The 57,671-nt window shown below is 43.7% G+C and carries 55 protein-coding genes and 1 tRNA gene (2 of these 56 running past the window's edge); 40 read left to right on the forward strand and 16 right to left on the reverse strand.

Annotated features, from left to right (window positions below; translation table 11 throughout):
- From QEP06_RS01845 to QEP06_RS11690, 6 genes are all read right to left on the reverse strand, one after another.
- Positions 1 to 1,556: the 5' portion of a DNA topoisomerase IV subunit B gene (locus QEP06_RS01845; protein WP_285268820.1), read on the reverse strand. It extends 328 nt beyond the left edge of the window; only the first 1,556 of its 1,884 coding nucleotides appear in the window; it begins with the start codon at positions 1,554 to 1,556; its stop codon lies beyond the left edge, outside the window.
- Positions 1,557 to 1,756: 200 nt separating this feature from the next.
- Positions 1,757 to 2,539, reverse strand: coding sequence for a TIGR00266 family protein (locus QEP06_RS01850; RefSeq protein WP_285268821.1), 783 nt, complete (start codon positions 2,537 to 2,539; stop codon positions 1,757 to 1,759).
- 50 nt (positions 2,540 to 2,589) lie between these two features.
- Entirely contained in the window at positions 2,590 to 3,660 is a 1,071-nt protein-coding gene (locus QEP06_RS01855; RefSeq protein ID WP_285268822.1) for an AI-2E family transporter, read from the reverse strand.
- Between the two features lie 14 nt (positions 3,661 to 3,674).
- Positions 3,675 to 6,347 (reverse strand): cation-translocating P-type ATPase, encoded by a 2,673-nt coding sequence (locus QEP06_RS01860; RefSeq protein ID WP_285268823.1) that lies wholly within the window; start codon positions 6,345 to 6,347, stop codon positions 3,675 to 3,677.
- Between the two features lie 137 nt (positions 6,348 to 6,484).
- Positions 6,485 to 7,030, reverse strand: coding sequence for an NADPH-dependent FMN reductase (locus tag QEP06_RS01865; protein ID WP_285268824.1), 546 nt, complete (start codon positions 7,028 to 7,030; stop codon positions 6,485 to 6,487).
- 123 nt (positions 7,031 to 7,153) lie between these two features.
- On the reverse strand, positions 7,154 to 7,252 hold the full coding sequence (locus QEP06_RS11690) for a T9SS type A sorting domain-containing protein (protein ID WP_425256169.1): 99 nt from the start codon (positions 7,250 to 7,252) through the stop codon (positions 7,154 to 7,156).
- A gap of 186 nt (positions 7,253 to 7,438) precedes the next feature.
- On the opposite strand from QEP06_RS11690, the gene QEP06_RS01870 reads away from it, so the two are divergent.
- Entirely contained in the window at positions 7,439 to 7,714 is a 276-nt protein-coding gene (locus QEP06_RS01870) for a hypothetical protein (RefSeq protein WP_285268825.1), read from the forward strand.
- Positions 7,715 to 7,772: 58 nt separating this feature from the next.
- Positions 7,773 to 8,540: a GLPGLI family protein gene (locus QEP06_RS01875; RefSeq protein WP_285268826.1), complete on the forward strand. Its 768-nt coding sequence runs from the start codon at positions 7,773 to 7,775 to the stop codon at positions 8,538 to 8,540.
- Between the two features lie 77 nt (positions 8,541 to 8,617).
- Here the strand turns inward: QEP06_RS01875 and ychF are convergent, their stop codons facing one another.
- The gene (gene ychF / locus QEP06_RS01880) at positions 8,618 to 9,709 is read right to left on the reverse strand and encodes a redox-regulated ATPase YchF (RefSeq protein WP_285268827.1); all 1,092 of its coding nucleotides are present in this window, start codon (positions 9,707 to 9,709) and stop codon (positions 8,618 to 8,620) included.
- A gap of 275 nt (positions 9,710 to 9,984) precedes the next feature.
- On the opposite strand from ychF, the gene QEP06_RS01885 reads away from it, so the two are divergent.
- The 4 genes from QEP06_RS01885 (at position 9,985) to typA (ending at position 14,435) form a co-directional block, all read left to right on the forward strand.
- Positions 9,985 to 10,350 carry a BlaI/MecI/CopY family transcriptional regulator gene (locus tag QEP06_RS01885; RefSeq protein WP_285268828.1) on the forward strand — a complete coding sequence of 122 codons (366 nt, stop codon included), beginning with the start codon at positions 9,985 to 9,987 and terminating at the stop codon, positions 10,348 to 10,350.
- Positions 10,350 to 12,065, forward strand: a complete 1,716-nt coding sequence (locus QEP06_RS01890) for a M56 family metallopeptidase (protein WP_285268829.1) — start codon at positions 10,350 to 10,352, stop codon at positions 12,063 to 12,065. Before QEP06_RS01885 ends, QEP06_RS01890 begins: the two co-directional genes overlap by 1 nt.
- Positions 12,066 to 12,205: 140 nt before the next feature.
- On the forward strand, positions 12,206 to 12,439 hold the full coding sequence (locus QEP06_RS01895; RefSeq protein WP_285268830.1) for an HP1242/YdcH family protein: 234 nt from the start codon (positions 12,206 to 12,208) through the stop codon (positions 12,437 to 12,439).
- Between the two features lie 190 nt (positions 12,440 to 12,629).
- Positions 12,630 to 14,435, forward strand: coding sequence for a translational GTPase TypA (typA, locus tag QEP06_RS01900; protein WP_251833339.1), 1,806 nt, complete (start codon positions 12,630 to 12,632; stop codon positions 14,433 to 14,435).
- Between the two features lie 203 nt (positions 14,436 to 14,638).
- Here the strand turns inward: typA and QEP06_RS01905 are convergent, their stop codons facing one another.
- Positions 14,639 to 15,268: a hypothetical protein gene (locus QEP06_RS01905; RefSeq protein WP_285268831.1), complete on the reverse strand. Its 630-nt coding sequence runs from the start codon at positions 15,266 to 15,268 to the stop codon at positions 14,639 to 14,641.
- A 349-nt stretch (positions 15,269 to 15,617) separates the two neighbouring features.
- On the opposite strand from QEP06_RS01905, the gene QEP06_RS01910 reads away from it, so the two are divergent.
- Both QEP06_RS01910 and QEP06_RS01915 read left to right on the forward strand, forming a co-directional pair.
- On the forward strand, positions 15,618 to 17,657 hold the full coding sequence (locus QEP06_RS01910) for a dipeptidyl-peptidase 3 family protein (protein WP_285268832.1): 2,040 nt from the start codon (positions 15,618 to 15,620) through the stop codon (positions 17,655 to 17,657).
- Positions 17,658 to 17,863: 206 nt separating this feature from the next.
- On the forward strand, positions 17,864 to 18,385 hold the full coding sequence (locus QEP06_RS01915; protein ID WP_285268833.1) for a DNA-3-methyladenine glycosylase: 522 nt from the start codon (positions 17,864 to 17,866) through the stop codon (positions 18,383 to 18,385).
- Positions 18,386 to 18,503: 118 nt separating this feature from the next.
- Here QEP06_RS01915 and QEP06_RS01920 read toward each other — a convergent pair whose 3' ends face one another.
- Positions 18,504 to 18,908 carry an acyl-CoA thioesterase gene (locus tag QEP06_RS01920; RefSeq protein ID WP_285268834.1) on the reverse strand — a complete coding sequence of 135 codons (405 nt, stop codon included), beginning with the start codon at positions 18,906 to 18,908 and terminating at the stop codon, positions 18,504 to 18,506.
- A gap of 30 nt (positions 18,909 to 18,938) precedes the next feature.
- On the opposite strand from QEP06_RS01920, the gene QEP06_RS01925 reads away from it, so the two are divergent.
- From QEP06_RS01925 to QEP06_RS01945, 5 genes are all read left to right on the forward strand, one after another.
- Complete coding sequence (locus QEP06_RS01925) at positions 18,939 to 19,073, forward strand: hypothetical protein (protein ID WP_285268835.1); 135 nt, start codon at positions 18,939 to 18,941, stop codon at positions 19,071 to 19,073.
- 209 nt (positions 19,074 to 19,282) lie between these two features.
- On the forward strand, positions 19,283 to 20,116 hold the full coding sequence (locus QEP06_RS01930; protein WP_285268836.1) for a helix-turn-helix domain-containing protein: 834 nt from the start codon (positions 19,283 to 19,285) through the stop codon (positions 20,114 to 20,116).
- A gap of 91 nt (positions 20,117 to 20,207) precedes the next feature.
- Positions 20,208 to 21,518, forward strand: coding sequence for a TolC family protein (locus QEP06_RS01935; RefSeq protein WP_285268837.1), 1,311 nt, complete (start codon positions 20,208 to 20,210; stop codon positions 21,516 to 21,518).
- A 10-nt stretch (positions 21,519 to 21,528) separates the two neighbouring features.
- On the forward strand, positions 21,529 to 22,683 hold the full coding sequence (locus QEP06_RS01940; protein ID WP_285268838.1) for an HlyD family secretion protein: 1,155 nt from the start codon (positions 21,529 to 21,531) through the stop codon (positions 22,681 to 22,683).
- A complete protein-coding gene (locus QEP06_RS01945) occupies positions 22,684 to 24,276 on the forward strand; it encodes an MFS transporter (RefSeq protein ID WP_285268839.1) in 1,593 nt (530 codons plus the stop codon).
- A gap of 679 nt (positions 24,277 to 24,955) precedes the next feature.
- On the opposite strand, the gene QEP06_RS01950 is transcribed toward QEP06_RS01945, so the two are convergent.
- A complete protein-coding gene (locus QEP06_RS01950; protein ID WP_285268840.1) occupies positions 24,956 to 25,552 on the reverse strand; it encodes a T9SS type A sorting domain-containing protein in 597 nt (198 codons plus the stop codon).
- A gap of 477 nt (positions 25,553 to 26,029) precedes the next feature.
- On the opposite strand from QEP06_RS01950, the gene QEP06_RS01955 reads away from it, so the two are divergent.
- Positions 26,030 to 26,671, forward strand: coding sequence for a DUF6266 family protein (locus QEP06_RS01955; RefSeq protein ID WP_285268841.1), 642 nt, complete (start codon positions 26,030 to 26,032; stop codon positions 26,669 to 26,671).
- Between the two features lie 79 nt (positions 26,672 to 26,750).
- Here QEP06_RS01955 and QEP06_RS01960 read toward each other — a convergent pair whose 3' ends face one another.
- Positions 26,751 to 27,005, reverse strand: a complete 255-nt coding sequence (locus QEP06_RS01960; protein WP_285268842.1) for a helix-turn-helix domain-containing protein — start codon at positions 27,003 to 27,005, stop codon at positions 26,751 to 26,753.
- Between the two features lie 67 nt (positions 27,006 to 27,072).
- Positions 27,073 to 27,429 (reverse strand): hypothetical protein, encoded by a 357-nt coding sequence (locus QEP06_RS01965; RefSeq protein ID WP_285268843.1) that lies wholly within the window; start codon positions 27,427 to 27,429, stop codon positions 27,073 to 27,075.
- A 910-nt stretch (positions 27,430 to 28,339) separates the two neighbouring features.
- Here QEP06_RS01965 and QEP06_RS01970 point away from each other — a divergent pair.
- The 15 genes from QEP06_RS01970 (at position 28,340) to QEP06_RS02040 (ending at position 41,176) form a co-directional block, all read left to right on the forward strand.
- Positions 28,340 to 29,188 carry a hypothetical protein gene (locus tag QEP06_RS01970; protein ID WP_285268844.1) on the forward strand — a complete coding sequence of 283 codons (849 nt, stop codon included), beginning with the start codon at positions 28,340 to 28,342 and terminating at the stop codon, positions 29,186 to 29,188.
- Positions 29,189 to 29,431: 243 nt separating this feature from the next.
- Positions 29,432 to 30,250, forward strand: coding sequence for an alpha/beta hydrolase (locus QEP06_RS01975; RefSeq protein WP_285268845.1), 819 nt, complete (start codon positions 29,432 to 29,434; stop codon positions 30,248 to 30,250).
- 452 nt (positions 30,251 to 30,702) lie between these two features.
- Positions 30,703 to 31,017: a hypothetical protein gene (locus QEP06_RS01980; RefSeq protein ID WP_285268846.1), complete on the forward strand. Its 315-nt coding sequence runs from the start codon at positions 30,703 to 30,705 to the stop codon at positions 31,015 to 31,017.
- 161 nt (positions 31,018 to 31,178) lie between these two features.
- Positions 31,179 to 31,613, forward strand: coding sequence for a hypothetical protein (locus tag QEP06_RS01985; protein WP_285268847.1), 435 nt, complete (start codon positions 31,179 to 31,181; stop codon positions 31,611 to 31,613).
- 507 nt (positions 31,614 to 32,120) lie between these two features.
- The gene (locus QEP06_RS01990) at positions 32,121 to 32,324 is read left to right on the forward strand and encodes a hypothetical protein (RefSeq protein WP_285268848.1); all 204 of its coding nucleotides are present in this window, start codon (positions 32,121 to 32,123) and stop codon (positions 32,322 to 32,324) included.
- Positions 32,325 to 32,575: 251 nt separating this feature from the next.
- Positions 32,576 to 33,046 (forward strand): glycosyl-4,4'-diaponeurosporenoate acyltransferase CrtO family protein, encoded by a 471-nt coding sequence (locus QEP06_RS01995; RefSeq protein ID WP_285268849.1) that lies wholly within the window; start codon positions 32,576 to 32,578, stop codon positions 33,044 to 33,046.
- A 360-nt stretch (positions 33,047 to 33,406) separates the two neighbouring features.
- Positions 33,407 to 35,110 carry a sensor histidine kinase gene (locus tag QEP06_RS02000; RefSeq protein ID WP_285268850.1) on the forward strand — a complete coding sequence of 568 codons (1,704 nt, stop codon included), beginning with the start codon at positions 33,407 to 33,409 and terminating at the stop codon, positions 35,108 to 35,110.
- Entirely contained in the window at positions 35,107 to 35,757 is a 651-nt protein-coding gene (locus tag QEP06_RS02005; protein WP_285268851.1) for a response regulator transcription factor, read from the forward strand. Before QEP06_RS02000 ends, QEP06_RS02005 begins: the two co-directional genes overlap by 4 nt.
- Before the next feature lie 109 nt (positions 35,758 to 35,866).
- Positions 35,867 to 37,252: a glycosyltransferase family 2 protein gene (locus QEP06_RS02010; RefSeq protein ID WP_285268852.1), complete on the forward strand. Its 1,386-nt coding sequence runs from the start codon at positions 35,867 to 35,869 to the stop codon at positions 37,250 to 37,252.
- 276 nt (positions 37,253 to 37,528) lie between these two features.
- On the forward strand, positions 37,529 to 38,089 hold the full coding sequence (locus QEP06_RS02015; protein ID WP_285268853.1) for a hypothetical protein: 561 nt from the start codon (positions 37,529 to 37,531) through the stop codon (positions 38,087 to 38,089).
- 101 nt (positions 38,090 to 38,190) lie between these two features.
- Entirely contained in the window at positions 38,191 to 39,039 is an 849-nt protein-coding gene (locus QEP06_RS02020) for a carboxypeptidase-like regulatory domain-containing protein (RefSeq protein WP_285268854.1), read from the forward strand.
- Between the two features lie 138 nt (positions 39,040 to 39,177).
- Complete coding sequence (locus QEP06_RS02025) at positions 39,178 to 39,573, forward strand: tautomerase family protein (RefSeq protein ID WP_285268855.1); 396 nt, start codon at positions 39,178 to 39,180, stop codon at positions 39,571 to 39,573.
- A 45-nt stretch (positions 39,574 to 39,618) separates the two neighbouring features.
- The gene (locus tag QEP06_RS02030) at positions 39,619 to 40,332 is read left to right on the forward strand and encodes an acetolactate decarboxylase (protein ID WP_285268856.1); all 714 of its coding nucleotides are present in this window, start codon (positions 39,619 to 39,621) and stop codon (positions 40,330 to 40,332) included.
- A 90-nt stretch (positions 40,333 to 40,422) separates the two neighbouring features.
- Positions 40,423 to 40,782, forward strand: coding sequence for a bleomycin resistance protein (locus tag QEP06_RS02035; protein WP_285268857.1), 360 nt, complete (start codon positions 40,423 to 40,425; stop codon positions 40,780 to 40,782).
- Positions 40,783 to 40,810: 28 nt separating this feature from the next.
- The gene (locus QEP06_RS02040) at positions 40,811 to 41,176 is read left to right on the forward strand and encodes a DUF1304 domain-containing protein (protein ID WP_285268858.1); all 366 of its coding nucleotides are present in this window, start codon (positions 40,811 to 40,813) and stop codon (positions 41,174 to 41,176) included.
- 184 nt (positions 41,177 to 41,360) lie between these two features.
- Here QEP06_RS02040 and QEP06_RS02045 read toward each other — a convergent pair whose 3' ends face one another.
- The 3 genes from QEP06_RS02045 to QEP06_RS02055 are packed head-to-tail and all read right to left on the reverse strand — an operon-like array spanning position 41,361 to position 44,630.
- Positions 41,361 to 41,957 (reverse strand): porin family protein, encoded by a 597-nt coding sequence (locus QEP06_RS02045; RefSeq protein ID WP_285268859.1) that lies wholly within the window; start codon positions 41,955 to 41,957, stop codon positions 41,361 to 41,363.
- An 18-nt stretch (positions 41,958 to 41,975) separates the two neighbouring features.
- Positions 41,976 to 42,989, reverse strand: coding sequence for a hypothetical protein (locus tag QEP06_RS02050; protein WP_285268860.1), 1,014 nt, complete (start codon positions 42,987 to 42,989; stop codon positions 41,976 to 41,978).
- Positions 42,990 to 42,995: 6 nt separating this feature from the next.
- Positions 42,996 to 44,630, reverse strand: coding sequence for a cell envelope integrity TolA family protein (locus tag QEP06_RS02055; protein WP_285268861.1), 1,635 nt, complete (start codon positions 44,628 to 44,630; stop codon positions 42,996 to 42,998).
- 244 nt (positions 44,631 to 44,874) lie between these two features.
- Between QEP06_RS02055 and QEP06_RS02060 the strand changes: the two genes are divergently transcribed.
- The 4 genes from QEP06_RS02060 (at position 44,875) to QEP06_RS02075 (ending at position 50,350) form a co-directional block, all read left to right on the forward strand.
- Positions 44,875 to 45,972, forward strand: a complete 1,098-nt coding sequence (locus tag QEP06_RS02060) for a peptidoglycan DD-metalloendopeptidase family protein (protein ID WP_285268862.1) — start codon at positions 44,875 to 44,877, stop codon at positions 45,970 to 45,972.
- A gap of 59 nt (positions 45,973 to 46,031) precedes the next feature.
- Positions 46,032 to 46,829 (forward strand): SDR family NAD(P)-dependent oxidoreductase, encoded by a 798-nt coding sequence (locus tag QEP06_RS02065; protein WP_285268863.1) that lies wholly within the window; start codon positions 46,032 to 46,034, stop codon positions 46,827 to 46,829.
- Positions 46,830 to 47,002: 173 nt separating this feature from the next.
- On the forward strand, positions 47,003 to 48,565 hold the full coding sequence (locus tag QEP06_RS02070) for a glycoside hydrolase family 10-like protein (RefSeq protein WP_285268864.1): 1,563 nt from the start codon (positions 47,003 to 47,005) through the stop codon (positions 48,563 to 48,565).
- Positions 48,566 to 48,955: 390 nt separating this feature from the next.
- On the forward strand, positions 48,956 to 50,350 hold the full coding sequence (locus QEP06_RS02075) for an NAD(P)-binding domain-containing protein (protein WP_285268865.1): 1,395 nt from the start codon (positions 48,956 to 48,958) through the stop codon (positions 50,348 to 50,350).
- 58 nt (positions 50,351 to 50,408) lie between these two features.
- On the opposite strand, the gene QEP06_RS02080 is transcribed toward QEP06_RS02075, so the two are convergent.
- Positions 50,409 to 51,098, reverse strand: a complete 690-nt coding sequence (locus tag QEP06_RS02080) for a class I SAM-dependent methyltransferase (RefSeq protein WP_285268866.1) — start codon at positions 51,096 to 51,098, stop codon at positions 50,409 to 50,411.
- A 175-nt stretch (positions 51,099 to 51,273) separates the two neighbouring features.
- On the opposite strand from QEP06_RS02080, the gene QEP06_RS02085 reads away from it, so the two are divergent.
- The 7 genes from QEP06_RS02085 to QEP06_RS02115 form a co-directional block, all read left to right on the forward strand.
- Positions 51,274 to 51,346, forward strand: a tRNA-Met gene (locus QEP06_RS02085).
- Between the two features lie 786 nt (positions 51,347 to 52,132).
- Positions 52,133 to 52,744: an L-threonylcarbamoyladenylate synthase gene (locus QEP06_RS02090; RefSeq protein WP_285268867.1), complete on the forward strand. Its 612-nt coding sequence runs from the start codon at positions 52,133 to 52,135 to the stop codon at positions 52,742 to 52,744.
- A gap of 131 nt (positions 52,745 to 52,875) precedes the next feature.
- Complete coding sequence (gene yaaA / locus QEP06_RS02095) at positions 52,876 to 53,634, forward strand: peroxide stress protein YaaA (RefSeq protein ID WP_285268868.1); 759 nt, start codon at positions 52,876 to 52,878, stop codon at positions 53,632 to 53,634.
- 149 nt (positions 53,635 to 53,783) lie between these two features.
- Positions 53,784 to 54,194: an acyl-CoA thioesterase gene (locus QEP06_RS02100; RefSeq protein ID WP_285268869.1), complete on the forward strand. Its 411-nt coding sequence runs from the start codon at positions 53,784 to 53,786 to the stop codon at positions 54,192 to 54,194.
- A gap of 177 nt (positions 54,195 to 54,371) precedes the next feature.
- Positions 54,372 to 56,894 (forward strand): copper-transporting P-type ATPase, encoded by a 2,523-nt coding sequence (locus QEP06_RS02105; RefSeq protein WP_285268870.1) that lies wholly within the window; start codon positions 54,372 to 54,374, stop codon positions 56,892 to 56,894.
- A gap of 96 nt (positions 56,895 to 56,990) precedes the next feature.
- Positions 56,991 to 57,527, forward strand: a complete 537-nt coding sequence (locus QEP06_RS02110) for a type 1 glutamine amidotransferase domain-containing protein (RefSeq protein ID WP_251833298.1) — start codon at positions 56,991 to 56,993, stop codon at positions 57,525 to 57,527.
- A gap of 17 nt (positions 57,528 to 57,544) precedes the next feature.
- A protein-coding gene (locus QEP06_RS02115; protein ID WP_285268871.1) for a hypothetical protein crosses the window boundary here: on the forward strand, positions 57,545 to 57,671 show its beginning. The gene runs 476 nt beyond the window's last position; only the first 127 of its 603 coding nucleotides appear in the window; its start codon is at positions 57,545 to 57,547; its stop codon lies off the right edge, out of view.

The raw sequence follows: 57,671 nt of genomic DNA on the forward strand, positions 1-57,671 counted from the left end.
GGAGTTTGAAGAATGTAAAGATGGCCGTTCCGGATCAGGTCCGGGAAAAACTGAAGGAAGAATGTGATCATCAGAAGGCGGATGTGCATCCCGTCAACATCGGCATCGGTTGCGATCACGACATGGTTGTAACGTAGATCTTCGAGTGAATCTTCAATGTTAAGTGCCGCCTGCAAAAGGTTGAATTCCTCGTTTTCGTAAACAACTCTTTTGGTCAGTCCATAACAGTTCAGCGGCTTCCCTTTCAGCGAAAAAACTGCCTGCGTTTCTACATCGCGTGATTTTGTGATGGAACCCGAAGCGGAATCACCCTCGGTAATGAAAATCATCGTTTCACTTTTCCGCAGCGCTTTCTGGTCATTGTAATGCTGGCGGCAATCGCGCAATTTCTTGTTGTGCAGTGAAACTTTCTTCGCTCTTTCACGCGCGAGTTTCTGGATGCCGGAAAGTTCTTTCCGTTCGCGCTCAGAAATTATGATCTTGCGGTTTATTGCTTCTGCAATTTCCGGATTCTGGTGCAGGAAGTTGTCGAGTTTGTTTTTTAAGAAATTGGTTATGAAAGTCCGCACGGTCTCTTTGCCGGGCTCCATTTCATTTGAACCTAATTTGGTTTTCGTCTGCGACTCGAAAACCGGCTCAATCACCTTTACGGCAACCGCTGCAATAATCGATTTGCGGATGTCGGCCGCTTCAAAATTCTTATTGAAAAATTCGCGGATGGTTTTCACATATGCCTCACGGAACGCATTCAGGTGAGTTCCACCCTGCGTGGTGTTCTGGCCGTTGACAAACGAAAAGTACGTTTCCGACTGTGATTTGTCTGAATGTGTGATGGCCACCTCAATATCTTCATCTTTAAGATGAACCACCGGATAGAGAATCTCCCCTTCAATCTCTTCCTGAAGAAGATCCTTCAAGCCGTGCTCTGAGAAATAGGTTTCTCCGTTGAATATGATTTTAAGTCCCGGATTCAGGTAACAGTAATTTTTGAGCATCTTTTCGATGTACTCTTTCCTGAACTTGAAATGGGTAAAAATGCTTCCGTCCGGGATAAAAGTGATTTCGGTTCCGTTGCGGTCAGACGATTCGGTTTCCGGAAAATCTTCCGTGATCAGTCCTTTTGAAAATTCAGCCACTTTCGCCTTGCCATCCCGCACAGATTTAACCCTAAAGTACTCCGAAAGTGCATTCACAGCCTTGGTACCGACACCGTTCAGACCTACAGATTTCTTAAAGGCTTTTGAATCATATTTACCGCCGGTATTCATTTTCGAGACCGCGTCCACCACTTTCCCGAGTGGAATTCCACGGCCGTAATCGCGGATCGAGGCTTTACCTTCGTCGATCTTAATTTCGATGCGCTTGCCGGCTTTCATCACGAACTCGTCAATGGAGTTATCAATGATTTCTTTAAGCAAAATATAGATACCGTCATCGGCTGATGAACCGTCGCCCAGCTTACCGATGTACATTCCGGGTCTTATGCGGATGTGCTCCTGCCAGTCGAGGGTCCTGATGTTGTCTTCTGAGTAGTTTACTGCGTGGTTTTCGCTCATATTTGGGCCTGAATGTATTTAAAATTCAGCAATCCACAAAAATAGTGAAAGTTAGCTCAAGCTAAAAACTTTGTTGAAAAAATAATGTTCCTAAAAATGCCGTTTTGCCAGGAAAAATGTATTTATATCGATCGGCAATTCAGTAAGACAAAAAAAGCACACTGAAGAAGTGTGCCTGATTTAATTTAATTCTAAAAAATTTAAAATCCGTCGCCGTCCAGCATTCTGCCCAGACCGCCGAGCAGGCTTCCCTCCTCGCCTTTCTTTGTAGTGCCGAACTGTAGGATCCTGTTCGCTAAACGCGCAATTGGCAACGTCTGAATCCAAACTCTTCCCGGACCGCGAAGTTGTGCGAAAAACAGACCTTCCCCACCAAAAATAGTATTCTTTATGCCGCCCACAAACTGAATGTCATAATCTACATCTTTCGAAAAGGCCACAATACAGCCTGTATCTATCTTCAAAACTTCGCCCGGCTGCAGTTGTTTTTCGATCACGTGACCGCCGCTGTGTACGAAGGTCATGCCGTCTCCTTCGAGTTTCTGCATAATGAAACCTTCGCCACCGAAAAGCCCCGTGCCCAGCTTACGCTGGAACTCTATGCCAACAGAAACGCCTTTCGCTGCACACAGAAATGAATCTTTCTGGCAAATCACTTTTCCACCTAATTCCGAAAGGTCAAGCGCGATGATCTTCCCCGAATACGGCGCTGCAAAAGTGACCTGCCGCTTACCGGACGCGGTGTTGGTAAAGGCCGTCATAAACAGGTTTTCGCCGGTGAGCATCCTTTTTCCAGCAGAAAAGAGCTTGCCCATGATACCTTTTTCGTTACCATCGCCGAACATCGTCTGCATCTGAATGCCGTCTGTCATCATCATGAAACTGCCGGGTTCGGAAATTACGCTTTCGTTCGGGTCCAGTTCTATTTCTACACACTGCATTTCTTCGCCGTGAATTTTGTAGTCAATTTCGTGGTTGTTCATTTTTTTAGGTTCTTAAATTTTTATGATTTGTAAAAATCTGCAGCCAAATGTTACACCGGAATGTTTTCTTCGTCTTCGGTCTGCTCATGGTCTTTAAGATCATTAAAGCTGCGTTCCATCTCAAACATACGGTAGAGAATTCCGGGCAAAGACATGAGTACGGGACCAAAAACAAGTCCCATCACACCGAAAATCTGTAAACCGAGCAGCACACCAAAAACCGTAATTAGTGGATGAATATCCGCCATCTTTTTTAATAAGGTGAAGCGCAGAATATTGTCGATGCCACCAACAAATATCAGACAAAAACCTGCCAGCATCAGTCCGCCGCTTACATCGCCGCTGGCAACCTGATAGACACTAATCGGTACATAGATCAGCATCGTGCCGAGTACCGGAACGATGGAAGCGGCTCCAGTGAGCAAACCCCAGAAGATCGCATTCTCGACACCGAAAATGTAGTAACCCAAAATTGCAATCAGGCCCTGGCTGAGACCCAGGATCGGTATTCCATAGGCATTTGAACGGATAAGCGCGCCGGTGGTTCTTATGAAATACTTCTTCGTGTCCCGCGACAATGGGAGCAGATCTTTAAATTTCTGCTCCATGGTCCGCGTCTCTTTAAGCATAAAATAAAGGATAAAAAGCGCGACAAAAATGTTTCCGAAGGTCTGGCCGACCCAGTTCAGCGTGGAAGGAATATAGGAAACTGCGCGGTTGAGCACCTGCATGATCTGTTCATTGGAAACATGGAAATCAAACCTTTTGAGGTACTCATTGTTCTCCAGAAATGTCCGCACAGCGTCGTATTTTTTAATGATTCCCTCACGGTCGCTCAGGAATTCATTGATTTTTGGAATCAGGATCTCCAGGATGATCCAGAGCGGCACCGCGAATGTGATAATGATAAGGAAAATGATGAGCGTGATGGTAAGATTGCTGTTCCACTTTTTTTCCTCGGTGTATTTTAGGTAAGATTTGCGGGTAAGAACATAGAGCGTAATGGCGCCCAACAGGCCTGACATGAAATAATTAAGTTCAAACAAAATGAGCGCAGCGAGAAAAAGCGCGGTGAAAATAAGGGCTTTCTGCACGCTGATTTGACTGAAAAGTTTTTTCATAAGCTGGTTTTGGTTTAAATTTTAGTTTTTGAAGGTTGCTTCCTATTTGCGAAGACTATCTTGTAGATCTCGAGCGCGGTTAACGGTAACAGACCAAGAACAACTGCCATCATCCATCCTTTTTGGTCGAGCATATGAAGTTTAAAGGCTTCGCGCAAAACCGGCACAAACAGGACGAGAATCTGCAGCAGAATCCCAAGTGCAATTGCACCCACAAGATATCGGTTGCTGAAGATACCTATTTTATACAGTGGTTTTTTCATATTTCTTAAGCCTAAGGAAAAAAACAGTTGCGAGCATACCAAAACCATAAATGCTAAAGTGCGCGCATTCTTCACCACTTCTTCGGGAATGTTGCCGTCTGCAGGAGAATAACCGAGTTCGTAATATCCGTACCAATACGCCAGCATCGTGATCAGCCCGATGAATATACCGCCAACAACTGCCTGTATTCCGGCGCCGTGCGAAAAGAAGTTTTCGTTTATGGCGCGAGGTTTTTCTTTCATAACATCGGGGTCGCCATTATCCATGCCCAGCGCGATGGCCGGGAGCGAATCGGTAAGCAGGTTGATCCACAACAGCTGTGTCGCGATCAGGGGCGACTGCCAGCCCACCAGCAGCGCGAGAAAAATAACCACCACTTCGCCCAGGTTGCAGGTGAGGAGAAAAATGACGGATTTCTTGATGTTGTTGTAGATGTTCCTTCCCTGTTCAATGGCTTTAACAATAGTGGAAAAATCGTCGTCGACAAGAATCATGTCGGCAGCGCCCTTTGCTACATCAGTACCGGTAATTCCCATCGCCACACCGATGTCGGCCGCGTTAAGCGACGGTGCATCATTCACGCCGTCGCCGGTCATGGAGACTATGTTTCCATTGGCTTTAAGTGCGCGTACTATTTTCACTTTATGTTCCGGGGAAACGCGTGCGTACACCCGATAGTTGTTCACTTTCTGTTTTAATTCGTCCTCACTGAAGCTGTCCATTTCCGGCCCGGTGATTACCTGATCTACATGATCGGCAATGTGCAGATCCTTAGCGATGGCAAACGCAGTGTTTTTATGATCGCCCGTAATCATGATGGTTTTGATGCCGGCGTCTTTCGCGAGTTTTATTGATGGTTTCACTTCGTCGCGTGCTGGGTCTATCATGCCTACCAAACCAAGGAGCACAAGGTCCTGCTCCATTTCATCGGGATGCGTATCTCGTGCAGCGGGTTTATAGGCTACGGCCAACGTGCGCAATGCATGATCCGACATTTGCCGCGCGGCGTGGCTGAAGTTCTGCAGATCGGCTTCGGTAATTTCGCGTACTTCTCCGTTGTCAAAAATCCTGGTCGAAACTTTTTTTAAACTTGCCAATGCACCTTTCGTGAAGACTTTGTAATCGCCGTCTTCTTCTTTTACCAGTACCGACATCATTTTGCGGTCACTGTCAAAGGATTTTTCATTAATTCGGTTTGTATTGTTCTCCAGATTCTTTCGGTCTAGTCTCAGTGTATCGCCCAATGCTAACAGTGCTATTTCGGTGGGGTCGCCGGTGGCATCGTCATTATGAAGGGTGGCATCGGAGCATAAGATCATGGCTTTAGCTGCAAATTTTGCGGCATTCGGAACGTCGTTTGGAGCATGTTCATCCAGATCCAGGAGGCCTTGTGTGGTATAAACCTGGGTGACGCTCATTTTATTCATGGTAAGCGTACCGGTCTTGTCAGAGCAAATTACATTCACTGAACCCAATGTTTCCACTGCCGGAAGCTGGCGGATGATGGCGTTGTTTTTCGACATTGTAGTGACGCCGACGGACAGCACCACCGCTACGATTGCAGCCAGACCCTCGGGGATCGATGCTACGGCAAGTGAAACCGAGGTGAGGAACATTTCGCCCAGATCCCTTCCCTGAAACCATGAAAGAACAAATATAAACGCACAGATACCCACTGCCATCTTTCCCAGCATTTTGCCGAGCTCGCTCAGCTTTTTCTCCAGAGGTGTTTTGGTGAGTTCTTCATTATCGATAAGGTGCGCAATTTTGCCGACTTCGGTGCGCATCCCGGTTTCTACCACTACTCCGACGCCGCGGCCGTATGTAACAATGGACGACATGAATGCCTGATTATCGCGGTCGCCAAGCGGTATTTTGGGGTCGTCGTGCACATTACCAGCTTCTTTAGAGCCCGGCACGGATTCACCCGTGAGGGCCGATTCTTCGGTTTGCAGATTTGCCGATTCTATCAGCCGCAGGTCGGCAGGGACCACCCTGCCCGCATCCAGAATAACGATGTCCCCCGGAACCAGCTCTGCACTGTCGATTTCAGCAGTATGTGAATCGCGCTTGACGAGCGCCCGGGGTGACGACATCTGCATGAGTGCTTCAATCGCTTTCCCGGCTTTAACTTCCTGAAAAACCCCAATTCCGGCGTTAATCAGGATGACCAGAATAATGATGACCGAATCTATATATTCGCCCATAAAAAACGTAATGATCACGGCCGCAAACAGCACATAGATCAGCCAGTCGTTCAGTTGCGAAATGAAAATCTGAAAGACTGATTTTTTCTTTTTAGTTTCCAGACGGTTAGGCCCAAATTTGCTCTTCCGGCTCGCCGCCTCCTCGCTGGAAAGGCCAGTGGCGGGGTCAACACTGAGTTCCGTTAAGGTTTCATCGATGGATTTTGTAAACCACATAGTTTGTTTTTTAGGTACTGAACAGTTTCTTAAATTTAGGCATTATTTCGCTGTGTAAAAATTTCAAGGTAAAATAAAGCGCAAAAGAAAACCTCATTCATTGCTGAACAAGGTTTTCAGTGGCTATCTAAGCCTATTTAGAACTTCTCGACCCATTTCTGGAAGGCGTCCACAAAATTCTGAAGGAATTTTTCCGTGTCCGGCACCACTGTCTTTCCGTCTTCTTTAAAAATCTTCGCCGAATTGCCGATATACGCTTCCGGTTGCTGCATGAGCGGCACATCAACGAAAACGAAGGCCTGGCGGATGTGATGATTTGCGGCCAAACCGCCCAGAGAACTCACCGAGGAAGTGATCACAGCACCCGGTTTACCCGGCCAGACTGAACTTCCGTACGGCCGCGATCCTACATCGATTGCATTTTTCAGCGCTCCCGGAATGGTTCGGTTGTATTCGGGTGACACAATGAGGATTCCGTCGGAATCTTTGATTTGCTGTCTGAAATCCGTCCATTCCTGTGGTGGATTTTGGTCTGAATCTTCATTGTAAAGCGAAAGATTCCCGATTTCTACGATTTGAAGATCTAATTTGCCGTCTGCCAGACGGATCAGTTCGTTGGCGATTTTTCGGTTGTAAGACTCCTTTCTGAGTGAGCCAACGATTACTGCAATTTTCTTTGCCATAATGAATTGTTTTTTTTTTAAATATTATACAGCAAGATGCCCGCCACGTAACTTCATGCAGTACGAAATAATCCAAAAAAAAGGCAAACCTTGTGGCTTGCCTTAAATTATTTAAATATCTGATTATTTCTTAATGAATTTTCGCGACACAATTTCTTTTCCTTTGTGTATGTTCAACATGTATTGCCCGGCGCTCAGATCACGGACATCAATTTTTTCCAAATATTACCTATACTAAAATTGATATGGTGAAAACAGAGGAAGCGCTTTGAAATAGTAGTAAAAGATTCTAAATACTTAAATAACACGGGGGTAGACTTTCTGAACATCGTATCCCACACTAATGTGTAAAGTGCTGTCATAAATCTTGTGCCGCACAAAAAAAGTAAGAGCATTAAAAAATTATATATGAAAAAATTATCTTTGTTATGTGCTATTTTTGGCTTTTCAGCTTTTTCATTTGGTATGGGAGCAGAGACGCGTGAACTTGAACCTGAGAGATTTAGCGAAATAGTAAGCTATAGTTCAGCAATTGTAGGAGGGTGTTATTCAGTTTCTTTTGAATTACCCTGTAATGGTCAAGCACATACTGAATGGTACTGTACCAATTATAACGAGGGAGAATCTGGTTTCATACGAGACTTGGCTTACGTTGTGAATATCGCGGTAGAAGAAGGCTGTTAAAAATCTTAGCTATGATAGCTTTTGTCGCAAGACAAAAGCTATTCTTTAAAAATAAATTATGAAGGAATTACTCTGTATACTACTCTGTGTACTCGCCTCATTTCAAAATGTTAATGCCCAAAGTACAAAACTCTCGGATATTGAAGTGAGATATTATATGAAATATAAACCAGATTCACTCGTTCGGGAAAAATACTTTGAAGCTGAGATGGTTCTTGTCATGAATAATAACCAGTCTTACTATTTTAATCCCGCCATGGTGAGATTTTATGAAAACTTAGACAAGGCTGTAGCGACGTATTCGAATGTGCAGGAGATTGCAAAAAACCCGATCTCTCTTCCTAAAACCCGACACAGTGCCTGGAGAGAAAATGATAATATTTTTATAACCTCGCCATTAGGGAAATACAATTATACCTATAAAGCTTCTAAAATTCAATGGACACTACTCAGCGAAGTGAAAAGTATAGGAAATTACAGTTGCAGACTTGCCACGGCGACAATTGACGGAGATAAAATCTATGCGTGGTACACCACAGAAATCCCATTCGACGAAGGACCCTTTAAGTATAAAGGGCTTCCTGGATTAATTTTGGAAGTACACAATGAAAGCGGCACCTTCGAAATTGAGGCTACAAATGTAGCGATGCGGAATGTACCGATTGTCAGGATGAATGAGGCTTTGAATGTTAATCTAAAGGACAGATCTGAGTTTATATTTGCCAGAGATAAGTACCATAAATACCCTTTCGACAATAATTTTCCAAAAGAAATCGTGGATAGAAAAATTAACGAGTTAAAGAAAATTAATGTTTTTCTGGATTAAAATTTTCAATCTTCAGTTCAGCATCAAAAAAACCGCTAAGATGAATAGCGGTTTTTAATTGATCTGTATTTATTTGCTTAAACGTTGAACCTGAAATGCATCACATCGCCGTCCTTCACGATGTACTCTTTACCTTCGACTCTCATCTTTCCGGCTTCCTTCACTTTGGCTTCGGAACCGTAATTTTTGAAATCTTCGTAACCGATTACTTCTGCACGGATAAATCCTTTCTCGAAATCGGTGTGGATCACACCGGCAGCCTGTGGCGCCGTCCAGCCCTGCCCGATGGTCCAGGCGCGCACTTCTTTTACACCAGCCGTGAAATAGGTCTGAAGTTTCAACAGGTCGTATGCTTTTCTGATGAGCCGGTTTACGCCAGGCTCTTCAAGACCGAGTTCTTCAAGAAACATCTGTCTTTCTTCGAAAGTTTCAAGCTCGTTGATGTCAGCTTCGATCTGAGCGGCAAGAACTACCACTTCGGCGTTTTCTTTTTTCGCCATCTCCTCAATCTTCGCAATCCATTCGTTGCCGTTCTTTATTGAGTTTTCATCCACGTTGCAAACGTAAAGCACCGGTTTGTTGGTTAAAAGCTGAATATCTGCAATGATCTCCGTACTGAAATCGTCCATCGGAAACTCACGGACATTTCGGCCGTCTTCCACGAATTTAAGCAGATTCTGAAGCACTTCGTAGGTCATCACATCTTCCTTTTTGCCCGATTTGATGAATTTCTTCGCTTTGTCCACTGCTTTTGAAATGGTTTCGATGTCTTTAAGCTGAAGTTCGATGTCGATGATTTCTTTATCGCGCATTGGGTCTACTGAACCTTCAACGTGCACGATATTTCCATTCTCAAAACATCTTAAAACATGAATGATGGCTTCACACTCGCGGATATTTGCCAAAAACTGGTTGCCAAGACCTTCACCTTTACTGGCCCCCTTCACAAGACCTGCAATGTCCACAATTTCCACTACTGCAGGCAGTACGCGCTCAGGATTAACGAGTTTTTCAAGTTCGAAAAGACGGTGATCCGGCACTGAAACCGTACCTAAGTTGGGTTCAATTGTACAGAAAGGATAATTGGCAGACTGTGCTTTGGCGTTGCTGAGGCAGTTAAAAAGGGTTGATTTACCTACATTCGGCAAACCTACGATTCCACATTTCATATAATGAGTTTGAATTTAAATAAATAAAGACAGAATGATGTTCTGTTTAAAGTGCGCAAAGGTAGTGATTTTGTGAATGTTTTTAAGGGTAAAATTTTCACTTCCACATCATTGTACCTGAACTTTTCGAGGCTGAATTTTCTTTATTTTAATTTTTAAGGCGAAATTTTTAATATTGAAAACCAATTGATTACAAAAAGTTTTTAATATCACTATAAAAATAGTTGTATGTATGAGATTAATTCCTACATTTGTATCACTAAACATTTAGTGATATGAAAATTACGCAACTCACCAAAGCTGAAGAACAGGTAATGCAGTATTTGTGGGATCTGGAAAAAGCTTTCCTGAAGGACATCCTTGAAAGGTTTCCGGAACCGAAGCCGCACACCAATACGATATCGACCATTTTAAAGGTTTTGAAAGAAAAAGCTTTTGTTGATTACAAAGTTTTCGGCCGTCAGCATGAATATTTCCCGCTCGTCGCGCGGGAACAGTACAGCGGAAAATCAATGAAAAGTCTCGTGAAAAACTATTTTGAAGGTTCTTACCGCAACGCGGTTTCCTTTCTGGTTGAAAAGAATGAAATCAGCGTTGAAGATCTAGAGATGCTGTTGGACGAACTTAAAAACAAAAAATAATGGAAGCGCTCCTGCTCTATTCCGGCAAAGTAATTCTTACTTCCGGTGTAATGTTTCTGTACTATCAGTTGTCTTTAAAGGACAGGACATTTCATCATTACAACAGGTTTTATCTGCTTGGCACGATGTTGATCAGCCTGCTGCTGCCATTGCTGAAACTGTCTTATTTTACAGTTGAAGTAAACAGTGATATTTATCTATTATTAAATAAGTTAACATACACCAACGAAAATAAAACTTTAAGCCATGATTTCGGTTATATTCAAATTTGTGCTCTTGTTGCTGGACTGGTTTCTGTCGGTCTTCTCCTAAGATTTTTACTTGCCCTTGTTCGGATTGAGCAGTTTAAAAAACGCTATCCGAAGAAAAGTTTTGAAGGCATCGGTTTTTATCAGACAGATATTGCCGAAGCACCCTTTTCCTTTTTCCGGAATCTTTTCTGGAAAGAATCGCTACCGATTTCCTCAGACCTTGGGCGCCAAATCCTGAAACATGAAATGGTGCACATTGAGCAGAAACATTCCTGGGACAGAGTTTTCTCTGAAATTCTGGTCGCGATTTTCTGGTTTAATCCCTTCTTTCATTTAATCAAGCGCGAAATAGCGCTGATCCACGAATATCTGGCTGATAAAAAAGCCATCACCAACTCGGACACCAAAGTATTTGCGCAGATGCTTTTGGCGAGCCGGTTTTCCGGAAGACCGCTGCCCGCAACGAGTCCGTTTCTCAGTTCTAACTTAAAAAAACGACTAACAATGCTTAAAAAACCAAAGACCAAATATAGCTACGTGCGCCGCATTGCCGCGTTACCGGTAGTTTTCATGCTCTGCTTCGTTTATTTGATCAATGCGAAAAACCGCCAAATCGAAACCACGAATGCGCAGATTGAACAGTATTTTTCTGAAATTAAGAAAGACACCCTGCTTCCGCCACCTCCGCCGCCCGCCGTCCCTAATTCGCCTAGCCATGAAGATGTTCCTAAAGATTTAGACAAAATTGAAAAAGAACTGCAGGCGAAGTCGAAAGACCTGCAGCGGAAATCTGAGCAGGTGCAAAAGCTGAGCACCGAAATGCAGCAGAAGTCAGCGGAGATGCAAAAGCTGGCTGAAAAAAACCTGGAGAGCAGCCCGGAATTTAAAGACCTGGAAAATCGGCTGTCAGAGCTGGATGCCAAAATTAAAGGGGAACTCAGCGGTGAAGAATTTGCCGCAACCCGGGAGCAAATAGAGGCAAGAATCAAAGAGCTGACGGGCGGGACCATTAAATTTTACGATTCTGAAGACTTTAAAAACAAAATCCGCGATTATGAAAAACATGCGGCCGAAATGGAGAAAAAAGTAAACTCTCCGGCCTTCAAAAGACACCTGCGCCAGATGGAGCGCCGTGCGAAGGACATCGAAAAGAAAGTCAGTTCACCAGAATTTCAGCAGCGTATCCGGGAGGCCGAGCTTCGGGCAAAGGAAATGCAGATCAAACTGGATTCACCGGAATTTCAGCAGCGCCTGAAAGACGCCACGCAAAAGGCTGAGGAAGCTGCGCGAAGATCAACAGAAGCCAACCTTCTGCGTGATATACAACAGGATGTAATCTACTATCTGGACGGAAAAACTATATCAAAGGCAGAAATGGATAAAATAGAGCCTAAAAATATTGAGTCCATGCACGTATATAAAAAGGATGGCAAAGGAGAAATTCACATTAAGAGTAAAAATTAAGATCAGATCACTATGTCGGAAGCCGGAGAATATCTTCGGCTTTTTGCCATGATTGCGCAGTACTAATGATAATTGTCATAAGGAAGCGAATACCTTTTTTTCCTAACTTTAATGTATAGAAATATTTAAAATTTAAAGTCATGGAAAACCACAATCTCACCCACGAATTTCCGGAGTACGAAAGCAAAATCAATGCGCTGAAGCTGAATGACGACAATTTTAAGAAGATGTACGTGAATTATGAAGAGGTAAACGCACTCATTCAGCATTACGAAGAAGGTGAAGTGAATCACACCACAGATGATCATCTTACCGACCTTCGGAAAAAGCGCGTTCACCTGAAAGATAATCTGTACACCTATCTAAGACAATAAATTTTTATCAAAATCAAATTTTATCATGGCGGCCCTATCGGGTCGCCTTTCTTTTTGGAACTTTTAAAATGCAATTGATAATCAGGCATTTGAGTTTTCTGTAATTTTATGTATAAAATTGTGATAATTCTTCATCGCTGCACAAATTATCCGGTAAAAAAGATTACTTTTGCACCGTCAAAAAACGTTTATGCAAAACATTAGAAATATCGCAATCATTGCGCACGTTGACCACGGAAAAACTACGCTGGTCGACAAAATCATTCACGCCACCAGTGTTTTCCGCGAAAATCAGGAATCCGGTGATCTCATCATGGACAACAATGACCTTGAAAGAGAGCGTGGAATTACCATCCTGTCAAAAAACATTTCGGTAACTTATAAAGACACCAAGATTAACGTAATCGATACGCCGGGCCACGCCGATTTCGGTGGTGAGGTGGAAAGAGTACTGAAAATGGCTGACGGGGTTCTGCTTTTGGTAGATGCCTTCGAAGGGCCGATGCCGCAGACGCGTTTCGTGCTTCAGAAAGCTTTGGAATTGGGTCTGAGACCGGTTGTGGTAATTAACAAAGTTGATAAGCCAAACTGCCGTCCGGATGAAGTTCACGATCAGGTTTTCGACCTGTTCTTCAACCTTAATGCTACTGAAGAGCAACTTGACTTCCCTACCTTCTACGGTTCATCAAAACAGGGCTGGTTCAATTCGTCATTAGAACAGACTGATAATATTTTCCCACTATTAGACGGTATTTTGGAACACGTTCCAGCTCCTGATGCTAAAGAAGGTCCGCTTAGAATGCAGATTACTTCACTCGATTTCTCTTCTTTCTTAGGAAGAATCGCGATTGGTAAGATCACCCAGGGTTCTGTAAAAGAGTCTGAATGGATTGGTTTGGCGCAGGAAGACGGCAACATCATCAAAGGAAAAGTAAAAGAATTATACGTTTTTGAAGGTCTTGGCAAGAAGAAAGTTCAGGAAGTTAAAGCAGGTGATATCTGTGCGATCGTAGGTTTTGATAAGTTCCAGATCGGTGATTCATTCGTTGATCTTGAGAATCCGGATCCGTTGCCACGTACGGCAATCGATGAGCCTACTTTGAACATGACATTCTCGATTAACAACTCCCCTTTCTTCGGAAAAGACGGGAAATATGTAACTTCAAATCACCTGAAAGAAAGGTTGATGAAAGAGTTGGAGAAAAACTTAGCACTAAGAGTTGAACCAACTGAAGATGCCAATACATTCCTGGTATTCGGACGTGGTATCCTTCACCTTTCTGTATTGATCGAAACAATGAGAAGAGAAGGTTACGAAATGACGATCGGTCAGCCACAGGTTATCCTTAGAGAGATTGACGGTGTTAAATGTGAGCCTTATGAATCAATGGTAGTTGACGTACCTGAAGAATATGCATCACGTGTAATCGACTTGGCGACGCAACGCAAAGGTGACCTGCACATTATGGAAACCAAAGGTGAAATGCAGCACATGGAATTCGAGATTCCTTCAAGAGGATTGATCGGACTGCGTTCTCAAATGTTGACCGCAACTGCAGGGGAAGCCATCATGGCACACCGTTTTGTAGATTACAAGCCTTTCAAAGGTTCAATTCCGGGAAGACTCGTAGGTGTTCTGGTGAGCAAATCTCAGGGACCGGCTACCGAATATTCAATCGCTAAACTTCAGGACAGAGGCAAGTTCTTTGTTGATCCGGGTGAGGAAATTTACGAAGGTATGATCATCGGAGAGCAGAATAAGCCGGGAGATTTAGTTGTAAACATTGTAGAAGCAAAACAGCTGAACAACATGCGTGCATCCGGAAAAGACAAAGACGGCAGCATCGCGCCGAAAATCCTTTTCTCACTGGAAGAATGTATGGAATACATCCAGAGCGACGAAGCGATCGAAGTAACGCCAAACTTCATCCGTATGCGTAAAAAGATTCTTTCTGAAAACGAAAGAAAACGTATTGAAAGAGGCGCAAAAGGGTAAAAACTAACTCACTTTTATATTAAATATCCGTTCAGCAAGCTGAACGGATATTTTTAGTTTTAAAGTGTTGGGTTGAGCGTGTTTTTTTGACTCCAATGAAAACCATGAAATGTCGGTACCGTAAACTGAATTGTCCGGTCCGGACGTTTAGGTTTCAGTCGGTCCCGGGTATTCCGAAATCCGCCCCTTGCCACAGTGAAGGGTTACTTTTTAGTGTTATTATATTCCGTGACAATCTGCTCAATGTTTTTTGTAGAGTATTTTTTGCTTTCCACTTTGGCTACAAGGTTTTTGTCATCGGCCATGAACCTGCCGACATTTTCCTGCAGTATTTTATGCAGGCCAAAATAGGTAGGTGACGGACTTCGAACGGCAAAAAAATCTCCGGTGTTCTGATCGTGCTTTTTAATGAAGTAATAAAATTCCGGTAAGGTGGAGCCTGCGAGATAATTGGTCGAAAGTTTTAAATTTCCTTTTTTATCGAAAGAATAATCGGCAACGGTGTAGAGATCATAATATCCTGAGACCAGTTTCAGCATCCAGTTCGATTCGGTCTGCTTTCTTTTGGCAGTTGTATAGAAAGTCAGATAATCCAGCTGATAGCTTTTGTCATCAGACATGAAAATGATGGATTTCAACGCTGAATTGGGTAGGGTTTCCTCTTTGGCATTTTCATCTTTTTTAAATTTTATCTGCTTTTCAGTCAGGCTCTTGGCATTGACCAATCCTGTTTTCTGTTGACCGTTCGCTAACTCTAGAGTAGCTGACTGAAATTTCTGAGAATAAGCGAAAATCACAGCGAAAATAAAAAGAAAAGTAAATGTAGATTTCATAAAGTAGTGATGTAATTGTTTTTAAATTTTGCGGGTTTCTAAGTTGTTTTTAACTATAGTTTAATCTGATGGAAATATAAAGGTTTTTTCTGTATTCCATTCAGAAAATTTCATACTTGACCAAATTAAAATGAATGAACGTTCAAGAAAAATGTAAAATACATCATTTCAGGACTTTAATTTCTAAACATTAATTGCAATAAGCAGTTTGGTTTAGCGCTTCGCATCTGTGTTCAATATCTCCGTGCAGTTGCTGACTGCTGATTCCTTTCTAAATTTGTCGGAATATAATTTAGAATAAATAACTAAATTGCTGCATCGAAGTATCTACGGATCTAATATAATTAATATGAAAAGAATAAAAATTCCCCTCTTGGCGATGGCTGCCACACTCCTGTTTTCGTGCACGGCACAGCAGAATGTTACCGCTGAAAACGCTCCTCAGGAGCAGAGTAAGCCCAAAGGGCAAAACAGCATCGACCGGTTTGCGGACATTGAAGTTTTGCGGTACGACGTGCCAAGCTGGAATGATCTGACTTTAAAAGAAAAAGAATACGTGTACTACCTGAGCCAGGCCGGTTACGCAGGCCGCGATATCATCTGGGACCAGAACTATAAAAACAACCTGACCATCCGCCGGGCGCTGGAAAAGATTTATCAGAATTACAAGGGCGACAAAACCACACAGGACTGGCAGAACTTTGAGATTTATCTTAAACGCATCTGGTTCGCGAACGGTATTCATCACCACTACTCCAACGACAAGATGAAGCCGGCATTTTCCCGCGCTTATTTGGATCAGCTTTTAAAAAACACCAATACCCAATTGAGTTCCGCAGTTGTCGATATACTTTTTAATGATAAAGACACTAAAAAAGTGAACCTGGACCTCAGCAAAGGTCTGCTGGAAGGTTCAGCCGTGAATTTTTATGGTGAAGGCATCACCGCGGATGAAGCCGACAGATTTTATGCCGGAATGAAAAGCCCCGATCAGCAAAGGCCGCTTTCAACAGGTCTCAACTCAAAACTCGTTAAAGAAAACGGTAAGCTGACCGAGAAAGTGTGGAAAAGCGGCGGCATGTACGGCGCAGCCATCGACCAGATTACGGGCTGGCTTGAAAAAGCAAAAGGCGTCGCCGAAAACCAGAAGCAGGCAAATGCGCTGGACCTGCTCATCAGATATTACAAAACCGGCGACCTTAAGACCTGGGACGATTACAACGTAGCGTGGGTGGATGCCACTGAAGGGAACATTGACTATATCAACGGATTTATCGAAGTATACAGTGACCCGCTGGGCCACAAAGGCTCCTATGAAAGCGTGGTACAGATCAAGGATTTCGACATGTCCAAAAAGATGGAAGTCCTTTCAAAGCAGGCGCAGTGGTTTGAAGACAACTCTCCGCTCATGCCACAACATAAGAAGAAAAATGTGGTAGGCGTCAGCTATAAGACGGTAATTGTAGCCTCGGAATCCGGTGATGCATCCCCAAGCACGGCCATCGGTGTGAACCTTCCGAATGCGGACTGGATCCGCGCTGAACACGGTTCAAAATCCGTTTCACTCGGAAATATTATCGATGCGTATGATAAAGCTGCCGGTTCGGGACGTTTAAAAGAATTCGTGAATGACGACGAAGAACTGCGCCTCGCCCAGAAGTACGGCGAACTTTCGAGCAAACTGCACACGGCGCTGCACGAGGTGGTAGGTCACGCCTCCGGTCAGATCAATCCCGGTGTCGGGACGCCTAAGGAAACACTGAAAAGCTACGCTTCGACCATGGAAGAAGGCCGCGCCGATCTTGTAGGCCTGTACTTCCTGTACAACCCAAAACTGCAGGAACTCGGACTTACTGATGACTGGAAAGGTGTGGGCAAGGCCTCCTACGACAATTACATCCGCAACGGACTCATGATGCAGCTCGTGAGGCTGGAGCCGGGAGCCGATATTGAAGAATCGCACATGCGGAACCGCCAGTGGGTGAGCGCGTGGGTTTTTGAGAAAGGAAAAAAGGACAATGTAATTGAAAAGATCACACGCAACGGCAAGACCTATTATAATATTACCGATTACGATAAGCTGCACGAGCTGTTCGGACAGTTGCTGCGCGAAACCCAGCGCATCAAATCCGAAGGCGATTACAATGCCGCTAAAGACCTGGTTGAAAACTACGGGGTGAAAGTAGATCAGACCATCCACAAAGAAGTGCTGGCGCGCAACGCACAGTATAAGGAGGCGCCCTACCGCGGTTTTGTGAATCCTTATATTACACCGGTGAAAAACAGCGCCGGGAAGGTAACTGATTATGTGTTGAGATATCCGGAAACCTTTGCAGAGCAGATGCTGCGCTATTCTAAAGAGTACAGTTTCCTGCCGGATCAGAATTAAAAATGCGGATGCTGCCGCTGCATTTGAGCAGAAGTCCGGCAAATTATCACCGTAAACAAAACCGTTTCATCCCCTGATGAAGCGGTTTTTGTTTCTGAAAAAGATCTCCGCCAGCACAAATTGTAAGACAATACATTTGAAGGGTACATCATTTGAAGGTTTCATCTGGATTTCATCCTCTTTTCACCCTTCCAAATCTACCGCAAATGGACAAACGCATCCTTAAATCCTATTTTCAAAAACATGATGCAGTATATCTGGCACAGGCCCTGTTGGGTAAAACACTGGTACGCAAATTTGCGGACGGCCGCGAACTGCGTGCACAGATTACTGAAACGGAAGCCTATTTCGGCACCGATGATCTGGCGAGTCATGCCAGCAAAGGCCGCACCCCACGCACCGAACTTATGTTTGGCGAGGGCGGTTTCGTCTATGTTTATCTGATTTACGGGCGCTACTGGCTGCTGAACATCGTAACCGGCAAGGCCGGACAGCCCGAAGCCGTACTGATCAGGGGATTGAGTACCGTAAGCGGACCGGGGCGAATCGGCAACCTGCTGGAACTCGATAAAAGTTTTTACGGAGAAGATGTGGGGAGCTCAGAACGGCTGTGGCTAGAGGATTCTGTATTGGCAGGAACGATCACCGCCGGTCCGCGTATCGGAGTAGATTATGCCGGTGAAGTGTGGAAAAATATGCCGTGGCGGTTTGTAATGGAGCCAGATTAAACTGATATGGACAGGTATTTCAGGGTTCCGAATTGTAAAGAACCAATAGCCCAAGGCCAGTAGCCAGTATAGGTTCTGTCATAAGTTCCGAACCGCAAAGAAGATGATTCTGCCGTGGCTAAACAGGCAGTTGCTGCGCCTCAAAAATCTTAACCGGCTTCTTATCGTCCCCTATCGCTACGAGCGTAAAATCGCCGTTCACGGCCTTTTCTCTGCTGTCGAGGTACATTTCCTCGATGAAGATTTCAACGGACACCTTCAGGCTGCTGTTCCCTACATATTTCACACGGCCTATCAGCTCAACCAGCGTATCGGCGGGGATCGGCCTGTTGAAATCGATGCGGTCACAACTCACAGTAACAAAGGATTTACGCGCAAAACGTGTGGCGGTCATAAAGGCAACTTCATCCATCATTTCCATCACTTTACCGCCGAACATCGTGTTGTGATGGTTGGTGGTATTTGGAAAAACCACTTTAAAAACGTGAGTTTCGGAAGATTTAATTTTGTCTTCGTAATTCATCTCTGTTTGTTTTTACAGTTAAACATTGAAATGAATAAAATCCCGGAGATTTTACTTCAGATCGCGAAAGTATTTTGGGGATCCGACTTTCTGCAAATGCAGATTACGGTTGCGCGACAGTTCGTGAGTTTCACACGATTCACCCTTTGGAGACAGCAAATGTAGGGAAATATTTATGAGACGTGCGGAACAGGAAAGTCAGAAAGGGTTACCTAAGGAAGAAAATCTGTAATTAATTAGGTTACGCCTGAACGCTCATTAAAAAACGAAACCGATCACTGCACAATCAATAACTTTGTAACTCCGGTGCACAGAATTTTGTATTATTCACCCATGTCTTATGTAATTCAATAACTTTGCTTTAAACTAATCTTTTGGAACAGCCCGTTCAAATTTTTGATGCGAAAAATATTTTTGATTATATAGAAATCAAACATCCGTATCATCCGAAGAATCCCGCATTTTTAATTCTGAGAAAAGGCCGCGTGGTTTATAATGAAAATGTAAACCGTATTGAGCTTAGCGGAAATCATGTGGCGCTTATTGATTCGCGGCGGGTGTACGAGATTCTTGAGATCAGTCAGGACCTGGAACTTCTGCTGGTGGCTTTTTCAAAAGAGTACACTGAGAAGCTACCGCTGAAGATTAACCGGCTCAATGCCTTTGTTTATTTCCGCAATGAACTGGTAAGGCATTCCGGACTGGAAGCTGAGCCCTTTGAAAGGATATGGAAAAATGCTGACCTCCTGAAGACGGTACTGGAATGCAATGATGCATCCACGCACCGCGTCGAGATCATCCGGCACCTGTTCTCTTCCGCGGTGTATCAGTTTGGGGATATCATTGCACAGTCGGCACGCTTTACCAAGGACAGAATATCCAGAAAACAGGAAATTGTTTTACAGTTCCTGAAAAACGTGGGCGATAACTACCTTAATGAACGTGAGGTTGCCTACTACGCCGAAAAACAATTTATTACTTCCCGACATCTGTCGGCGGTCCTGAAAGAAGTGACCGGACAAACTGCCGGGCAGATCATTGCCGCATTCGTTATGAAGGAAGCCAAGGCGCAGATTTCTTCTACGGACAAAACACTGCAGCAGATAGCTGCTGATCTGAAGTTCAGTGATGTTTATTCCTTCGGGCACTTCTTCAAGAAACATTCGGGCGAAAGCCCCAACGTTTACCGAAAACACTTCCGGGGGTAAATCTTACTTTTGAACATTTTATTCATTCTTTCCGTCATTTTACAGGGCTTGGCAGGCCTCTACCTTTGTACTGTTTAAAATCACGGAAATTATGACCCTTAAAAACAAGCTGACTCTTATAGCCCTGAGTCTGTTTTTTTCCACCGCCAACGCGCAGCTTACAGAGCGTACCCTGACTATGGAAGAAGTGGTGCAGCTGGCGCTGGAAAACCATACCCAACTTCAACTTTCGAAAGATAACATACAGATTGCCAGACAGCAGACCAAAATCGCGGAACTGCAGAAACTGCCATCCGTTAACGCCACAGCCAATGCCTTTTATCTTGGTGACGCACTGATTCTGGACAAAGACTTTTCGAAAGTAGCCACCGTCAACATGCCGCATTTTGGCAATACGTACAGCGTTCAGGCTTCGGAACTGATCTTTAAAGGCGGACTAATAAAGAAATCCATTGAACTTTCCGAACTGCGCGAGCAGCTGGCGGAACTGGATCATGAGAAAGATGCGCAGAACATTAAATTCCTGGTGATGTCCACGTATCTCGATATCCAGAAGATCATCAACCAAAAGAACGTTTACCTGAATAACCGCACACTGGCCACCCAAAGGCTGGAGAATGTGAAAAAATTCTACAAACAGGGCATGGTGACACGCAACGAAATCATCCGCGGCGAGCTTTTGCTGAAGAACCTGGAGCAGGGAATCCTGGTGCTGGATAACAGCCGCGCGGCACTTAACTATCAGCTGGCCACCGCCATCGGCCTTTCGCCGGAGGAGCTTATACAGCCTGCAGCAACAATCACCGAAGTCAATGAACTACAGAATGTTGAGTATTTTCAGGAACTGGCACATCAGAATCATCCCGCACTGAAATCGGCGCAGACGGGAATCAGCATGTCCGAAAAGAACATTGAAATCATCAGGACCGACAGGATGCCCACCGTTGCGGCCTTCGGCGGCTACAGCATGGCCCGACCGGTAACCAGCACTTTGCCGGCGCAGGATTTTTACACCAATACCTGGCAAACGGGTGTTTCTGTAAGCTATACTATTGACAATCTTTATAAGACCAAAGAAAAGGAAGAGCTCGGTAAACTTCAACTGAACCAGGCCAAAGATGTTCTTGTGCTGCAGCAGCAGAATGTAGATGTGCAGACCAACGCAGCCTGGTTGAAATGGCAGGAAGCCCTTCAGCAGGCGCAACTATATAAGGAAAGCGAAACTCTGGCTAATGAAAACTACCGAATTATTGAAGCCAAATACCTGAACCAGCTGGCGCTTCAGGCTGATATGACCGATGCCACCAACGCCAAACTGGAAGCCGAGCTTCAGTATGCAAACAGCCAAATAAACGTGCTGTACCAATATTACAATTTAATAAAAACTACAGGAACACTATAAAAGAGCAGAGATGACAGATAACACTACCACCGGCGAAAATATCCAGCCGGAAACAGAAATTACAGCGTCGCCAAAAGAGCAGAAATCCGCAGAGGTTAAGGCTACACCGAAAAAATCAAAAAAGAAATCCAACAGGGTGAAGACCACGGTGATCAATATGCTTGTCTTCGCCTTGGCAGCAGGCGGTTTCTACTGGTTGGTTACGAATTATTTCCACCTGAATGAAGACAACTTTACGAACTCTGCGCAGGTAGAGGAATTTATTAATCCCATAAATACAAGAGTTGCGGGCTACATCAAAGAAATTAAATACAGTGAACACCAAGCCGTAAAAAAAGGCGACACGCTTGTGGTCCTGGATGACAGGGAAATCCGCACCCAACTTGCGCAGGCTGAAGCAGCGTACCAAAATGCACGGGCTTCCAGAAATGTGACCGCATCTGCGGTGAATACGGTTTCGAATAATGTGAATGTAGCTGATGCCAATATTGCCGGTGCCAAAGCCCGACTCTGGAATGCCGAACAGAACCTGAACCGGTACAAAAATCTTCTCGCTTCTGAAGCGGTGACCAGACAGCAGTTTGACCAGGTGAAGACTGAATACGATGCCACACGTGCTGCATATGAAACCCTCATCAGCCAGAAAAATACCGCCTCGCTGGCCACCGGTGAAACCCGCAGCCGCCTTGGAGTGAATGACGCCGAAATAAAAAGAACCGCCGCCATGCTCGATATGGCAAGGATCAACCTTTCCTATACCGTGATTACCGCGCCTTATGACGGAATCATGGGCAGAAGGATGATCAACGAAGGTCAGCTGGTGCAGCCCGGACAACAGTTGGGCACCATAGTACTGAACGGCCAGAAATGGGTAACCGCAAATTTCCTTGAAAGCCAGATGCCTGGAGTGAAGATTGGCGAAAAGATCAGCCTCACTGTAGATGCCTTGGGTGGTAAACAACTGGTGGGCGAAGTAACAGCGATTTCTGCGGCTACGGGATCCAAATATTCCAATGTGCCGGTGGATAATTCGACAGGAAACTTCGTGAAAGTACAGCAGAGGATTCCGGTACGGATAGAATTCACGCCGGACAATAAAAAGGAAGATTTGGACATGCTGCGTGCCGGTATGAACGTGAACGTGACCTTAAACAAAACCAAATAAATGTCGGATTACAATAAAGGCCTTTTTAAAAGCTGGGTACCCAAACCGGTACAGCTTTTACTCATCCTTATCTTCACCACGCTCATTATGGCCATAAATCCTGTTTATACAGGAAACATCAGCCTGATGGTGGGTGATCTGGGCACGCTGTCCGACTGGCTGATGATGGCCAACTTTGCTTCCTTCATCGGGATGGCCACGTCAATGCCGGTGGTGTTAAGGGTAAAAATGCGGTTCCGTACCAAGGAAATCATGACGGTTTCACTGGCAATGACGGCACTGCTGTCTTTTGTTATCGCCACAACCGATACAGCTGAAATCATTGTGGCTTCATCATTTCTTATGGGCTTTTTTAAGATGTTCATGATGATGGAATTCATCCTGCCGCTCATGTTTATTTTAAGTCCCGACGGCAAGAGGGGAAAGTTTTATGCGGTATTCTACCCTTTTTCAATTGCGACCGGAAATATCACAGGATATTATCTCGCTAACCTTTCGTACCACACGACCTGGCAATACGTCCATTTGCTTACAGCCGGAATCTGCCTGCTGATGATCCTTATGGTCGTAATATTTCAGCACAATCAGCGGTTTGCGCGCAGGATGCCATTCTCTCAGATCGACTGGCTGAGTATGGCACTGTTTGCCGGGACATTCCTGTTTATGTCTTATCTGTTTTCATTTGGCAAGACGCTGAACTGGTTTGACTCCGCGGGTATCCGGATATCCTTCTGGGGTACACTCGTTAGTTTTACACTTTTGGTGCTCAGACAGCTTATGCTGAAGAGAAGTTTCGTTTCCTTCGGTATCTTCAGCAAAAACAATGTGCAGAGTGGCTTGCTGATGCTGCTTTTCACGGGCGTGTTTCTGGGCACCAGTTCACTGCAGAATACGTTTACAGTAGGAATTCTGGGTTATGATATAGTAACCAATGCCTCGCTGAACGTCATGATGGTACCCGGAGTGATCCTGGCCGGCGTGGTTGCTTTTTTTTGGTTCAAACATGAGCGACCGATAAAGATGTTTATTTTCTCCGGTCTGGCGGCGTTTTTCCTGAATACCGTCATGATGTATTTTATGATGGTTTCTGAACTGAACTATGAAAGTTGGCTGCTGCCTATGATTCTGAAGGGTTATGGCATGTCGGCGCTTTTTATCGCTGTGTGGTTTTACACGCTGGACCAACTGGAGATTGACGATATGCTGCAGGCCATAGGACTGGTGCTGGTTTTCCGGAGTTTTGTAGCTACGGCCGTATTCTCTTCGTTTTTCGCCTGGCTGCAGTATCAGTATCAGTGGCAGAGTGTAAACAACCTGGCCGTATATATGGATGGGAATACAGTATCGGTACAAAATGCGCTGGCCGGTTATAAAAATATACAGCTTAATGCAATACTCGCGGCCAATAAAAGGATCTACGGTCTGATTGCCATAGCAGCGGTGGGAATGATGCTGTATGTGCTTCAGCATCACTTTGGCAGACTCAGGTTTACAAGGTTCCGGTGGACCCGGGGCAGATTTTACCGGGCAATGGCACACAGGAAAGTCCGGGCTTCAAAAGTGGCGAAGTCAAAGGCCGTTAGGCACCGTTAGTTGGGGAGAAAGATCTGCGGCAGGATTTAGGGTTGCGTTACCTGTTAGTTGCAGATTGTACTTGTCAAAGCTTGTGAATAAGAATACCCGATTTTTTTGAAGGCTCAAAGGCGGGCGGACTTTGCATAACAAGAGATGTAAAGCCTTTATGAATATCTTCTTACTGTTTAGGCTTCAAAATTGTCATGTTTTTCGAACTTATACTGGGCTTCCACAATGGGAAAAGGGTACGAAGAATCTTCGGTATATGTCTTTCGGCGAGACCATCAATCCGCACAACTGCGATACATCGAAAACTCAATGTTTCTACGGGTGTCAGTGACCGGATTTTAAGCAAATGTAATATCCAATACTCCCTTTTTATCGGCATAATTTCTGGCTGAAGAATCAATATAATAAATTGCTTTTTCCACGATACCGGGACCGTCTAGGATTCAGGTGGATGTAATTCAGTTTGTTATGAATAAGTTCGTAAATATAACAAAATGAACAACTGGCTAAAATCACGTTGCTTAAGAAATACAGCCTTCCTCACAGAAACTCTGAGGCTGGTTTTTTTTTGCCATTCATCATTTGGAACTGCTCATTAAGCTGTAATCATTTTCAGGAATATTTTCGTTTATCCTTTTTCTGACCTCCGGAAAAGCCAACCCTAAAGAGGCGGTCGTTGGTTATAATTCTAGTCTTTTTTAATGATGAGCTGGGTTTTTATCGCGTTTTTAGTCACTGTTTTCAAAGTATATATTCCGTTGGGAAATTTTGACAGATCAATACGCATTTCTTTTTTAAAATTCGTATTACTGAAGATCTGTTTTCCGGTCATGTCATATATTACAAGCTGTAAAATGACATTCGCGTTTGCTGATACGTTTACAGTTCCTTTGGTTGGATTTGGAAATACGTTTATTGTACTGTTAACCGCTTGATTGCTGACCGCCAGATCTGTCAGACTGTATAAGTCGTCAATTTCAGCTGCCGTAAGTTTACGGTTATAAAAACGCACATCATCGATGGCGCCCTGAAATTTCTTTCCGATCAGCAGGCCCTCAGCAGACTGCGATAGCGGTGTATTCGTGCTAGTTTTGGTTAAAACATTATCCTGATATAAGTACCAGTTTTTGTTGTCATAAATTAAAACCACATGATGCCAATCCGGATCAGGTTGCGGCGGACCTACCGGGGACCACAGTACTTCGTAACCCATTCCTCCACCTACTACCCTGTTGCCGTCGTATAGTGCACCCTCCTTCCCAAAAAACGTGTTATTCGGAAACAAACGGCAACCGCACCGCAACAAGTCTGCAACAAAACCTCAATTTATCCGGACAAAGCACGACATCACACGACATTAGGTTCAAATCATTGTCATCCGGTGAAGCCCGATGATCTTTACAGAAGTAAGCTGGCTTACTAGCGAAAAAACAGACAGACGCAAACTTTCGGTATCATTGAGCGATAGTAAATAACAATTCATGTCTGCTGCCGGCATTTCGCATGAGACGCAGACGAACCCTTACCTGAGCAGCCAATATAGAAACCTGAACGACACGTAACTAAAACAGAGGAATAAATGCTGCACGAAAAGACAGTAAACAAATAACAGTGAAAAACAGACTTGTTAAAGCGAAAAAGGAAACATTAAGGCGACATATAAAGAACATTAGAGAAAGGTTAACTTACACGTCTTCAAATACTTGCATTCAATAAAAACGCACTCTATATTTGTCCTGTTTAACCCCAAAAAATAAATAAAATGGGAACAATTAAGAAAGGAATCCTCGGTGGATTCAGTGGTACTGTAGGTACCGTAGTGGGCGCTAACTGGCGCGGAATGGACGTCATTCGCAGCCGTCCGAAAAAGTCGGGAAGTATTGCTACTCCCCAGCAACTGCTGCAGCGCGAAAAGTTTGCGCTTGCCATTAAGTTCCAGAACTCGCTGCGCACGATGCAGAAGCGGCTCTATGGTGACAACGCCGGTGTGAGATCGCGCGTGAACCTCGCTGCCAGCCAGCTGCTGCGAGAAGTGGTGACGGATGTGAACGGTCTGGTAACGCTGCAGATGGACAAAGTGCAGATCACCAAAGGTGAGCTGACGGGCTTCCAGGATCTGGCGGTAACGGCGGCTGCCGGTGAACTGCTGAACTTCACATGGACAGACAACAGCACGCAGATGATGGCTAACGCGACTGATATTTTCAGCTGCGCCATTTATGAGCCGGAAAGTGGTGAATTCTTTGTGAAGGAAGGACCGGAAGTACGTACTTCGGCACTGGCAGAGGTGGCATTGCCTGAAGACTGGGCAGGTGCTACGGTGCATGTGTATGCATTCTTTCAGAATGCAGAGCAGGATCTGGCCTGCAATTCCGTTTACCTCGGTTCAGCTGTCCTGATCTGACAGCTCGCCGGGTAACCGGGTGAGAAGATGCCGCAGAAAGCCTCGCTTTCCTGCGGTATTTTTTTTAACATGTGACAGATCACTGATCCTCGAGGTCATCTTGGCGCATAATGATGTCAAGATCATCTGCGAGGTAATAGATTTTACCGCCAAGTTTCTTAAACGGAAGTTTACCTTCTTTGCGCCACCTCTGCAGGGTGCGGTCAGACACGTGCAAGACCTCCATCATCTCTGCCGTGTCATAATACTTGCCCGTCAGTGGGTGCGCGCCACTGTCGTGCTGCCACAGCGGAGATCTGTACGGAGGTCTTTTCTTGTTATCTTTTCTGTTCATCGGTGTTTTGCACCTTTGCCGGGTGCGGGTCTGAATTATACTTCTGTATTTTGATTGTGGACAGATATCACTTTTTTATTACCCTTTGATGAAGTCTGTATATGCCGTCTTCAGGGGTTTTCTTAATGTCATAAATTACCGTTTCTTTAGCCGTGTAATCTACGCCCAGTTCATCAAGCATGGTCCGCGCACTGATGTAATCATACTCCCCGGCTCTGCCCACGGGAAAACTGTTTTCCATGGCAGTTTCGCACATTTGCATCAGCAGCTCATCCTGTTCACCAAAGCCAAACCGCACAAAGCGGTTGCGGCCGGTATTGAGCAGTTCCATTGCGCCTTTCGAGAGTCCAAGTTTACCCGTTTTATGCACGGTAAGTTTTGCACTTCCGCCTCTTGGGTCTGGCTTTATAAATCTTATAATCATCTCTTAATGTTTTTACAAAAATAACTAATGATTTTCTTAATAAACCTCGCTAAAAGATAACTGTCTAATAGTCAGTGTTATAACTTTTCCACAATCTGTAATTGCCGTATATGAGCGGGTTAACGAGGGGTGTGTTTTTTACCAGTTGGAATTAATACGTAACCAATTGTAATTTAGTAACTTAAAAATATACATTTAAAAGCTACTGTAACTTACTATATAAATTAAGATAAAAAGAAAGTGTAATACAATATATTGTAAGATAATTGTCAACAGTAAGAGAAGGAAACATTCGATGTTAATATACTCATGCAAAAACTGTTGCTAATGTCAGGTAGGTGTAGTTGTAGATGGAGCATAAAAGAAGAGAATAAATTCTATCACGCACGACCACTATGGTCACTTTCAATCCGCCTTGTTTCCGGTGAACGGTGACGTAACCGAAAATTCGGGTAGTCAATGACAATTACCCTTAACCGTCAGTCACTACGCTCATTTGTAACATGTATATTTGATGTGAGAGCTAACACCTTCAAGTATAGTTTTATAACTGCCCCTGAAATTGCAATTTGCCGCGGCATAGAAGCAACCCCTCCGCTCCCGTCAGACATTTCGAGCAAACTTTTCATACCTTAATGCAGGATAGCGTTCCTCCGGAATGCTGAGGTACTGATACGGGATGAAACCTTTGTGCTTGTCGGGTTCTCGACCAACGAACTGCAATTTAACGAAAAAAGTATGTGTGCGTGTGAAAGGCACGATGCAGAATATAATCTAAAATGCGCACCCGTTTTAAGCGTTTACAACTGGTTTCAATTAAATAGGTTGCTAACAATCAACTTATTAATAATGTGTTTTTATTTCCGGTGGATTTAGGTTATTGCTATATTTGAGAGTTGTCTGCAATTTTATGAAAAATGCCGTCCAAATAACACTTTTATTAATTTCAAATTTGATTTTTTCTCAACAAATCAGTTTGAACAAAACTTATATAAGAGATTCAAATCCAAAATTTAAAACTGTTGCAATTCAACTGAAATTTGAAAATCTTAAATTGGACTCTTTAAACTCTGTGGAATTGAGTGGAAATGCAGAAGCAATTTTATCAGATCCAAATAAATATTTCTCTGACGATTTTTATACGGATAAATATTTTGAAAATAAGGAAAATAATTATGATATTGTTTTTGATTCATTAAACAAAAACTTGAATTTTATTAAGAGTATAAAAGGCAAACTAAAATATGTTTCACTTTCTGAATCAAACAATTCTATAGTGAAAATCCTAATTAAAAATGAAGAATCTCTTATTTTTGAAGATAGCAAAACGGGAATAAAAATTTTTATGTTCGACGCAAAAAATCTTGACGATATTTATAAAAAGAAAAGAGTTTTAAAAGCATATCTAAAAAATGTGTCTTCTAAAAACAGTCTTGACAAAGAAATTTTCAGTGATGCAATTATGAGTTTTCTAAAAGATAGATATCAATTTAAAATACCTCAAAATTTATCTGAAGACAAAGTGTTTTATGTAGAAAATCCTTCATATAAAGTGATTAACTTGGAAATTTATGATACAAATAATATAAAGTTTTCTGAAATATCAAGTGAATATCACAGTGAAAAATGGACAACTTGGGAAAAAAGATATTTTGATGGAAAAAAATTACCGAAAAACTTCTTTGTAAAAATATTACTTGAAAACCCTGAATCAATTAAATATATAGATTTTGAACTAAAGAATATTGAACTGAAATAAAAAAACTGCAGACAACATGGGTTTTGCAAGATGCGGGGTTGAAGTTGCCCTTTGGAATATTCTAAATATTACCCGCAAAAAACCATTTCATTTTTTTTTGAAAAAATGAAAATGGTTTTTGCTAGAGAGCAGTTTTCCTCTGGAATTTCGGTTATCATTTAGCCCGCACCTCGCAAAGCCCCGAACCGTTATACGTCAGCTTAAAACGACATCGTAAAAACAATCAAACTGAAAACAGAAAACATGAAATTTATTTATTACAACTTTCTTTTTATACTTGTAGCATTGACAAGTTGCTCAAACGCATCACAACCGAACGACCCTATTCCAAAACACGGAACTTTTAAGATTCAATCTAAACAAATTGGAGAAGAAAGAGTAATCAATGTTTGGACACCCGAAAATTATAAAACAAGCAAAGACTCTTTGCCCGTAATGTATATGGCAGACGGTGGAATAAAAGAAGACTTTCCACACATTGCAAATACTATTGCTAAACTGATAAAAGAAAACAAAATAAAACCTCTAATACTTGTAGGAATTGAAAACACTCAAAGAAGAAGAGATTTAACTGGATTTACAGAAGTAGAAAAAGACAAAGAAATTGCACCTGTTGTTGGTGGTTCAGAAAAATTTAGAGCCTTTATCAAAGACGAACTTTTCCCAGAGATAAACAAACGATACAGAACAACGACTGAAAAAAGTATTATTGGAGAATCTGCGTCAGGACTTTTTGTAATGGAAACATTTTTCTTGACACCTGAAATGTTTGACAATTATATCGCTTTTGACCCTTCACTTTGGTGGAACAATCATTATTTGGTAAGGACAGCAAAAGAACATTTAGTAAATTTCCCAACAACAGAAAAACGGATTTGGTTTGCAGGTTCAAATGCAGAAGATGTTTCGCCCTTTACAAATGAATTAGCTGAAATTTTGAAGGCAGAAAATATAGAAAATATTAAATGGAAATTTTCTGACGAACCAAAGGAAAAGCATACAACAATTTTTAGAGCAACAAAAGAAAAAGCAATTATTTGGACACTAAACAAAACTGAATAAAAAGCCGAACGCACAACAGCAGTTTGGCAAAATGGCGGGTTCAGTGCTAAATTGAAAGTAAGTGCTTCTAAATCCGCCACTTCGCCAAGCTGCGAACCGTTGTACGAGATTTCATGAAAACCAGTCCACAATGAAATATTACATAAAAAAATATATAATTCTTTTTTTAGCAATTCAGTTTTTGTCCACACTAATTCCTGTGATTTTAAAATTTGTTAATCCTGACATATTTACAAGACAAATTTCGAACGAGGTAACCGAGACTTTTGGAGATGGGTACTTTCAATTGATTTCCAGATATGTTTTAAATATCATAATTATTATATATATGTCGAATGATATGAACAAACTGAAAATGAGAAATATTTGGCTTCTAATTCTGACCTTTTTTTCAGGATTTACAGGAATAATATTTTTTCTATTTCTGATTTTCGAAAACAAATTAATCACAAATGAAAACAGGACTAATTAACTACTTGACGAAATATATTTGGCTTATTATAGCAAGTTCGCTACTATATATTCCAATAAATTTTTTCGTGCCAATTGAAATGGAAAACATAATTAAATTATCTGAATTTAGAGGATATTTTGATTTCGGGATAAGAATAATCATAGCAATATTACTTTATAATGATTTTAGCAAAGAAAAACTTCAATACAAATATTTGGGAGTTTTTGCGAGTTTATTTTACGGAACTCTTGGAGTTATAATTTTTTCATTATTATTTATGGAGAATAAAAAAATGGAAAAAGATACCGAATAAAAGAAACCTCGTACAACAAGGTATTTCTATTAGCGGGTATGAAGTTTTCATTGAACATTTTCGCGGTTAATTCAGTTTTTAGCAAGGAGAAAGTTTTCGTATTTTAAGCCCGCCTGCAGAAATACCCAACCGTTACGCGCAATATTACTGACGACCGGTACATGGACAAGACAACACTTGATAACATACTTGAAAAACATAAGGCGCAACCTGTTGGACACGGTTACATTGACATCATTGTTTCCCGTGACAACTACAAAGACTTTATTTCCGACCTTGTGACATCTGGCTATAAAATTGACAGCGTAAGTTGGTGGGAATGGTGCGAGGACAAAAAACAAAATGAATATGGACTTGGTGGACCTGAAAGTGTTTTTTATAAAGGTTGGTTTTCCGAAATCCCTGTTAACGTAGACGACTTTAGTGTTTCAGCAGACACGACCAAAGAAAATATTATCCAGGAAATTCTATCTAAAATTGAAACAAAAACAATTTCATTTTCAGACGAGACAGTAACATTTAAAGCAAGTAACTGGCTGACACCAGCAATTTGGTTAGACGTTCCTGACGACTGGAGAAACAAATACAGCGCCTAACATATTCTATGACAAAAACCACGCAAATACTCCACTAATTTACGCTGCGAATTTGTGCAGGTTGACAAAGTTTGATTTGCGTTGTATTACAGCAAGGATTATGTAAACCATTTTACATTTGATATTGTTTAAAACCAGCATCGTGTGCTTTTCCCTCGTCTTTTTTCCTGTGGTAATATGCCTTTAGTTCAGGATCCTATTTTATTGCAGTGAGTGCGGCCATATGCAGTAGCGATTACCTCTTTTTTATCCGCCAGTTGGCTGACCCTGGTTTTCCCCTTGACGCTCGTTCCGGAGGTGTGTTCGAACCACCGTTTTTCGCAACACCAATCCCAAAAATTCCCTTCCCACGAAGGGGGCAAAAATTCCGCGAGTTTATGACGGGATGGTTCTGTCTGCACTGCCGCACTCCTGCCCCTTAAACCAAAAATGTTTCCGTACTACCGTCCGCCTACCGAAAAACATCCGTGCGGTTTTATAATCTTTGCTGCACAAGACTACGGCATTATGAAACCCCGATCTGTCCGCCTCTGCATCTACCCAAAAGACATCCAGCGTATCACCGGCAAAAGCGAGCGCTACAGCAGGAATCTGATCCACAACATCAAATCCGCGCTGGGCAAAGAAGAACATCAGGTCTTAACCGTCCAGGAATTCTGCACCTACATGGGCCTTCCGTTTGAGGCTGTAAAAGAACCCATCAGAGATTAGCATCCCATCGTCATTACGACCGCAGCAAAGCACCCTCTCCAAGAAAAATTTACTCAAAAAGTTGAGAAGATATGCATGGCGGATACCTTATTTTTTTAAATTTGAGTTTTTAGAGCCATTATGTGCAGTTAGACCACTCCATGAGAGAATTCCGTGGGTTTCAATCCGGAATATGCACCGACCGATTAAGCGGTATTTTGAAGAAAAAAAGAGATCAGTGAATCCACTTGCAAAAGCGTTAATCCCATTTTATGATTTTAAAATATATAAGCTCAGGTTTCTCTCTCGTATTCATTTCTTTCATCGTGGGTATGCTGATGACCTCCCTCATCCGAAAAACAGGTTTTTACCGTACGACCCTGTCGCACCTGAACTTTATAAAAGAAGACCAGCTGAATAACCTGCTAGGTGTGGGCGTGGTAAAATGGGTGATAAAAAATACCTTTTTCAAATTTCTTAATCAAAAGATAAAGATGGACACTAAAATGAGTCTTTCAGACCTCCAAAACCTGCGAAACGAAATGACCAAGGCAGAAATTGACCACCTTTTCGCATTCGTGTTTGTGCTTGGTTTTGTCGCGGTGCAGTTGAGTGGGCAGCAGTATCTTTATGCAGCGATAATCTTATTCTTAAATTTGTTGATGAATTTACATCCCGCCCTTATTCAGCAACAAAACAAAAGAAGGCTTGACCGGTTGCTCGTGTGGGTTAGCAGGCAATAGATTTAACACCTATGTTTGATTTAACAACATCACGGGGTTTCTAAAGCGAGTACAGAAGGACAAAATAATAAGACCTATCAGCACCAAAGGGATGGTGCCTCTTCTTGTACTTTACATTATGGGTTTTCCGGCAAAACTTCTCACCGCAGCTAAATCCATTCGGTTTTTTTTTAAGTTAAATAAACAGCGCCCGCCACACGCACCGGATATGGGCAGGCATGGCCTTTTCCCCGCTTCATATTTTTGTATCTTCGCGTTCGTATATATTTCTGCTACTTCAACACACGCGGAAATGGCAGGCCCCGGTTAAGCCCAAACAAAAACCGGTATACAAATTCCTGCTGAGCATACCATCAGCTTATGACGGAAACCAAAAATACCAGAGCGCTGATTCATTATTCACTGATTGTGGCTACCTTGATCATACAGGTGGTCATTGCGGTTTTCATCTATAACGAATATTTCAACCAGAAAAAACTCGAGTCGATCGAATCCCAGCTCCGGGACAGCCGCACCCTGGAAAGGGCCGCCGGACAGGCACGCGCCGACTTGTTGCAGGCGCAGGACAACCTTAGAAAATACAGCGACAGTCAGGACAAGGAACATCTCGATGCCTACTTTGCATCATTGCGCAAACTCAGCAGAAATCTGGACAGTATCGCCTCTTCACCGCAGCTCAAACCTGAACTGGCTGCGCTCATCCAGGCCCGAAAAAAGCAGCTCGATACCCTACCCGATCTTGACAGAGTCATACAGTCCGTGTACACAGAATCCCGGAAACCGCGTGCGGAGCGAAAACCGCTGGTTCTCAAAGATTTCAAGATTGCACCTCCGGAAACACGTTTCGATCTGAAAATCGAAAAGCAGGTGGATACGGTAGCGAAGAAGCCGTTTCTTTCACGGCTGAAAGACGCCATCAACAATGAATCTGAGGTACAGCGCGAAGTGGTGCTGGTTACCACGCGCCAAAGTGATACCATTAACACAATCAAGATCAAGAATGAAGTGGACAGTGTGCTGAGGAACGTACAGGAACACTACCGCAGTGAAATTAAGACCTATGAGGCCGGCCTGCAGAGTACAATGAAGCAGAATGACAACCTGTACCGCACGTATGACCAACTGATGTGGATAAGCAACAACTGGATGGAGGTTTATACTTTCGCCGTTGGCGATCTCAGCAGGGCACTGCAGGATCAGTTCGATGAGCAGCGTTCGGAAAACCGTGAAATCCGCAAATATCTGCTGACGGGACTGATGTTTCTGATGTTCCTCGTGTTGATGCTTATCATCTATTTTACCCGTCAGTCCTATTTGTATCAGCGTGAACTAAAACTGGCCAATGAGGAGATCAACAGCAACCTGAAATTCAAGAACCGAATCCTCGGCATGCTGAGTCATGAAGTTCGGGCACCGCTGAAGATCATCAACCTTTTCATAGACCGGATCAGTAAGAAAAACAGTGACGAACGTATCGAAGACTATCTTCAGTCAATGAAATATACGAACAGTTCGCTCCTGCTGCAGGCTACGCAAATATTGGAGTATGCAAAGAACCAGCAGCGTGGACAGACGGTCAATGCGGTAGCGTTCGATCTGTACAGCGAAACCGAAAGAATCCTTACTGCTTTCCGCCCTTATATAGAATCCCGTAACAATGAGTTTACAGTGCAGAACGGAATTGCCGCAGAAACGGTCGTGTTTTCAGATCATATTCTGATTTATCAGCTGTTTGTTAATATTCTGGGCAACGCGAACAAATTCACCGAAAACGGGAAAATATCAGTCCGGACTTGGCTTGTGGAGCAAAACCATTCTGTTCAGATGCACGTAAAAGTGGAGGATACAGGCAGCGGCATTTCCAAAGCCGATTTGAAGCGGATCTTTGATCCTTACTATCAGGGCCGGACCTTTAATAATGTGGAAAATATGGGTGCCGGCCTGGGGCTGAACCTTTGTCGCGAGACCGTGGAACTGCTCGGCGGGCGCATCAGTGCGGAAAGTGAACTTGCTGAAGGCACAAGCATTTATTTTTATATTAATTTGAATAAATCCACCCAATGACAGACCGAAAACCGGTGTTTCTTTTAGGAGACGATCATCAGATCGTAAGACAGGGAATGGCATTAATTGTAAAAGATCTTTTTCCCGGAGCAGAAATAAAGCATGCTTCTACGCTGCGGGAAATCCTGGAGAAAGCTGGTGAAGGCTTTCTGGACGCGGCAATTCTGGATGCGCAGTTTCCGGACGGAAATTCGGTGACCATTTTAAAGAAAATCCGCGAACTGCAGCCGGATGCCCGAATAATCATTTTTTCAAGTGCTGAGGAGGAACATTATTCATTAAAGTTTATTGCTGAAGGCGCAAACGGTTTTCTGAGTAAACTGGCAGAAGAAGCTGAGATTGAAACCGCACTGCAAGAACTGATGACCAGGGGCAGTTATTTTTCACCGATTACTCAGCAGTTACTGGCACAGGCCGCCCTTAACCCGGTGGGTCCGGATCCGCTGGCACGGCTGACAGACCGTGAGCTGGAGGTCGCGGATCTGATGGCTGAAGGGCTGGGAAATCTGGAAATAGCCAATAAGCTGGACCTTCGGCAGAACACAGTAAGCACTTTTAAAAAACGTATTTTTAAAAAACTTGATGTGGAAACTTTGGTGGATTTTCTGGAGGTGATGCGCATTCACAGAGAAGAACCGCGTAGATAAAAATCTACAACAGGACAGAAAAACATCGGTGCCTTCTGTGCGGAAAAAAATCGTCACTTGACCTTTCTTTGTAGGGAATTTTTGAAATTATACTACATAAAAAGGTTAAATGAAAAATACAGTCCTGCAGGATAACACTGCACTTCCCATAAGCCGCATCCGCTTCATTGCGCGGTTGCGTTCACTCAAGAAAAAAGAATTTGGCGTGCTTATCGGCGCACAGATCTTGATGTTCAGCGCCATCTATGCCGTGAATAATTTCCATCCCTACTTCGAGGAACTGCACTTCCAGCGTATGGAAACATTGCCGGGCAGAATTCTGGTGTATTTCCTGCTTGGTGCACTAGTATTTCAGGTGTGTTTCCTCGTTTTTGTGGCAATCCTTTTCATGCGTTACCGTCCGGTCACCGGAGTGTCCGACGGTGATTTGCCATCCTGCACCGTAATTGTACCCGCCTACAACGAAGGCAGTCTTGTATATGATACCCTGAAAAGCATCGCCGCCAGTGACTATCCGCAGCATAAGATGCAGGTGATAGCGATTGATGACGGAAGTACCGACGACACGTGGTCCTGGATCCAGCGTGCACAGAGCGACATTGGCGACTCCATCACCATTTGGAAACAGCCCGAAAACCGAGGGAAGAGACATGCGTTATACCACGGTTTTAAATCGGGTAACGGTGAGGTTTTTGTGACCATTGATTCAGATTCTGTCGTAAAACCCGATACCCTCCGCAATCTTCTGAGTCCGTTCGCAGTAAATGAAAAATGTGGCGCCGTCGCGGGAAATGTGAAGGTGCTGAACCGTAATCAGGGGATGATCCCGCGCATGCTGAACGTAAGCTTCGTATTCAGTTTCGAGTTTATGAGGGCTGCCGAAAGTTCCCTGGGATTTGTTCTCTGTACGCCCGGCGCGCTGTCGGCCTACCGCCGCGATGCTGTGGATAACTGTCTGGAGGAGTGGATGAATCAGAAATTCATGGGTAATTACGCCACCATCGGGGAAGACAGGGCCATGACCAATCTGATCCTGGAACAGGGCCTAGATGTTCAGTTCCAAAGAAACGCTGCTGTCCTGACAAATACACCCGTCGGTTTTAAAACATTACACAAAATGTTTACGCGTTGGGGACGGAGTAACGTAAGGGAAACGTTGAAGATGAACCGTTTTATGTTTAAACGTTTCCGCGAGACCAACAGAACCGGGGCCCGATTTATCTTCCTTCACCAGTGGATGAAACTGCTGATGGCTTACCCACTGATGATTCTGATGATGTATTTCCTGTTTACCCATCCGCTGCTTTACGTAAGTTCCGCACTTACCGGCACCTTTATTTTCTCGAGTATACAGATGCTCTTCTTCAGCCGGAATTATCCTGTGGGTGACGGACTCTGGGCTTATCCGTACAGTGTCTTTTATCTCTTCGGATTATTCTGGATCTTCCCCTTCGCCATTGCCACCGTGAAGAACGGCGGCTGGCTGACCAGGTAACTGATTAAAAAAAACAGCCGGGAGATTATCTTCCGGATTTTTTTTGGCAATGTTTGGGCTGCCGGGAGTCTGTCCGGACATCGGTTTTACATCACGACGGAAAGTCCGGCAAACTTCAAGTTCATTTAGTAATTTTCAGAATAGAAAAAACCATAAATTAAGATGCAGTATTTTTATCTAAGTGCTTGAGTTAAATGTGTATATTTGAGAGTCAGCAGAAAACAAATGTTAAATAAAAATGTCTGTTTCGAACGTCTCCTCAATCACCCACTTCTTATGAAAAATTTAAAAATATTATTTCTGCTTATTCCGGGCTTCTTCTTTTGTCAGAAGTATTACGAAGTGGGGAACACCTACTGGATATATAAAAGTCCCGATCACTATATGCTGAAAACAGACAACTTTTTGGAAGCGGCAGAGGTGGGTAAGAAGGTTTTGGAAAAGCAGGATAATATAAGATTCAACAGCGACGAAAAAATCCTTTTTTCCGTGGCCAGGAATGTTGAATCTCCTTACAATATTATTTTCTCAAGTTTTTTCCCGAATAGAAATCTGCAGAAGTTCGGAAATGAAATTTACAGTGATAAACTGGTGCAGGTTTTTGAAAAGACTTTTCGGGATCTCGGAGTCGAAGCCACGATCACCAAAGAAAAAGTGGGCATAGATTCCCGGGAATTTTATCTTATTAAATGTGACATCACCAGCCCGCTGAAGTATAAAAACTATTTCTTCTTTACTGAGATTGATGATCAGGAACTACAGATCACCACCATATTTGATAATCCGCAGGACGAGGATCTGATATTAAGGTCAGTGTATGAATCAAAGTTCAAATAGAAGGTGGTACGGAAAACGTCATAAAGCGTTCCGCGACCTTGCAGAAAATGTTCGCCTCCCGATAAAACTCCCGGCCCATGGCCGCATTAAACCATTTAACTATGAAAACAAAACTTACCCTCTACTCTCTTTTAGCCTCCGGCCTGTTCCGCGCGCAGGTGATTTCCGGTAAAATTTTATCCAATGACAACAATCCTGTTCCCTTTGCCAGAATTGGGGTCGTGGATGAAAATATCGGCGCGGTGGCTGATGAAAGTGGAAATTATAAAATTGACCTGTCTGCCGCCGGGCAGGATAAAGGGTTAACAGTACAGATGGGCGGTTACGCATCTTTTACTGAGAAAATAAACGATTTTGTAAAGTGCGGCAACTACACCATCCGGCTGACCGAAAAAATAAATGACATTGAGGAAGTAAAGCTGACGCCTGATACTTTTGAAAATAAAAACTGGGGAATAAAGACGAAAGCTAAAAATGTCGGTTTCTGGTACAATTCGCGCGGAAATGAGGGCGGAAACTGGAAAGATGAAATTGCAGTGTCTTTTACAAACCGAAAGAAAGTGAAAATTGACAAAATCAACCTGAATATCAATCAGTTTGATACCGACAAACCTGTGGTGCTGAGTTTTAATATTTATGCTGAAGAAAACAACAGACCCGGAAAATCAATTCTATCGGAAGTTCTAACGGTACAGGTCTCGAAAGACCGGATAAAAGACGGCACCTTCACCTTTGATATCAGTGACAGATCGTTGTGGGTGAATAACCAAAACTTCTATGTTTCTACCCAGATCGTAAGCGAATACAGTGGTACGATAGGGTTCAGCGCGGCATTGCTGGGCGCGGTGTATGTAAGAAGTTATTACGAGAAATGGCAGAAAATTCCGGTTGCGGCACCCGCGATCAATATCGACGTGAAAGTGCGCAAAGAAAAACGCCACACGGCGTAAAAGTTTTCGCGTTGAACAGTTGATTAGCTGTACTCCTCAGCATGCCTTTTCGTCATAGCAGCACAATATCGAAACAGGTCCATAAAACTGCAGTGAATCAGCTGCCTTTTTTTTAACACAACAAAAAACCCTCTAATTATGCCCGCTATCTTAATAGAAGTAAGGAAAGACTACAGTGAAACCGAAGGTAACCAACTGATTGATGCCGTGCATACCGCGATGGTGACGGCCTTTCAGATTCCGCCGGAAGACAAAACGGTAAGACTGTTGGTGCACCCGCCGCACCGTTTTGCGGTTTCGCCCACAAAAACCCAACCCGAACTGTACACGATGATCAGCATCGACGCTTTTGCGGGACGGTCAATAGATGCAAAAAGAAAGCTCTTCAGCGAAATCGCGGGTAATCTGTTCGCTTTGGGCATTCCGAAAGACCATATTCTGATTGTGGTGCGCGACAGTATGAAGGAAAGTTGGGGTGTTCAGGGCGGCCAGTCCGGCTACGATGTTAATCTCGGTTTTAAAGTGGAGGTTTGATTTGGTATTTTTACTGAAGTTTTTAAATATCAATAATGACTTCCTATGAATTTTATCAGAATTATCGCCGCCCTCGGCCTGGTGGCACTTAGCGGTTCCCACATTCAGGCACAAAAACACAATAAAGACGTAAAAGTAATCGGGCAGATGAAAAACGTGATGTGGAAAGGAGAACTTTTCGGAAACATTCACCTCGACACCATTGCCAACAAAAAAAACCTGTACGGCTTTGGACCTGTGGAATATCTGTCCGGCGAAATTCTGATCATCGACGGCAAATCATACAAATCTACCGTTACTTCTGATACAGCGATGAAAGTTGAAGAAACCTACGACATCAAAGCGCCGTTTTTTGCTTACGCCCATATTTCAGACTGGTCCGAACAAAGTTTGCCGGAAACTGTACAGAACCTGCAGCAGCTCGAAACTTACCTCGATTCCATTACCAAAGATTCGCCTCGTCCGTTCATGTTTAAGCTGAAAGGAACCGTAGAACAGGGGACGGTACACATCGTGAATTTGCCGAAAGGCTCAAAAGTGAGTTCGCCGGATGAAGCGCATCAGGGTCAGGTCAACTATGAACTACAGAACGAAAAAGCGGACATCATCGGGTTTTTCTCCACAAAGCATAAAGCCATTTTTACGCACCACGATACCTTCCTTCACATGCATCTGATCACGAAAGACCGCCGACAAATGGGACATTTGGACAAAGTAATATTTAAACCGGGCACCGTGAAACTGTATTTGCCAAAGTAATTGTGGGATTGCTTGCGCTTGTATGTTTATAGGAAAAAGATCAACCTGAATTAATAAGCCAGCTAAATGACGACGGATAAAAATAAAAAAATGCTGACACACGTACATCCTAAATTACCGATGCGCGGCAGGGCTGCCACCGTTGCGTTTTATGTGGATAAATTAGGCTTTCATGTGTTTCTAAACGAAGATGATGAAGGCTATTTAATGGTGGAGAAAGACAATATACAAATTCATTTTTTTGAGTTTAAAACGCTTGATCCGGAAGATAATTATGGGCAGATTTACCTTCGTACTGATGATATTGAAAGGCTGTATCAATCTTGTTCAGATCAAAATGTAAGCATTCATCCGAACGGAAAACTGCAGGTAAAACCGTGGGGTCAGAAGGAATTTTCTCTATTGGATCCGGATAACAATCTGCTGACATTCGGACAGTCGGCTTCATAAAAATTACATTTCATTAAAAACAATCATCATGGAACTTCTGTCAAAAATCCTGATCGGACTTGTTGCTCTCGAGCATCTTTACATCTTGTACTTCGAAATGTTTGCGTGGGAAACCATAGGCAAGAAAACTTTCCGCTCGCTGCCTGCAGATCTGTTCACGCCTACCAAAGGTCTTGCGGCGAACCAGGGTCTGTACAACGGTTTTTTAGCGGCAGGTCTCATCTGGACATTTTTCATAAAAGACACTGAGTGGAGCAGCAATATCGCCATTTTCTTTCTCACCTGCGTAGTCGTGGCGGGAACATACGGTGCACTCACGGCGAGTAAGAAAATATTTGTAACTCAGGCCGTGCCGGCCCTTCTTGCGCTGGTCGTACTTCTTTTGAAAAACTAGAATTTCCTTTGGAAACAGGTCAACTATTTTTGTTTGAGCCTCGAAATCACCTTTAGCAGGGCCTCTGCCTTTTTTAGCTGTCGGCTAAAACTGGGTTATTATAAATACACGCAAAATTTGCGGACTGTTTAAAATAAAAGAGAAGGTGTACAACCCTCTCTTTTTTAGCAATAAAATTTTTATTCTAAATTCTCTTCCTAAAAATCATATAACCTATTGTAAGGCCAAAGTTGGAGTTCTTGATGTAACTGTCCGTTTCTCCTTCAGGATAATTCAGAATGTTAGCTAAACCTTTGGTATATCCGGCCCTCAAAGTAAGTCCTTTCTCAAATACATAACCCACTCCTACATTGATTCCATAATCCGTGTTCTTATAAGAATAGTCTCCATCGTTGATCTTCAGTTCTCCCCGGTCGGTTTCAGCCCCTATAAGATAGCTGAAATAACCACCGGCAGACACAAAGAAACTGCTTCCTACAGGTTTCACTTTATACACCAGTTCAACGGGTAACGACACGTATGACAGCATAAGCTGATCTTCAGTCTCCTCCAGTTTCGTACCGTATAAACCCGCGCTGAGGCCCGGATTTACAGAGAATCTTGCATCATTTAGCTGAATCCACTGCACGTAATTAAATTTTACCATCGGCCCATAGCTGTGGTTGGCCTGTTCGCCCTCTACCCTTTCGTCAATTTTTGAGACACCACCGGTGAGACTTAATTCCTGCGCGGAGGCAAAAGTTGATGCGGCCAGCGCTACTAACGCTACTAATTTCTTCATGTTCATAGTTTCTATTATTTATTTTGTTTTTAGTACACGTGTCGTCAGTGACATTTTCCAACGTTTACCCTTTTCATCCTTATAGACATCGCGGAAAAGCGTTATGTTTTTACCATCAAAAGACCACATATCCTGCCCTTCTGGAGATGAATATTTTATATCGTTCGCACAGTTCTGAAGAGTATCCTTTTGCTCCTGAATATGCTGAAATAACGCCGCCTGCGCACTGTTCATGTCGAGGTTTCCTTCCCCCTGACTGTTATAGTAAAGAACCTGTTTCTGAAAACCCACGACCGTCCCGTCCTGCACGAAGACAGCGTGGACAGTCTTGTCGTAAATGGGTTTGCCGGTGGTAGCGTTGTAAGGAAAGACAAAATTCTTTTTATCCTCAAAGTTGATATTTTTTGAATAGTAAATGTACACTGCTGATCCCTGTGATCCTTCGCTTACTTTTGCCGATTTATACTTGCCGGTAAGGATATCAGGATATTGTGCTTGAAATTCTTCGATGCTCACTCCTGTCCGTAAGCTCTCGAGGGTATATTCTTTAAAGTTATTCTTGCATTCCTCCCTGAGTTCCTCCTCATATTTACGTCTGGCCTCGGTTTCATCTTCCCTGCGTTTTTTCTCTTTCAGCCAGGCCTTTTTATCTTTGATCAGATTCATTTTTTTAAGGCTTTCCCCCTCTGCATATATTTCTTTGAATTTATCATCCAGCCCGTTCTTTTCGGTCGCTTTCAGGTACTTTTTAATGTTGTTATCCAAAGATACATAAAGGTTGTACTGCTCTTCGTCAGCGTAAAAACTGTAGGGGTTAAAAAGATTTTTCTGAGATACAATGCGCAGATACAAAGATTTATCCGTCATCCCGCCAAGTACCTTTTCAAACTCATTCACTTTTTCGATGGTCTGCTCAAAATCCCGGTTATTAAAGGCAATTTCTGCTTCTTCAAATTTTAGCTCAGCCACTGCATTCTGGGCCGCGGCAAAACCGTTCATTAACAGAAATATATAAAGTAAAAGGATTCTCATGTTTTATTATTTAATTAATGTTCCGTAATTGCTTTTTTCAACCTGCTTCTTCACTTTTTCTTCAGGTACTGCGACCGATTGTATGTTCTCGTCGGAAATCACCGTTCCAAACGTGGGTTGCGGCGCTCCCTTTATCTCCTCCGGACTGTGTTGACCCGGTTTACCTTTATATTGCACCTCTTCAACACGCATCCCGGTGCTTTTCAGTGCGCGGATAAGATTGTTTCGCGTATTCGCCGCCTCGTCATATGTATAATAGTATCCGTGCAGAACTTCACTGTAAGGGGTAAGGTTCTCAATTTCATTTTTAACCTTAGCAGTATAGGCCCGTGTGCCATCCCTGTACTTCCCGACTTCGAAAACATTCGAAACATAAGCCGATGCACCATACTCGCTACTCAGGTCGTTGTGAGCATAGATAAAGAAGTAGAGGTTGGAGGCTTTTTCCTTAGAAACCAGCGGAATATCTGTGGCCGGCAGTATCGCAAAAGCATCCCTGCGGTTTGTCTGCATCATATATAGCTCATGCTGACGCTGTCTTTCCGCCTCCGCACGTCGCTCGGCGATAGCTTGCTGACGCTCCTTTTCTGCCCGGTTATATTGCATGATGCCGCCGATAAGGTTAGCCATCTCACTTACACCCTGTGTGATGATTTCATCACGCTGCTGGGCATAGAGCTTATCTGCGGCCGCTTTACGCTGGTATTCGGCTTGCTGTGCGGCGATTTGCTGCTGATGCAGTTCCTGCTGCTGTGCAATACTTGATGTGGACTTCGCTGCATTTGAAATCTTCGAGATCTGGTTGAATGCAGTTTCGGTAGTCTGATGCGTACTGCCGTCTGCTCTTCTTACATAAGGAACGCCGTTCTCACGATAAACCTGCACATATTCTCCGTTCACTTTTACTTTCTCCGACAGATTCGCGGCCGGGGCATTAGACGACCCCACTGAACCGGCGGTGGACATGGCAGTTCTTTCACTGACAGCAGTATTCTGCGCTGTTTTGGTAGTGTTTTCACGCTGCAGTCTTTCGCGCTCTTCGGCTGCCGCTTTCTGTTTCTGTTCAGCTTCTGCTTTTTTTCTAAGCTCCGCCTCGGCCTTTTGCTTTTTTGCTTCCGCTGCAGAGCGTTCTTTTTCTGATATATTCTCAATTTTTACAATCCGGTAATATACAGTAGAAATCATGCTGTAGAGTGCGCTTCCTTTCTCGTCCTCCCCCATTTGCTTCCACGATTCTCCGGGACAGGCGCCGGCAGTAAGCCTTACTGCAGAACCAATACCATCACTTCCATAAGGTTTTCCGACCGTTTGTGAAGGCGCAATAGTAATTCCGTCGCCCAGCGGCCCAAGTTTATGGCTTTTTTCCGCACCGCAAACCAGACGCGCGCCGTAGTCGATATAGACTTTCAGTTTATCTGTTGTATTGTTAGTGACCGTGATTCGGTAATCCTGCGTCATCATACCAAATGCATCATTCTTTTCCTGATACATCAAGGTCACGTGAATCCTTGAATCCTGCTGTGTCACAGGAATATCAACCATATACTTTGTTTGTCCGTAAATCACCGGAACCGTAGAAAGTAAAAACGTCACCAGTAACAGACTGAATCTGTGCATATTTAACCTTTCTGTTATTTTCATAAATCATTTTTTGGCTGGCGTGCAAAACTATTCAAAATTTTGACATAAATCCATCCCCCTAAAGTGTTATTTTTAACATAACTTTAGTATTTACGCTGCCAACTGTTAAAAAGATAAAATGTTTTAGTCATTTGTTCCCACACAGTGTGTACGTATTCACTTATTCAAGTTCTTAAGATAAATTCCGGCTGTAACAGAAGAGTTTTCACGGCTAAATTTTTGCATTTATAGGTAAATGTTTAAAGTGCCCAAATTTCTTCTCTTTATAATTTTGCTGTCTGTAATGGTGGGCTGCGACGGTTTTAAACTTCCGAAAAATATCTTTGAAACCTCCGCACGTGCCAAATATGAGCGCGCCTATGATGGCCCGGATAGTCTGATGACGATGTGGAAGGATCAGTATGAGGTCGCTGCAGCCTCCAAACTTATCATTGCTGACGGTTTTTCTGCTATTGCTGAATTTCATGCTGATGACGTACATGCACTCTCCTACGAACTGGAACTTAAACGTGGCGATCTGCTTGTCGTAGAAGCCAAAAGACCAGATTCCCTTCATCATCGGATCTTTGTGGATGTATATCCAGCTGATTTACCTGTTAATTCGTCGTCAAGTACGTTGCTGGAGGCCGGTATTTATACTCACTTTATTCAAAAAAAGGGATTGTACAGGGTTGTCATTCAGCCCGAAATTGCCTTTAGCGGCACATTTAACCTTAAAATATATACTCAGCCATCAATGCTGTTTCCGGTGGCCGGCAAGGGAAACAGTGCCGTGCAGAGTTATTGGGGTGCCGTACGGGATGGCGGGTCCAGAAACCACGAAGGCGTTGATATTTTTGCCGCGCGCGGAACACCGGTCGTGGCAGCCGTGGAAGGAATGGTAACCCGGACCGGCAATGAAGGGTTAGGCGGGAAACAGGTGTGGCTGCGCGATGGAATCTTAGGGAATTCGCTTTACTACGCGCATTTGGACAGTGTGATGACGGAAACCGGAACTCGTGTTGAGCCGGGCGATACCGTAGGTACCGTAGGTTCCACAGGGAATGCAGAAGGCGGTAGTCCGCACCTTCATTTCGGAATTTATTCAGCAGGCGGCGCAGTGGATCCCTGGCCATTTCTTCGTAAGCGCGTTGCAGCTAAAAATCTTAATGTAATTATTCCGAACGTCAAAAGAATTAAAGCAGGAAGCAATATCCGAAGAGGTCCGGGAACTTCATTTGATATTGTGAATGCCATCGAAGAAAAAACACCGGCTAAGATTATGGCAACAACCGGCGAGTGGTTCCATATCAGAACAGACTCCGGAGCTGAAGGATTTGTTCAGAAAAACAGATTGGAATAAATTGAAAATGAAGGGAGTGGCATTATTTGTGTTCGAAATTAGATAGCAAAAATATTCTTATGGAAACACAAAAAACGTACACACTCATTACGGGCGGCAGCGCCGGCATTGGTCTCGAACTTGCCAAACTTTTCGCAAAAGACGGTCATAATCTTATCTTGGCTGCACGCGATCAAAGTGAACTTTCAAAAGCACAGACACAACTTAAAAGTCTTGGTAACATCGATGTTATCACGATTTCCAAAGATCTGTTCCATATGGAGCAGGCCGATGACCTGTACCGTGAGATCCGCGGGAGAAATTTAACGGTTGATGTTTTAGTAAATAATGCCGGACACGGATGGTACGGTAAGTTTGAAGAAACTGAACTTGAAATGGAACTGTCGATCATCCATCTCAATATTTGCAGTCTCGTCATTCTGACCAAGCATTTTCTTAAAGATATGCTGGAACGCGGCAGCGGTAAAATACTGAACACATCGTCGATCGCCTCCAAAATGCCGGGCGCGTGGCAATCTGTCTATCACGGCACAAAAGCCTTCGTACAATCGTTCAGTGAAGCGGTGCGTGCAGAAGTGAAAGACCGCGATATCGTTATCACGACCCTTCTTCAAGGACCTACCGACACCGATTTCTTCCACAAGGCGGGAATGGAAATCTCGAAAATGTATGAGAAAGACAAACTTGCAGATCCTGCGGATGTTGCCAAAGAGGGCTATGATGCGCTCATGAAAGGTGATGATATGGTGGTAGCGGGTCTTAAGAATAAAATGCAGACTGCTCAGGCAGCCATTACGCCCGACGCGAAGCTTGCGGAGAAAATGTTTAAGGATCAGGAGCCAAAAGACGAATCTTAATGATAAAAATCGCTTAGTATTATACAGGCTCCCCCGTTTTGGGGGAGTTTTTTATTGAACTTAAAGTAAACCTTCACTAATAATCAGTACGATACAATAGTGCTGATTTATTCAGCCATTATTCTAAGCACTGCCGAGTGCACATATTTCCCAGATAATACTATTTTTGTCTTATGAACATCCGCCACTTTAAATATACGCTCATTGCAGCCAGCGCGCTTTTTATTACTTCATGTGCAACACCCAAACCTAAACCCGCTGTCAAAAAACCCGTTACAACCGCGAAAACATTACCTACAAAAACAAGCGAACCGAAATCTGAAGTTCTCAGGTTGGATTTGCCGGAAGTAACCCGTGAATTCCGTGCTGCCTGGATTGCTACCGTTGCCAACATCAACTGGCCATCGAAAAACAACTTGACGTCTGAGCAACAAAAAGCCGAAGCCATTCGGATTCTAGATATGTTGCAGGACGCAAATTTCAACGCGGTGATTTTCCAGGCGCGCCCGTCCGCTGATGCACTGTATAAAAGTGATCTCGAACCATGGTCGTATTTTCTAACCGGTTCCGCCGGTACACCGCCTACACCATTTTATGACCCGCTGGAGTTTTGGATTGAGCAAGCTCACAAACGCGGGATGGAACTGCATGTATGGCTTAATCCCTACCGCGCGCACCATACCACCGGCGGCCCTGTAACTTCTGCCAGCATGGCCAGCAAAATGCAAGATGAAACGTACAGACTAAGAAACGGAATGTATTGGCTGGACCCTTCGGACAGTAAAGTTCAGGATCATGTTACTGCGGTCATTCGAGATATCGTAAAACGCTATAATATCGATGCGGTGCACATTGACGACTATTTCTACCCTTACCGCGAATACAATGGCGGCAAGGATTTCCCGGACACCCGCACCTGGAACGCCTACCAAAAATCCGGGGGCACACTGAGCCGTGCTGACTGGCGTCGGGGAAATGTAAACAAGTTCATCAAACGGATTCACGATGAGATTAAAACTGAAAAATCATATGTCAAGTTCGGAATTTCACCTTTCGGCATCTGGAAACCGGGTTATCCTGCAGATGTTACAGGAAGTTCACAGTATGACGAGCTGTACGCAGATGCAAAACTTTGGCTCAATGAAGGCTGGTGCGACTATTACGCTCCTCAGCTTTACTGGAAAGAGGAAGGAAAGCAGCGTTTCTCATCTCTGCTTAAATGGTGGAATCAGGAAAATTATAAAAAAGTTCACCTTTGGCCGGGGCTTAATACGGTCGGAATTGCAGTAAATGACAAGCCAAGCGAGATTGCGAATCAAATACATACCACCAGAAATCTGCTTAAAGATAACGCCGGCACCATTCATTACAGTGTAGATGGCATTTCAAAAAATCCGGCAATGCTGAACACGCTCAAAACGCTGTACAGCGAGCCGGCGCTTGTACCTGCAAGCCCGTGGATCAAAACAAAGGCTGTTTTAAAACCTGAAATCACAGCTAAACGCAGCGGAAATAACGTACAGACAGATTGGTTCTCGCGAGAGGCAGATCAGGTAAGGCAATGGGTTCTTTTCACACAATACGGTAACAGATGGGAGACTGAAATACTGCCGGCAGCCGAAAAGTCAAAGACACTTCTGCTTGCCAAAAACGGTAAAAACCTAAAAAGCGTAGCCTTGCGCGCAGTTGACCGACTCGGTAACGAAAGCGATTATGCGGGTGTGGCAGTGAAATAATTATTTACGCCTGGCTCATTTATCTTACACTCCGGAACTTCTGTTTCCGGAGTTTTTGTGTTGACAGCATTAGATAACATTAATGTTTTTGTTCTTACTTAGAAAAATTATCCTAAACAGATCAGTTACTCTCGCTTACAACGATTTTATAGCGAATTTACAAACTGTTGGCTCTTCCCGAATTTGCAATGGTGGCTAATAATCCCTACATTAGCGGAAATGCTTACTATTTTTCACGCCGGATAAATTCCTTAATTAATATTTTTAATTAAATCCGACAGCGGGCTACGGCTCATCCTCTGCAACGCAGATATTTTCAAGCACATTAATTTTTTTAAAGGATCCACTTTTTTAAGTGGCATTCCTGCTAACTTTTTTAAAATATTTTACATGGACAACACAGGAAATCTACAAAACAAACGTATCGGAATCATTGGTGCAGGACCCAGCGGTCTGGCGCAGATTCGCGCATTCGAAGCGTTAAAGGCAAAAGGTGAAATAATACCCGAGATCGTCTGTTTTGAAAAACAAAGCAACTGGGGTGGCATGTGGAACTATTCCTGGCGTACGGGCGTAGGGAAATACGGCGAACCCATTCACGGCAGTATGTACAAATACCTTTGGTCAAACGGTCCGAAAGAATGCCTTGAATTCTCAGATTATTCATTTGACGACCATTTCGGAAAACCCATATCCTCTTATCCTCCGCGGCCGGTACTGTTCGATTATATCGAAGGACGCATTAAGAAAAGCAATGCGCGTGAATTTATCCGTTTTGATACCACGGCGCGGTGGGTAAGTTATGATGAAGACACACGAAAATTCACGGTAATACTCGATGATTTAAAGATTAACAAAACCTATTCTGAAGTTTTTGATTATCTGGTGGTCGCTTCCGGACATTTTTCAACGCCCAACATGCCCTATTTCAAAGGGATCGAAGGTTTTGGCGGAACCGTAATGCACGCGCATGATTTCCGGGGCGCGGATCAGTTCAGGGACCGCGATATTTTATTGATAGGAAGCAGCTACTCTGCCGAGGATATTGGACTCCAGTGTTATAAGCATGGCTCAAAATCGGTCACGCTAAGCTATAGAAGCAACCCGATCGGTCACAACTGGCCCGACGGCATCAAAGAGGTTCCGTTGGTTACGCATTTTGAAGGTGACACCGCCTATTTCAAAGATGGCAGTAGTGAAGATTTTGATGCGGTGATCATGTGCACCGGCTACCAGCATAAATTTCCCTTCCTCCCGGACGAACTCCGTTTAAAAACAAGAAACAACCTCTATCCTGACAATCTGTACAAAGGTGTATTCTTTAATGCACTGCCTCAATTAATTTATTTGGGAATGCAGGATCAGTATTATACTTTCAATATGTTTGATACGCAGGCCTGGCTCGCGAGAGATTACATGATGGAAAGATTTGAACTTCCCGGCGAAGCTGAAAGGCGCCTTGATATTGATAAATGGCTGGAGCGAAACAGTACACTGAAAACCAGTTTTGATAATGTCGATTTTCAAACCGATTACATCAAAGATTTACTGGCACTGTCGGATTATCCTCACTTCAATCTGGATAAAGTGGCGGCAATGCTAAAAGAATGGCTGCAAGACAAGGAAGAAAACATACTGACCTACCGCGACAAGACCTACCAAAGTGTGGTGACCGGCACGATGGCCGAAGAACATCACACCGACTGGATGAACGAGCTCGATGACAGCAAAGAACGGTATCTGTACGGTGCCGAAGAAGAAGAACTGATTCCGGAGCGAATGTAATCACGAACTTTAGTTAATTAATAACCCCCGGGCCGCAGCTTCGGGGTTTTTGCTTTTTTTAAATCCGGCGGGTCAGTCTTGCCAGATACTGGTTATTTTCGTCTTCGGCGATACGTTCCACATTCCAGCCGGCAGCTATTGCAATCATAGACATTATACTAAAATCCAGATAAAGCCAATGAAACCATTCAGTTTTCTGCCGTGTATATTCATAGCAGCACTTCACTTCACCGTAATAATGTTCGGGTCGCGGAAGATCTTCATACATATACGCGATATCACAAGAATCAAAGATTATCTGTCCGCCGGGTGACAGCAGCTTCTCGGCATGCTTAAGAAATTTTATAAATCCTTCGCAAGTGCCGCAAAGTCCGATGCCGTTCATCAGAAGCAGTAAAGTGTCAAATTTTTCGTTTGAATACTCAAAAATATCATCACAAAGAACATTTTCCACGCCGCGTGCACGCATTACGTCACAAGCCGCATTTGAAATTTCCAGGGCTGTAACGTTGAACTTCAGGTTCTGCAGTTCGATCGCATGTGAGCCCGCGCCCGCCCCGATGTCGAGCACTTTTCCGGTGCATAGTTTTAGTGCTTTTTGTTCAAGTTCCGGCATTTCATAGAAATCACGGAAATAAACCGGCAGCGGCATCTCTACTTTCGGCCCGAATTCGTCGTGCACGAAAAGTTTCTTTTTGGTGTTCTTTACAAAATAATCGTGAATGGCTTGTCCGGGAAGGTCTGTCATGGTTCAAATATAAAAAATGCGCAGCAAATATTTTTAATTGAAGGTCACAGCCGTTTAACTCGCTAGTTCATAAGGCTTAACTTTTACTCCCGAAATTATCGAAACACCTTTAAATAAAGAATTTTCAAATAAATTTGGAACTTAAGGAAAATGTCGTATATTTGCATCACAATATCGCGGGGTAGAGCAGTAGGTAGCTCGTCGGGCTCATAACCCGGAGGTCGCACGTTCGAGTCGTGTCCCCGCTACTAGTTTAAGAGAGGTCTAAGGATCTCTCTTTTTTTGTAGTTAGTGGATGGCTGATATTTGCCTCGGTCAACTTTCGGGTTGCGCCGTGGCGGACTACTAGTTTAAGAGAGGTCTAAGGATTCTCTTTTTTTTGTAGCTAATGGAGGGCACATATTCGCCGCGGCGAACGCACGTTCGGGTTCCGCCGCGCCGGACTACTAGTTTAAGAGAGGTCTAAGGATCTCTCTTTTTTTGTAGTTAGTGGATGGCTGATATTTGCCTCGGTCAACTTTCGGGTTGCGCCGTGGCGGACTACTAGTTTAAGAGAGGTCTAAGGATCTCTCTTTTTTTGTAGCTAATGGAGGGCACATATTCGCCGCGACGAACGCACGTTCGAGTTCCGCCGCGGCGGACTACTAAGCAAAGAAAATCACAAAAGTGGTTCTCTTTTTTTTTGGTTGATGGAGGGCTAATATTCGCCGCGGCGAACGCACGTTCGGGTTCCGCCGCGGCGGACTACTAAGCAAAGAGAATCACAAAAGTGGTTCACTTTTTTTTGGTTGATGGAAGGCTCATATTCGCCGCGGCGAACGCACGTTCGGGTCCCGCCGCGGCGGACTACTAGTTTAAGAGAGGTCTAAGGATCTCTCTTTTTTTGTAGTTAGTGGATGGCTGATATTTGCCTCGGTGAACTTTCGGGTTGCGCCCAAGCGGACTACTAAGCAAAGAGAATCACAAAAGTGGTTCTCTTTTTTTTGTGAGGAATTGCTGAGGAACAAATTCAAGGCTTTTTTGTAAATTTGAATATGGCAAAAATTATCAGAATACATCCGGATAATCCTCAGGAAAACCTGATCGACGAAGTGGTGAAAACACTGAACAGTGGCGGGCTCATCATCTACCCGTCTGATACAGTTTACGCACTTGGCTGTAATATTTTTGATATCCGGGCGATGGAAAGGCTCGCTGCAATAAAAAAAATAAAGCTCGCAAAAGCGCAGTTTTCGATTATCTGCAATGATCTCGGGCATCTCTCCACCTTCACGCGACCGATTGATACACCGGTTTTCAGATTCCTTAAAAGCAAAATCCCGGGACCCTTTACCTTTATTCTCGAAGCCGGTAAAAGTCTCCCACTTGCTTATAAAGGCAACAAAACGGTCGGAATTCGTGTGCCGGACCATGCGATTCCGCAGATGATCGTCGAAAAACTGGGCCATCCCATCGCCTCGACGTCCGTAAAAGATGAAGACGAAGTCATAGAATACTCCACCGATCCCGAACTTATCGCTGAAAAATTCGGCAATTTGGTAGACATCGTGATCGATTCTGGTTTTGGTGATAACGTGGCATCTACAATCATAGACCTTACCAGTGGCGAGCCCGAAATCATTCGTCAGGGCAAAGGCGAGTTGTAGTTTTTGGGCGTCTTATCCGCCCTCCGTTCCCGCTTTTGCCGTTTTGTAAACGGCAAAGAGCTCCACTCAGGTCGGGACGCGGGATTTCCACTCATTTCAAAGAATTATATCAGAAAAATTAAAATTTATAAATGAAGATAGTAACCTCTCCCGCGAAACTGATGAGCATGGATTATAAAAGCGATCTGCTGAAACCCACTACTCCGGCGTTCATTGAGGAAGCAACTTTGATACATTCTTATTTAAAGGAAAAAACACCGCGCCAACTGTCTGAATTGATGGAAATATCTGCGAAACTTGCCGATGAAAACTGGGAGCGAAACCAGCAGTGGACGCCAAAGCCGGCAAGTAAAGAATCGTCAGCCGCACTGTATGCTTTTACCGGCGAAGTCTATCGCGGAATTGACGCAAAAACTTTAGACGCCGATGCCATAAAATATCTGCAGAAAAACTACCGCATACTTTCGGGTTTGTACGGTTTGCTGAAACCTTCAGATAAAATAATGCTCTACCGCCTTGAAATGGGTCGGAATTTCGAATTCGAAAACTACAAAAACCTGTACGAATTCTGGCGACACCGGATCACAGAACAGTTCAACAGTGAGCTGAAATCAAAAGACATCATCCTTAATCTGGCCAGCAACGAATACTTTAAAGTTCTCGACAAAAAGAAGCTGAAAGCACCCGTTATAGATTTCGATTTTTACGAAATGAAATCCGGCAAACCGAAAACCATCGTGGTTTATACAAAACATGCGCGTGGCCTGATGGTTCGTTACTGCGCTGAAAACAGTATCCAGAAACTGGACGAAGTGAAAGGCTTTAATCTGGAAGGCTATCGGATCGATGAAGAAATGTCGAAGGACAATAAATTGGTCTTTACAAGATGAAGCTGAGCTTTTACGCACTTACTTTGACTTATTATAATCTAAGTCTTTACAGCACCTTATAAGTGAAGTTTCGGCTTAAAAAACTTTATTGCCAGCTAATTTTACCTAAAGTTCAAAGCATTCCCGTAATTTTACATTAAAATTACGAGATGAATTACCATACCCGAAAATGGATCAAACCGGAAGACCTTAACCCAAACCATACGCTCTTCGGCGGCCGCCTTCTGCAGTGGATTGATGAAGAAGCTGCGCTTTATGCAATCGTTCAGCTGGAGACACCGCGGTGCGTGACGAAGTATATTTCTGAGATCAACTTCATCAGTTCGGCAAAGCAGGGCGACATTATAGAAATCGGCATCGAAGCGACGGAATTCGGCCGTACGTCAATCACGCTTTATTGCGAAGTCCGGAATATGATGACGCGGCAGACTATTATCACCATCGAAAAGATCATCTTCGTAGGTGTGAGTGAGGACGGCAAACCCACTCCTCACGGCAAAACCAAAATAGAGTTTATCGCAGACCGGCTGAAGAGCAGTGAGGACGGAAGCATTCATTAATGTTAATGCTTACGTTCGCATTCGAAATTTTATTCCAAAATTATCCTGATTCTTTGGGTGCCAAGTATTTTCGCTGAATCCGGTCACCTTTCATCGGCGGTTTGCTTTGTTTGGAAATGGCCGAAATCTTCCTTACCTTAATTTTTTATTAAAGCAATTTACCTTCTATTAAGTCCTATGGAAAACCATCATCATACACATCCTTCCGAACGCATTTCACCAAGCTCAGTTTACTATTGCCCGATGGAATGTGAAGGCGAAAAAGTATATTTTACTCCCGGAAAACGCTGTCCGGTCTGCAATATGTTTCTGGTCCCGATCGAGGAACGTGCAGATTACCAAAACAAGCCGGTCACTTTCTCCAAAACCAATCTTCCGGAAAGTTTTAATGATAAACTGGGCGAATATTTCTGTCCGATGTTCTGTGAAGGTGACAAAACCTATGATTCAGATATTGGCTGCCCGGTCTGCCACATGCATTTGGAAAAGATTGATGAGGAACTTCTCAAAGCAGGCTCTCCGACAAATTCACATTCTCATGCTCCTGCAGATGTTCTTAAACCCATAATAAATTCTGACAAGAACGCCGGTAAATTCTATTGCCCGATGTATTGCGAGGGTGACAGGGTTTATGATTCAAATGTCGGCTGCCCGGTCTGCGGAATGGATCTGGTGCAGATTCCGGCGAAAGGTGAAGCCGAAGATGACGGAACTTATCAGTTGTTAAAACGTAAATTCTTCATTGCTCTTGCCTTCACGTTGCCGGTTTTCCTTCTTTCAATGGGCGGAATGGTCATTGATCAGCAACTGGATCCAAAAGTCCGCGGATTTATAGAATTAGTTCTCTCGCTGCCCGTACTTTTTTATGCCGGCTGGTTCCTTATAAAACGCGGCTGGAATTCATTCAGGACCTGGAACCTGAATATGTTCAGTTTGATTGCGTTGGGTGTATGTGCAGCGTTTCTGTTCAGCCTTATCGCGCTGCTTTTCCCGAACATTTTCCCTCCTGAGATGGGTCATGGCGGAGGCGCACCACTCTATTTTGAAGCCGTCTGCGTAATTCTTACGCTGGTTATTTTAGGCCAGCTAATGGAAGCCGCAGCACACCGACGAACAGGAAATGCAATCAAGGAACTGATGAATCTTTCGCCCGATGAAGCTAATTTAATGGTGAATGGCACTGAAAAGAAAGTTCCGCTTTCAGAAATCAGGGTCGGCGATATACTTCGCGTAAAGCCGGGCGAAAAAGTACCTGTTGATGGTAAGGTTACAGACGGCAGTTCGAGTATCGACGAAAGTATGATCACTGGTGAACCGATTCCGGTGGAGAAAAAATCCGGAGACAAAGTGACTTCGGGAACCATTAACGGAAACAGCGTTTTCCTGATGACTGCCGAAAAGGTAGGCGATGAGACTTTGCTTGCGCACATCATCAGGATGGTGCAGGATGCAAGCCGAAGCCGCGCACCAATTCAGACGCTTGTTGATAAAGTTTCGCGGATATTCGTGCCCACGGTGATCGCTGTGGCGGTACTTACCTTTATTGCGTGGTTTATTTTTAGGGGCGAAGACAGGCTGATCAAAGCGTTAGTAAACTCTGTCGCTGTGCTTATCGTCGCGTGTCCGTGTGCCCTGGGTCTGGCTACACCGATGAGTTTGATGGTTGGAATCGGTAAAGGTGCCAGAAATGGGATTCTGATTAAAAATGCCGAGGCGCTGGAACAGATGAACAAAGTAGAAATTCTTATAACCGATAAAACCGGCACACTTACCGAAGGAAAACCCAGCCTTGATCATATTTATTCAACGTCAGGTGATCAGCAAAGTGTGTTACATTTGGCAGCCGCATTAAATCAAAACTCTGAACATCCGCTCGCAAATGCAGTTTTAACCGAATTTGCAAAGCAGAACCTTACGTTTGCGAAAGTTGAAGAATTTGAAAATATTTCGGGGAAAGGCATAAAAGGCATAATCGGTCAGGACCGAATTCTGCTCGGTAATGAAGCACTCCTTAAACAGTTTGACATCGAAATTCCTGCGGCTGTGCGCGAGCGTGTGACGGAAATGCAGATGGACGCCAAAACCATTTCTTACCTGACGAAAGGTGCCGAAGTTTACGGATTCTTAAGTTTTTCCGACAAGATAAAATCTACCTCAAAAGAAGCACTGAAGTATCTGCGGAAGCACAACATAGAGGTCATCATGATGACCGGTGACAACGAGCAGACCGCTGCCGCCGTCGCTGCAGAACTCGGTATTGAAAAGTTTTATGCATCCCAGCTTCCGCAGGATAAACTTGAAAGGATAAAATCCCTGCAGGAGTCCGGAAAAATAGTCGCGATGGCGGGTGACGGAATCAATGATGCTCCAGCCCTCGCACAGGCAAACGTAGGTATCGCGATGGGAACGGGAACAGATGTGGCAATTGAAAGCTCAGAAATTACTTTACTGAAAGGTGATCTCACCGGCGTGGCAAAAGCCCGGATCCTAAGTGAAAATCTTGTAAAAAACATCCGGCAGAATCTGTTTTTCGCCTTCATTTATAACACACTTGGTATTCCGGTGGCGGCTGGTCTCCTCTACCCTTTCTTTGGAATTTTGCTTAGTCCGATGATCGCTGCAGCGGCTATGAGTTTAAGTTCAGTCTCGGTCATTTTAAATTCACTTAGGCTCAATAATGTGGATTTAAATGTGAAATAATTTAAAAATGCGTTAAAAATTCGTCAAACGTGGGCACATTTAATTTTGGCAATAAAGGCGGCAATATTTTTGCAGCCTTTTTTTAAAATATTAAATATGGCAAACCTTACGAACAAAAAAATTGCAGTTTTAGCAGCTGACGGCTATGAACAGTCAGAACTTGAGAGTCCGGTAAAAGCACTGAAAGAAGCAGGTGCTGATGTAGAAATCGTTTCCCTTAAGTCCGGAAAAATTAAATCGATGAAAGATCATGAATGGAGCGATTCTGTAGAAGTTGACCGCACGGTGTCTGATGCAGATGCTTCAAAATATGACGCACTTTTGCTTCCTGGCGGTGTCATCAATCCCGATGCAGTACGGGCGGACGATGATGCAGTAGCATTTGTAAAGGAGTTTTTCAGTGCAGATAAACCTGTCGCGGCGATCTGCCACGGTCCACAAACCTTGATTACCGCTGGCGTGGTTGAAGGCAAGAAAATGACTTCTTTTGCAGCAGTTGCAATTGACCTCAAAAACGCCGGGGCAAACTGGGTGGATGAGGAAGTGGTGACAGACGGTAATCTGACGACGAGCCGTAAGCCCGCTGACCTTCCCGCCTTTAACAAAAGAATTGTCGAAGAATTCGCGAAGTAACCTACACTGACACACCAATGGACGAAAAAATCCCAAAACAACAGACTGGTGCAACCACCGATGTTTCCTCCAAAATTGAGCTGGAAACTGAAGAACTCGCCATCGCGCATTTTCAAACCGTAAAGAAAAGATTTCTCGCGATGA

This window comes from Kaistella rhinocerotis (genome assembly GCF_030243905.1).
Classification (GTDB): domain Bacteria; phylum Bacteroidota; class Bacteroidia; order Flavobacteriales; family Weeksellaceae; genus Kaistella; species Kaistella rhinocerotis.

Excerpts from the sequence above, each read along its gene's own strand:
- QEP06_RS01850 (WP_285268821.1), bottom strand. The coding sequence starts at position 2,539 with ATGAACAACCACGAAATTGACTACAAAATTCACGGCGAAGAAATGCAG.
- QEP06_RS01855 (WP_285268822.1), bottom strand. The coding sequence starts at position 3,660 with ATGAAAAAACTTTTCAGTCAAATCAGCGTGCAGAAAGCCCTTATTTTC.
- QEP06_RS01860 (WP_285268823.1), bottom strand. The coding sequence starts at position 6,347 with ATGTGGTTTACAAAATCCATCGATGAAACCTTAACGGAACTCAGTGTT.
- QEP06_RS01865 (WP_285268824.1), bottom strand. The coding sequence starts at position 7,030 with ATGGCAAAGAAAATTGCAGTAATCGTTGGCTCACTCAGAAAGGAGTCT.
- QEP06_RS01870 (WP_285268825.1), top strand. The coding sequence starts at position 7,439 with ATGAAAAAATTATCTTTGTTATGTGCTATTTTTGGCTTTTCAGCTTTT.
- QEP06_RS01875 (WP_285268826.1), top strand. The coding sequence starts at position 7,773 with ATGAAGGAATTACTCTGTATACTACTCTGTGTACTCGCCTCATTTCAA.
- ychF (WP_285268827.1), bottom strand. The coding sequence starts at position 9,709 with ATGAAATGTGGAATCGTAGGTTTGCCGAATGTAGGTAAATCAACCCTT.
- QEP06_RS01885 (WP_285268828.1), top strand. The coding sequence starts at position 9,985 with ATGAAAATTACGCAACTCACCAAAGCTGAAGAACAGGTAATGCAGTAT.
- QEP06_RS01890 (WP_285268829.1), top strand. The coding sequence starts at position 10,350 with ATGGAAGCGCTCCTGCTCTATTCCGGCAAAGTAATTCTTACTTCCGGT.
- QEP06_RS01895 (WP_285268830.1), top strand. The coding sequence starts at position 12,206 with ATGGAAAACCACAATCTCACCCACGAATTTCCGGAGTACGAAAGCAAA.
- typA (WP_251833339.1), top strand. The coding sequence starts at position 12,630 with ATGCAAAACATTAGAAATATCGCAATCATTGCGCACGTTGACCACGGA.
- QEP06_RS01905 (WP_285268831.1), bottom strand. The coding sequence starts at position 15,268 with ATGAAATCTACATTTACTTTTCTTTTTATTTTCGCTGTGATTTTCGCT.
- QEP06_RS01910 (WP_285268832.1), top strand. The coding sequence starts at position 15,618 with ATGAAAAGAATAAAAATTCCCCTCTTGGCGATGGCTGCCACACTCCTG.
- QEP06_RS01915 (WP_285268833.1), top strand. The coding sequence starts at position 17,864 with ATGGACAAACGCATCCTTAAATCCTATTTTCAAAAACATGATGCAGTA.
- QEP06_RS01920 (WP_285268834.1), bottom strand. The coding sequence starts at position 18,908 with ATGAATTACGAAGACAAAATTAAATCTTCCGAAACTCACGTTTTTAAA.
- QEP06_RS01925 (WP_285268835.1), top strand. The coding sequence starts at position 18,939 with ATGAATAAAATCCCGGAGATTTTACTTCAGATCGCGAAAGTATTTTGG.
- QEP06_RS01935 (WP_285268837.1), top strand. The coding sequence starts at position 20,208 with ATGACCCTTAAAAACAAGCTGACTCTTATAGCCCTGAGTCTGTTTTTT.
- QEP06_RS01940 (WP_285268838.1), top strand. The coding sequence starts at position 21,529 with ATGACAGATAACACTACCACCGGCGAAAATATCCAGCCGGAAACAGAA.
- QEP06_RS01945 (WP_285268839.1), top strand. The coding sequence starts at position 22,684 with ATGTCGGATTACAATAAAGGCCTTTTTAAAAGCTGGGTACCCAAACCG.
- QEP06_RS01955 (WP_285268841.1), top strand. The coding sequence starts at position 26,030 with ATGGGAACAATTAAGAAAGGAATCCTCGGTGGATTCAGTGGTACTGTA.
- QEP06_RS01960 (WP_285268842.1), bottom strand. The coding sequence starts at position 27,005 with ATGAACAGAAAAGATAACAAGAAAAGACCTCCGTACAGATCTCCGCTG.
- QEP06_RS01965 (WP_285268843.1), bottom strand. The coding sequence starts at position 27,429 with ATGATTATAAGATTTATAAAGCCAGACCCAAGAGGCGGAAGTGCAAAA.
- QEP06_RS01970 (WP_285268844.1), top strand. The coding sequence starts at position 28,340 with ATGAAAAATGCCGTCCAAATAACACTTTTATTAATTTCAAATTTGATT.
- QEP06_RS01975 (WP_285268845.1), top strand. The coding sequence starts at position 29,432 with ATGAAATTTATTTATTACAACTTTCTTTTTATACTTGTAGCATTGACA.
- QEP06_RS01980 (WP_285268846.1), top strand. The coding sequence starts at position 30,703 with ATGAAAACAGGACTAATTAACTACTTGACGAAATATATTTGGCTTATT.
- QEP06_RS01985 (WP_285268847.1), top strand. The coding sequence starts at position 31,179 with ATGGACAAGACAACACTTGATAACATACTTGAAAAACATAAGGCGCAA.
- QEP06_RS01990 (WP_285268848.1), top strand. The coding sequence starts at position 32,121 with ATGAAACCCCGATCTGTCCGCCTCTGCATCTACCCAAAAGACATCCAG.
- QEP06_RS01995 (WP_285268849.1), top strand. The coding sequence starts at position 32,576 with ATGATTTTAAAATATATAAGCTCAGGTTTCTCTCTCGTATTCATTTCT.
- QEP06_RS02000 (WP_285268850.1), top strand. The coding sequence starts at position 33,407 with ATGACGGAAACCAAAAATACCAGAGCGCTGATTCATTATTCACTGATT.
- QEP06_RS02005 (WP_285268851.1), top strand. The coding sequence starts at position 35,107 with ATGACAGACCGAAAACCGGTGTTTCTTTTAGGAGACGATCATCAGATC.
- QEP06_RS02010 (WP_285268852.1), top strand. The coding sequence starts at position 35,867 with ATGAAAAATACAGTCCTGCAGGATAACACTGCACTTCCCATAAGCCGC.
- QEP06_RS02015 (WP_285268853.1), top strand. The coding sequence starts at position 37,529 with ATGAAAAATTTAAAAATATTATTTCTGCTTATTCCGGGCTTCTTCTTT.
- QEP06_RS02020 (WP_285268854.1), top strand. The coding sequence starts at position 38,191 with ATGAAAACAAAACTTACCCTCTACTCTCTTTTAGCCTCCGGCCTGTTC.
- QEP06_RS02025 (WP_285268855.1), top strand. The coding sequence starts at position 39,178 with ATGCCCGCTATCTTAATAGAAGTAAGGAAAGACTACAGTGAAACCGAA.
- QEP06_RS02030 (WP_285268856.1), top strand. The coding sequence starts at position 39,619 with ATGAATTTTATCAGAATTATCGCCGCCCTCGGCCTGGTGGCACTTAGC.
- QEP06_RS02035 (WP_285268857.1), top strand. The coding sequence starts at position 40,423 with ATGCTGACACACGTACATCCTAAATTACCGATGCGCGGCAGGGCTGCC.
- QEP06_RS02040 (WP_285268858.1), top strand. The coding sequence starts at position 40,811 with ATGGAACTTCTGTCAAAAATCCTGATCGGACTTGTTGCTCTCGAGCAT.
- QEP06_RS02045 (WP_285268859.1), bottom strand. The coding sequence starts at position 41,957 with ATGAAGAAATTAGTAGCGTTAGTAGCGCTGGCCGCATCAACTTTTGCC.
- QEP06_RS02050 (WP_285268860.1), bottom strand. The coding sequence starts at position 42,989 with ATGAGAATCCTTTTACTTTATATATTTCTGTTAATGAACGGTTTTGCC.
- QEP06_RS02055 (WP_285268861.1), bottom strand. The coding sequence starts at position 44,630 with ATGAAAATAACAGAAAGGTTAAATATGCACAGATTCAGTCTGTTACTG.
- QEP06_RS02065 (WP_285268863.1), top strand. The coding sequence starts at position 46,032 with ATGGAAACACAAAAAACGTACACACTCATTACGGGCGGCAGCGCCGGC.
- QEP06_RS02070 (WP_285268864.1), top strand. The coding sequence starts at position 47,003 with ATGAACATCCGCCACTTTAAATATACGCTCATTGCAGCCAGCGCGCTT.
- QEP06_RS02075 (WP_285268865.1), top strand. The coding sequence starts at position 48,956 with ATGGACAACACAGGAAATCTACAAAACAAACGTATCGGAATCATTGGT.
- QEP06_RS02080 (WP_285268866.1), bottom strand. The coding sequence starts at position 51,098 with ATGACAGACCTTCCCGGACAAGCCATTCACGATTATTTTGTAAAGAAC.
- QEP06_RS02090 (WP_285268867.1), top strand. The coding sequence starts at position 52,133 with ATGGCAAAAATTATCAGAATACATCCGGATAATCCTCAGGAAAACCTG.
- yaaA (WP_285268868.1), top strand. The coding sequence starts at position 52,876 with ATGAAGATAGTAACCTCTCCCGCGAAACTGATGAGCATGGATTATAAA.
- QEP06_RS02100 (WP_285268869.1), top strand. The coding sequence starts at position 53,784 with ATGAATTACCATACCCGAAAATGGATCAAACCGGAAGACCTTAACCCA.
- QEP06_RS02105 (WP_285268870.1), top strand. The coding sequence starts at position 54,372 with ATGGAAAACCATCATCATACACATCCTTCCGAACGCATTTCACCAAGC.
- QEP06_RS02110 (WP_251833298.1), top strand. The coding sequence starts at position 56,991 with ATGGCAAACCTTACGAACAAAAAAATTGCAGTTTTAGCAGCTGACGGC.